General features: G+C 64.6%; 67 protein-coding genes and 6 tRNA genes (1 of these 73 cut by a window edge). 59 read left to right on the top strand and 14 right to left on the bottom strand.

Annotation, left to right across the window (positions count from 1 at the left end):
- Nucleotides 1-958: the 5' portion of an MraY family glycosyltransferase gene (locus PGW49_RS03315; protein ID WP_270225509.1), read on the bottom strand. 242 nt of this gene lie to the left of the window's left edge; 958 of the gene's 1,200 nt are visible here — the first part of the coding sequence; its start codon is at nucleotides 956-958; the stop codon falls past the left edge of the window.
- Between the two features lie 524 nt (nucleotides 959-1,482).
- Here PGW49_RS03315 and PGW49_RS03310 point away from each other — a divergent pair.
- The 5 genes from PGW49_RS03310 to proB all read left to right on the top strand — a co-directional run bounded on the left by PGW49_RS03310 (nucleotide 1,483) and on the right by proB (nucleotide 5,959).
- Nucleotides 1,483-2,421 (top strand): radical SAM protein, encoded by a 939-nt coding sequence (locus PGW49_RS03310; RefSeq protein WP_270225508.1) that lies wholly within the window; start codon nucleotides 1,483-1,485, stop codon nucleotides 2,419-2,421.
- A gap of 150 nt (nucleotides 2,422-2,571) precedes the next feature.
- A tRNA-Ala gene (locus PGW49_RS03305) sits at nucleotides 2,572-2,644 on the top strand.
- Between the two features lie 65 nt (nucleotides 2,645-2,709).
- Nucleotides 2,710-3,162, top strand: coding sequence for a hypothetical protein (locus PGW49_RS03300; RefSeq protein WP_270225507.1), 453 nt, complete (start codon nucleotides 2,710-2,712; stop codon nucleotides 3,160-3,162).
- An 84-nt stretch (nucleotides 3,163-3,246) separates the two neighbouring features.
- Nucleotides 3,247-4,752: a nicotinate phosphoribosyltransferase gene (locus PGW49_RS03295; protein ID WP_270225506.1), complete on the top strand. Its 1,506-nt coding sequence runs from the start codon at nucleotides 3,247-3,249 to the stop codon at nucleotides 4,750-4,752.
- 79 nt (nucleotides 4,753-4,831) lie between these two features.
- On the top strand, nucleotides 4,832-5,959 hold the full coding sequence (proB, locus tag PGW49_RS03290) for a glutamate 5-kinase (RefSeq protein ID WP_035137237.1): 1,128 nt from the start codon (nucleotides 4,832-4,834) through the stop codon (nucleotides 5,957-5,959).
- A 99-nt stretch (nucleotides 5,960-6,058) separates the two neighbouring features.
- On the opposite strand, the gene PGW49_RS03285 is transcribed toward proB, so the two are convergent.
- A complete protein-coding gene (locus PGW49_RS03285) occupies nucleotides 6,059-7,477 on the bottom strand; it encodes an alpha/beta fold hydrolase (RefSeq protein ID WP_270225505.1) in 1,419 nt (472 codons plus the stop codon).
- A 112-nt stretch (nucleotides 7,478-7,589) separates the two neighbouring features.
- Between PGW49_RS03285 and PGW49_RS03280 the strand changes: the two genes are divergently transcribed.
- On the top strand, nucleotides 7,590-8,876 hold the full coding sequence (locus PGW49_RS03280; protein ID WP_238057293.1) for a glutamate-5-semialdehyde dehydrogenase: 1,287 nt from the start codon (nucleotides 7,590-7,592) through the stop codon (nucleotides 8,874-8,876).
- A 70-nt stretch (nucleotides 8,877-8,946) separates the two neighbouring features.
- Here PGW49_RS03280 and PGW49_RS03275 read toward each other — a convergent pair whose 3' ends face one another.
- Entirely contained in the window at nucleotides 8,947-9,546 is a 600-nt protein-coding gene (locus tag PGW49_RS03275) for an HD domain-containing protein (RefSeq protein ID WP_089572031.1), read from the bottom strand.
- 108 nt (nucleotides 9,547-9,654) lie between these two features.
- Nucleotides 9,655-10,140 (bottom strand): CarD family transcriptional regulator, encoded by a 486-nt coding sequence (locus PGW49_RS03270; protein WP_006235480.1) that lies wholly within the window; start codon nucleotides 10,138-10,140, stop codon nucleotides 9,655-9,657.
- A gap of 342 nt (nucleotides 10,141-10,482) precedes the next feature.
- On the opposite strand from PGW49_RS03270, the gene argS reads away from it, so the two are divergent.
- The 4 genes from argS to PGW49_RS03250 all read left to right on the top strand — a co-directional run bounded on the left by argS (nucleotide 10,483) and on the right by PGW49_RS03250 (nucleotide 17,616).
- Complete coding sequence (gene argS / locus PGW49_RS03265; RefSeq protein ID WP_138375340.1) at nucleotides 10,483-12,336, top strand: arginine--tRNA ligase; 1,854 nt, start codon at nucleotides 10,483-10,485, stop codon at nucleotides 12,334-12,336.
- 529 nt (nucleotides 12,337-12,865) lie between these two features.
- On the top strand, nucleotides 12,866-15,448 hold the full coding sequence (gene rho / locus PGW49_RS03260) for a transcription termination factor Rho (RefSeq protein WP_270225504.1): 2,583 nt from the start codon (nucleotides 12,866-12,868) through the stop codon (nucleotides 15,446-15,448).
- 310 nt (nucleotides 15,449-15,758) lie between these two features.
- Nucleotides 15,759-17,159: a hypothetical protein gene (locus tag PGW49_RS03255; protein WP_270225503.1), complete on the top strand. Its 1,401-nt coding sequence runs from the start codon at nucleotides 15,759-15,761 to the stop codon at nucleotides 17,157-17,159.
- 7 nt (nucleotides 17,160-17,166) lie between these two features.
- Nucleotides 17,167-17,616 (top strand): VanZ family protein, encoded by a 450-nt coding sequence (locus PGW49_RS03250; RefSeq protein WP_161145054.1) that lies wholly within the window; start codon nucleotides 17,167-17,169, stop codon nucleotides 17,614-17,616.
- Nucleotides 17,617-17,730: 114 nt separating this feature from the next.
- On the opposite strand, the gene PGW49_RS03245 is transcribed toward PGW49_RS03250, so the two are convergent.
- Together PGW49_RS03245 and PGW49_RS03240 are read right to left on the bottom strand one after the other, a co-directional pair.
- Nucleotides 17,731-18,621, bottom strand: coding sequence for an ROK family protein (locus PGW49_RS03245; protein ID WP_138112797.1), 891 nt, complete (start codon nucleotides 18,619-18,621; stop codon nucleotides 17,731-17,733).
- A gap of 141 nt (nucleotides 18,622-18,762) precedes the next feature.
- Entirely contained in the window at nucleotides 18,763-19,944 is a 1,182-nt protein-coding gene (locus tag PGW49_RS03240; protein WP_270225501.1) for a pyridoxal phosphate-dependent aminotransferase, read from the bottom strand.
- Between the two features lie 166 nt (nucleotides 19,945-20,110).
- On the opposite strand from PGW49_RS03240, the gene PGW49_RS03235 reads away from it, so the two are divergent.
- From PGW49_RS03235 to PGW49_RS03225, 3 genes are all read left to right on the top strand, one after another.
- Nucleotides 20,111-20,187 (top strand) — tRNA-His (locus tag PGW49_RS03235).
- A gap of 22 nt (nucleotides 20,188-20,209) precedes the next feature.
- Nucleotides 20,210-20,285: transfer RNA gene (locus PGW49_RS03230), tRNA-Lys, on the top strand.
- Between the two features lie 43 nt (nucleotides 20,286-20,328).
- A tRNA-Lys gene (locus tag PGW49_RS03225) sits at nucleotides 20,329-20,404 on the top strand.
- 159 nt (nucleotides 20,405-20,563) lie between these two features.
- Here PGW49_RS03225 and PGW49_RS03220 read toward each other — a convergent pair.
- From PGW49_RS03220 to PGW49_RS03200, 5 genes are all read right to left on the bottom strand, one after another.
- Nucleotides 20,564-21,802 (bottom strand): site-specific integrase, encoded by a 1,239-nt coding sequence (locus tag PGW49_RS03220; RefSeq protein ID WP_270225500.1) that lies wholly within the window; start codon nucleotides 21,800-21,802, stop codon nucleotides 20,564-20,566.
- Nucleotides 21,803-21,899: 97 nt separating this feature from the next.
- Nucleotides 21,900-22,358, bottom strand: coding sequence for a type II toxin-antitoxin system HicB family antitoxin (locus tag PGW49_RS03215; RefSeq protein ID WP_270225499.1), 459 nt, complete (start codon nucleotides 22,356-22,358; stop codon nucleotides 21,900-21,902).
- Between the two features lie 26 nt (nucleotides 22,359-22,384).
- Nucleotides 22,385-22,573: a type II toxin-antitoxin system HicA family toxin gene (locus tag PGW49_RS03210; RefSeq protein ID WP_270225498.1), complete on the bottom strand. Its 189-nt coding sequence runs from the start codon at nucleotides 22,571-22,573 to the stop codon at nucleotides 22,385-22,387.
- A gap of 126 nt (nucleotides 22,574-22,699) precedes the next feature.
- On the bottom strand, nucleotides 22,700-23,134 hold the full coding sequence (locus PGW49_RS03205) for a hypothetical protein (RefSeq protein WP_270225497.1): 435 nt from the start codon (nucleotides 23,132-23,134) through the stop codon (nucleotides 22,700-22,702).
- A 39-nt stretch (nucleotides 23,135-23,173) separates the two neighbouring features.
- The gene (locus PGW49_RS03200; protein ID WP_270225496.1) at nucleotides 23,174-23,623 is read right to left on the bottom strand and encodes a type II toxin-antitoxin system HicB family antitoxin; all 450 of its coding nucleotides are present in this window, start codon (nucleotides 23,621-23,623) and stop codon (nucleotides 23,174-23,176) included.
- A 192-nt stretch (nucleotides 23,624-23,815) separates the two neighbouring features.
- On the opposite strand from PGW49_RS03200, the gene PGW49_RS03195 reads away from it, so the two are divergent.
- The gene (locus tag PGW49_RS03195; protein WP_117563954.1) at nucleotides 23,816-24,106 is read left to right on the top strand and encodes a hypothetical protein; all 291 of its coding nucleotides are present in this window, start codon (nucleotides 23,816-23,818) and stop codon (nucleotides 24,104-24,106) included.
- A gap of 150 nt (nucleotides 24,107-24,256) precedes the next feature.
- Here the strand turns inward: PGW49_RS03195 and PGW49_RS03190 are convergent, their stop codons facing one another.
- Nucleotides 24,257-24,802, bottom strand: coding sequence for a hypothetical protein (locus PGW49_RS03190; protein WP_270225495.1), 546 nt, complete (start codon nucleotides 24,800-24,802; stop codon nucleotides 24,257-24,259).
- 37 nt (nucleotides 24,803-24,839) lie between these two features.
- Complete coding sequence (locus PGW49_RS03185; RefSeq protein WP_270225494.1) at nucleotides 24,840-25,229, bottom strand: helix-turn-helix domain-containing protein; 390 nt, start codon at nucleotides 25,227-25,229, stop codon at nucleotides 24,840-24,842.
- Between the two features lie 150 nt (nucleotides 25,230-25,379).
- On the opposite strand from PGW49_RS03185, the gene PGW49_RS03180 reads away from it, so the two are divergent.
- From PGW49_RS03180 to PGW49_RS03170, 3 genes are read left to right on the top strand one after another with little or no spacing between them, the layout of a single operon-like run.
- Nucleotides 25,380-25,610, top strand: coding sequence for a helix-turn-helix domain-containing protein (locus PGW49_RS03180; protein ID WP_238022862.1), 231 nt, complete (start codon nucleotides 25,380-25,382; stop codon nucleotides 25,608-25,610).
- 37 nt (nucleotides 25,611-25,647) lie between these two features.
- The gene (locus PGW49_RS03175) at nucleotides 25,648-25,914 is read left to right on the top strand and encodes a hypothetical protein (RefSeq protein ID WP_270225493.1); all 267 of its coding nucleotides are present in this window, start codon (nucleotides 25,648-25,650) and stop codon (nucleotides 25,912-25,914) included.
- A gap of 32 nt (nucleotides 25,915-25,946) precedes the next feature.
- Entirely contained in the window at nucleotides 25,947-26,108 is a 162-nt protein-coding gene (locus PGW49_RS03170; protein ID WP_270225491.1) for a hypothetical protein, read from the top strand.
- Here PGW49_RS03170 and PGW49_RS03165 read toward each other — a convergent pair.
- Nucleotides 26,105-26,569: a hypothetical protein gene (locus PGW49_RS03165; protein WP_270225490.1), complete on the bottom strand. Its 465-nt coding sequence runs from the start codon at nucleotides 26,567-26,569 to the stop codon at nucleotides 26,105-26,107. The genes PGW49_RS03170 and PGW49_RS03165 overlap by 4 nt on opposite strands.
- A gap of 320 nt (nucleotides 26,570-26,889) precedes the next feature.
- On the opposite strand from PGW49_RS03165, the gene PGW49_RS03160 reads away from it, so the two are divergent.
- From PGW49_RS03160 to PGW49_RS02955, 42 genes are all read left to right on the top strand, one after another.
- Nucleotides 26,890-27,120: a hypothetical protein gene (locus PGW49_RS03160; RefSeq protein ID WP_117563949.1), complete on the top strand. Its 231-nt coding sequence runs from the start codon at nucleotides 26,890-26,892 to the stop codon at nucleotides 27,118-27,120.
- Nucleotides 27,120-27,278: a hypothetical protein gene (locus PGW49_RS03155; RefSeq protein ID WP_158548917.1), complete on the top strand. Its 159-nt coding sequence runs from the start codon at nucleotides 27,120-27,122 to the stop codon at nucleotides 27,276-27,278. The genes PGW49_RS03160 and PGW49_RS03155 overlap by 1 nt, the downstream gene beginning before the upstream one ends.
- A 10-nt stretch (nucleotides 27,279-27,288) precedes the next feature.
- Nucleotides 27,289-28,542, top strand: coding sequence for a ParB/RepB/Spo0J family partition protein (locus tag PGW49_RS03150; protein WP_270225489.1), 1,254 nt, complete (start codon nucleotides 27,289-27,291; stop codon nucleotides 28,540-28,542).
- Nucleotides 28,535-28,891: a hypothetical protein gene (locus PGW49_RS03145; RefSeq protein WP_270225487.1), complete on the top strand. Its 357-nt coding sequence runs from the start codon at nucleotides 28,535-28,537 to the stop codon at nucleotides 28,889-28,891. Before PGW49_RS03150 ends, PGW49_RS03145 begins: the two co-directional genes overlap by 8 nt.
- Nucleotides 28,878-30,071 carry a tyrosine-type recombinase/integrase gene (locus PGW49_RS03140; protein WP_270225486.1) on the top strand — a complete coding sequence of 398 codons (1,194 nt, stop codon included), beginning with the start codon at nucleotides 28,878-28,880 and terminating at the stop codon, nucleotides 30,069-30,071. Before PGW49_RS03145 ends, PGW49_RS03140 begins: the two co-directional genes overlap by 14 nt.
- Nucleotides 30,064-30,735, top strand: a complete 672-nt coding sequence (locus tag PGW49_RS03135) for a DUF6291 domain-containing protein (protein WP_270225485.1) — start codon at nucleotides 30,064-30,066, stop codon at nucleotides 30,733-30,735. The genes PGW49_RS03140 and PGW49_RS03135 overlap by 8 nt, the downstream gene beginning before the upstream one ends.
- Entirely contained in the window at nucleotides 30,732-31,118 is a 387-nt protein-coding gene (locus PGW49_RS03130; RefSeq protein ID WP_270225484.1) for a hypothetical protein, read from the top strand. The genes PGW49_RS03135 and PGW49_RS03130 overlap by 4 nt, the downstream gene beginning before the upstream one ends.
- A 51-nt stretch (nucleotides 31,119-31,169) precedes the next feature.
- Entirely contained in the window at nucleotides 31,170-31,472 is a 303-nt protein-coding gene (locus tag PGW49_RS03125; protein ID WP_270225483.1) for a hypothetical protein, read from the top strand.
- Nucleotides 31,469-31,675 carry a hypothetical protein gene (locus PGW49_RS03120; RefSeq protein ID WP_270225482.1) on the top strand — a complete coding sequence of 69 codons (207 nt, stop codon included), beginning with the start codon at nucleotides 31,469-31,471 and terminating at the stop codon, nucleotides 31,673-31,675. The genes PGW49_RS03125 and PGW49_RS03120 overlap by 4 nt, the downstream gene beginning before the upstream one ends.
- Nucleotides 31,672-32,040: a Trm112 family protein gene (locus PGW49_RS03115; RefSeq protein ID WP_270225481.1), complete on the top strand. Its 369-nt coding sequence runs from the start codon at nucleotides 31,672-31,674 to the stop codon at nucleotides 32,038-32,040. The genes PGW49_RS03120 and PGW49_RS03115 overlap by 4 nt, the downstream gene beginning before the upstream one ends.
- Complete coding sequence (locus PGW49_RS03110) at nucleotides 32,037-32,300, top strand: hypothetical protein (RefSeq protein ID WP_270225480.1); 264 nt, start codon at nucleotides 32,037-32,039, stop codon at nucleotides 32,298-32,300. Before PGW49_RS03115 ends, PGW49_RS03110 begins: the two co-directional genes overlap by 4 nt.
- 3 nt (nucleotides 32,301-32,303) lie before the next feature.
- On the top strand, nucleotides 32,304-32,627 hold the full coding sequence (locus PGW49_RS03105) for a TIR domain-containing protein (RefSeq protein ID WP_270225479.1): 324 nt from the start codon (nucleotides 32,304-32,306) through the stop codon (nucleotides 32,625-32,627).
- Complete coding sequence (locus PGW49_RS03100) at nucleotides 32,617-32,841, top strand: hypothetical protein (protein WP_270225477.1); 225 nt, start codon at nucleotides 32,617-32,619, stop codon at nucleotides 32,839-32,841. The genes PGW49_RS03105 and PGW49_RS03100 overlap by 11 nt, the downstream gene beginning before the upstream one ends.
- Nucleotides 32,831-33,046, top strand: coding sequence for a hypothetical protein (locus tag PGW49_RS03095; protein WP_270225475.1), 216 nt, complete (start codon nucleotides 32,831-32,833; stop codon nucleotides 33,044-33,046). Before PGW49_RS03100 ends, PGW49_RS03095 begins: the two co-directional genes overlap by 11 nt.
- 225 nt (nucleotides 33,047-33,271) lie before the next feature.
- Nucleotides 33,272-33,601 (top strand): hypothetical protein, encoded by a 330-nt coding sequence (locus PGW49_RS03090; protein ID WP_270225474.1) that lies wholly within the window; start codon nucleotides 33,272-33,274, stop codon nucleotides 33,599-33,601.
- A gap of 93 nt (nucleotides 33,602-33,694) precedes the next feature.
- Nucleotides 33,695-34,183, top strand: a complete 489-nt coding sequence (locus PGW49_RS03085; RefSeq protein WP_270225473.1) for a sigma factor-like helix-turn-helix DNA-binding protein — start codon at nucleotides 33,695-33,697, stop codon at nucleotides 34,181-34,183.
- Between the two features lie 315 nt (nucleotides 34,184-34,498).
- Nucleotides 34,499-34,699 (top strand): hypothetical protein, encoded by a 201-nt coding sequence (locus tag PGW49_RS03080; protein WP_118345936.1) that lies wholly within the window; start codon nucleotides 34,499-34,501, stop codon nucleotides 34,697-34,699.
- Nucleotides 34,700-34,701: 2 nt separating this feature from the next.
- On the top strand, nucleotides 34,702-35,016 hold the full coding sequence (locus PGW49_RS03075) for an HNH endonuclease (RefSeq protein ID WP_229065254.1): 315 nt from the start codon (nucleotides 34,702-34,704) through the stop codon (nucleotides 35,014-35,016).
- 108 nt (nucleotides 35,017-35,124) lie between these two features.
- Nucleotides 35,125-35,574, top strand: a complete 450-nt coding sequence (locus tag PGW49_RS03070; protein WP_270225472.1) for a hypothetical protein — start codon at nucleotides 35,125-35,127, stop codon at nucleotides 35,572-35,574.
- Nucleotides 35,519-37,012 (top strand): hypothetical protein, encoded by a 1,494-nt coding sequence (locus PGW49_RS03065; protein WP_270225471.1) that lies wholly within the window; start codon nucleotides 35,519-35,521, stop codon nucleotides 37,010-37,012. The genes PGW49_RS03070 and PGW49_RS03065 overlap by 56 nt, the downstream gene beginning before the upstream one ends.
- Entirely contained in the window at nucleotides 37,009-38,427 is a 1,419-nt protein-coding gene (locus PGW49_RS03060) for a phage portal protein (RefSeq protein ID WP_270225470.1), read from the top strand. The genes PGW49_RS03065 and PGW49_RS03060 overlap by 4 nt, the downstream gene beginning before the upstream one ends.
- A 31-nt stretch (nucleotides 38,428-38,458) precedes the next feature.
- A complete protein-coding gene (locus PGW49_RS03055) occupies nucleotides 38,459-39,592 on the top strand; it encodes a VG15 protein (protein WP_270225469.1) in 1,134 nt (377 codons plus the stop codon).
- Between the two features lie 53 nt (nucleotides 39,593-39,645).
- Nucleotides 39,646-39,719: transfer RNA gene (locus PGW49_RS03050), tRNA-Trp, on the top strand.
- A 1-nt stretch (nucleotide 39,720) separates the two neighbouring features.
- Nucleotides 39,721-39,805 (top strand) — tRNA-Leu (locus PGW49_RS03045).
- Between the two features lie 102 nt (nucleotides 39,806-39,907).
- Nucleotides 39,908-40,429 carry a hypothetical protein gene (locus tag PGW49_RS03040; RefSeq protein ID WP_270225468.1) on the top strand — a complete coding sequence of 174 codons (522 nt, stop codon included), beginning with the start codon at nucleotides 39,908-39,910 and terminating at the stop codon, nucleotides 40,427-40,429.
- Nucleotides 40,430-40,447: 18 nt separating this feature from the next.
- Nucleotides 40,448-41,293, top strand: a complete 846-nt coding sequence (locus tag PGW49_RS03035; protein WP_270225467.1) for a hypothetical protein — start codon at nucleotides 40,448-40,450, stop codon at nucleotides 41,291-41,293.
- A 76-nt stretch (nucleotides 41,294-41,369) separates the two neighbouring features.
- Nucleotides 41,370-41,654 (top strand): hypothetical protein, encoded by a 285-nt coding sequence (locus tag PGW49_RS03030; RefSeq protein WP_270225466.1) that lies wholly within the window; start codon nucleotides 41,370-41,372, stop codon nucleotides 41,652-41,654.
- Nucleotides 41,654-42,058 carry a Gp19/Gp15/Gp42 family protein gene (locus PGW49_RS03025; RefSeq protein ID WP_270225465.1) on the top strand — a complete coding sequence of 135 codons (405 nt, stop codon included), beginning with the start codon at nucleotides 41,654-41,656 and terminating at the stop codon, nucleotides 42,056-42,058. Before PGW49_RS03030 ends, PGW49_RS03025 begins: the two co-directional genes overlap by 1 nt.
- 5 nt (nucleotides 42,059-42,063) lie before the next feature.
- Nucleotides 42,064-42,402, top strand: a complete 339-nt coding sequence (locus PGW49_RS03020) for a hypothetical protein (RefSeq protein WP_270225464.1) — start codon at nucleotides 42,064-42,066, stop codon at nucleotides 42,400-42,402.
- Nucleotides 42,395-42,688 carry a hypothetical protein gene (locus PGW49_RS03015; RefSeq protein WP_270225463.1) on the top strand — a complete coding sequence of 98 codons (294 nt, stop codon included), beginning with the start codon at nucleotides 42,395-42,397 and terminating at the stop codon, nucleotides 42,686-42,688. The genes PGW49_RS03020 and PGW49_RS03015 overlap by 8 nt, the downstream gene beginning before the upstream one ends.
- A 2-nt stretch (nucleotides 42,689-42,690) precedes the next feature.
- Nucleotides 42,691-43,044, top strand: coding sequence for a tail completion protein gp17 (gene gp17 / locus PGW49_RS03010; RefSeq protein WP_270225462.1), 354 nt, complete (start codon nucleotides 42,691-42,693; stop codon nucleotides 43,042-43,044).
- A 17-nt stretch (nucleotides 43,045-43,061) separates the two neighbouring features.
- Nucleotides 43,062-43,649, top strand: coding sequence for a phage tail tube protein (locus PGW49_RS03005; protein ID WP_270225461.1), 588 nt, complete (start codon nucleotides 43,062-43,064; stop codon nucleotides 43,647-43,649).
- Nucleotides 43,649-43,927 (top strand): hypothetical protein, encoded by a 279-nt coding sequence (locus PGW49_RS03000; protein ID WP_270225460.1) that lies wholly within the window; start codon nucleotides 43,649-43,651, stop codon nucleotides 43,925-43,927. Before PGW49_RS03005 ends, PGW49_RS03000 begins: the two co-directional genes overlap by 1 nt.
- A 26-nt stretch (nucleotides 43,928-43,953) precedes the next feature.
- The gene (locus PGW49_RS02995; protein WP_195520576.1) at nucleotides 43,954-44,325 is read left to right on the top strand and encodes a hypothetical protein; all 372 of its coding nucleotides are present in this window, start codon (nucleotides 43,954-43,956) and stop codon (nucleotides 44,323-44,325) included.
- 9 nt (nucleotides 44,326-44,334) lie between these two features.
- Nucleotides 44,335-47,967, top strand: a complete 3,633-nt coding sequence (locus PGW49_RS02990; protein ID WP_270225459.1) for a tape measure protein — start codon at nucleotides 44,335-44,337, stop codon at nucleotides 47,965-47,967.
- Nucleotides 47,960-48,799, top strand: coding sequence for a hypothetical protein (locus PGW49_RS02985; RefSeq protein ID WP_270225458.1), 840 nt, complete (start codon nucleotides 47,960-47,962; stop codon nucleotides 48,797-48,799). The genes PGW49_RS02990 and PGW49_RS02985 overlap by 8 nt, the downstream gene beginning before the upstream one ends.
- Nucleotides 48,787-49,773 carry a hypothetical protein gene (locus PGW49_RS02980; RefSeq protein ID WP_270225457.1) on the top strand — a complete coding sequence of 329 codons (987 nt, stop codon included), beginning with the start codon at nucleotides 48,787-48,789 and terminating at the stop codon, nucleotides 49,771-49,773. Before PGW49_RS02985 ends, PGW49_RS02980 begins: the two co-directional genes overlap by 13 nt.
- Nucleotides 49,774-49,782: 9 nt before the next feature.
- A complete protein-coding gene (locus tag PGW49_RS02975; RefSeq protein ID WP_270225456.1) occupies nucleotides 49,783-50,256 on the top strand; it encodes a hypothetical protein in 474 nt (157 codons plus the stop codon).
- Nucleotides 50,249-50,926 (top strand): hypothetical protein, encoded by a 678-nt coding sequence (locus PGW49_RS02970; protein WP_270225455.1) that lies wholly within the window; start codon nucleotides 50,249-50,251, stop codon nucleotides 50,924-50,926. The genes PGW49_RS02975 and PGW49_RS02970 overlap by 8 nt, the downstream gene beginning before the upstream one ends.
- A 15-nt stretch (nucleotides 50,927-50,941) precedes the next feature.
- Entirely contained in the window at nucleotides 50,942-51,193 is a 252-nt protein-coding gene (locus PGW49_RS02965) for a hypothetical protein (RefSeq protein ID WP_270225454.1), read from the top strand.
- Between the two features lie 227 nt (nucleotides 51,194-51,420).
- On the top strand, nucleotides 51,421-52,095 hold the full coding sequence (locus PGW49_RS02960) for a hypothetical protein (protein WP_270225453.1): 675 nt from the start codon (nucleotides 51,421-51,423) through the stop codon (nucleotides 52,093-52,095).
- A 45-nt stretch (nucleotides 52,096-52,140) separates the two neighbouring features.
- Nucleotides 52,141-52,377 (top strand): hypothetical protein, encoded by a 237-nt coding sequence (locus PGW49_RS02955; RefSeq protein ID WP_270225452.1) that lies wholly within the window; start codon nucleotides 52,141-52,143, stop codon nucleotides 52,375-52,377.
- Nucleotides 52,378-52,560: the final 183 nt, after the last annotated feature.

The following is a 52,560-nucleotide window of genomic DNA, read 5'->3' as shown; positions in this document are numbered from 1 at the left end:
GCATGATGCACCAGGCATAGATGAGCAGCACGGCCTGTTTTTGGTTGTAGCCTTCTTGGATCAGGCGGTGGTGGATGTGGCCCTTGTCGGCCTGTCCGATGCTAATGTGGGCGCGCTTGCGGCGCACAATGGCGCTAAACGTGTCGATGATGGGCACGCCGGCAACGATGAGCGGGATGATAAGCGAGGTGAGTGCGGCGGTGCGGCTCACGTTGAGCAGCGAGATGGAGCCCAGCGCAAAGCCCAGAAGCAGCGACCCCGAGTCGCCCAAGAAGATGCTTGCGGGGTTGAAGTTGTAGTGCAAAAAGGCCAGACAGGCGCCAAAGAGCGCAATAGAGAGCGCGGCGGCGTCGATGCGGCCCGAGAGCACGGCCATCGAAAACATGGTGAACGACGCGATGCCGCAGATGCCCGTGGCCAAGCCGTCGAGGCCGTCGATGAGGTTAATGATGTTGGTGAATGCCACCAGATAGATCACGGTGATGGGGTAGGCGAGCCATCCGAGCATGATCTCGCCGGGGGCAAACGGGTTGACGATGACGCCGATTTTTAGGCCGCCGATACAGGCGATAAGCGCGGCGAGGACCTGTCCGGCCAGCTTTTGCTTGGGCTTGAGCTGGAAGACGTCGTCGATAGCGCCGGTCGCAAAGATGACGGTAAAGGAGAGCGCCAGCATGGGATAGCTAATGTGAAGGCGCGGATGCGGCACCAAAACGGGCGGCCAGCCTAGGTGCCAGGTGCCTAGGATTTGCACAATGCAAGCAACGACCAGGCCCAAAAACACCGCCGCTCCGCCCAAACGTGGGATGGGCCTGGTGTTGATGCGGCGCTTAGAAGGATAGTCGACGGCATCGAGCTTAATTGCCAAGCGCTTGACCAGGGGCACCGCGAGGAAGGTCGTGATAAAGGCCGCCGCTGCCACGCATAGGTACGGTATGTAGCTCGGGGATGAAGCCATGAATCTAAAAACCGCCAAGCGTCGAAGGAAAAGGTCAAAGGTTGCTACGCGGAAATGGCATAGCTGTCCCATGATACTCGACCGAGGGGGGTGCGGAGGTTTGCACCGTGCGATTATCACGCGCATACCAGATATTGGAATGTTGTCGATGGCTTGTCGGGATGCCGGCGGGGATCCATATGGACTGTATGGTGATTTTCGGCAAAAGAAAACCACCCCCCACGTTACGAAAATGAACCCACCTAAAACAGGTGGGTGCCCTCATCGACTGTTCCAGCGTCCTTAACAACGAAGGATACCTGTACTAGGTACGACTGTGTGGGCTCCCTAAATAAACGCGACGGTTCACCCAGTTGCTCCGCGGGGGGCGGAATACCTACATCATAAAGCGGCACTTTATCGATTCCAGTCTTGACATTACAAAAATCGTGTCGGACGATTACGGCGCCTTAGGGACGGAGCCGTCTACGCGGTCTGGCCCTTTACGTTTGAGCTGCTGAATCGTTGTTTTGGAGCATGTTTTTATGCCGACGTCGTTGACCGAACTTTTTTCGCCCGCCTGCCATTTGTGTCCGCGCCGTTGCGGTGCGGCGCGCGATGAGGGCGCGCGCGGCGTATGCGGTGCTAACGACACGCTCAGGGTGGCCCGCGCGGCGCTTCATATGTGGGAGGAGCCGCCTATCTCGGGCGAGGCCGGTTCGGGCACGATCTTCTTTAGCGGTTGCTCGCTTAAATGTATCTACTGCCAGAACCACGAGATTTCGACCGGCAATTTTGGCCTTGAGATTTCGCCTGAGCGCCTGGTCGAGATTATGCTGGAACTGCAGGACCAGGGTGCCAACAACATCAATTTGGTGACGGCGACGCACTATGCGCACCTGTTGCCTGCCGTGATTGCCGCGGCACGGGCGCGCGGACTGGTTATCCCGATCGTCTACAACACGAGTGGTTACGAGCGCGCGAGTGCCGTGGCGGCGCTGGGCGACCTGGTCGATGTGTGGCTTACCGACTTTAAATATGCCAATGCCGGGCTTGCGCAGTCGCTCTCTCATATAAAGGACTACCCACGTGTGGCCGTGTCAGGCCTGGCTCAGATGGCGCGCGAGATCGAGCGCCGCGGGGGAGAGATGGTGGATGAGGGCGGGCTCATGAAGCGCGGCATGATTGTGCGCCATCTGGTACTGCCGGGACATGCAGACGATTCGTGTCGCGTGCTGGACCTGGTGTGGCAGACGGTGGGCGATGTGCCGATCTCGGTCATGAACCAGTACACGCCCAATGCACTTATGCGCGAGCAGGGCGGCGACCTGGCGCGTGCCGTGACGCGCGAGGAGTACGAGCAGGTGCTCGACCATGCCGACGACCTGGGTTTTACGACGATGTTCTGGCAAGAGGGCGGCGCGGTAGACGAGAGCTTCACCCCGGCCTTCGACACCACCGGTGTTCTTACCAGCGCAAAGTAGTGCGTTCGTCGATGATTTTTCTGGGACGGGGATAAAAAATCATCGAGAGGATCGCCTGTTCGAAAAGTTGCCAAAATAGCCGCGCCCCAAAAAGACTGGTTATTGGGCGTTGACAGTTGGCGAGCCGTAGGTAAAATATCGACTTGTCCTGGGGACGTAGCTCAGTTGGGAGAGCGCTGCCGTCGCATGGCAGAGGCCGAGGGTTCGACTCCCTTCGTCTCCACCCTTGGATTTGATAAGCCGCTGACATTGTGTCGGCGGCTTTTTTTAAAAAGAAAGGGCTGCATCATGGCCGAGCTTGAGTCCCAACCACTGTCTGCCGAGGAGCGCGCCGAGTTGGAAGAGCTCCGCGCCGAGAAGGCTCGTCGCGAGGCCCAGGAAGAGGCACGCCGCGAGCGTGAGGAGCTGGCCGCCCTGCGTGCCGAGCGCGAGAAGGCCGAGGAGGCCACTGCGAAGGTCGCATCCGAGTCTGCGCCCGTGCCCAAGCCCGCCGCCGCGAAGCCCGTGCCCACTGCACCCAAGCCTCAGCCCAAAAAAGCCGCTCACCCTAAGACCGTCGAGCCCAAACCGAGCCGTGACGAGATGACCTTTGCCCAGCGCATGGTCACCTCCAAGGAGCCTACGGGCGAGAATGAGATCCCCGGCATGGCTCCCGCTCAAAAAATCATCATCGTGCTCGCCCTTATCGCGTTTATCGTCTTTATGGTCTACACGATCCTGACCAGCATGGGCCTGCTCTAACCGACTCGCATCGGGCGTCATGTCCGCATGCTCTGCTCTCGTCCAACCCTCAAATTCTGCACCACACATCCGAAAGGTCGCCCCATGGCTTTGACCGACATCTCTCATCCCACCGACATCGCAATGCTCACCGATCTGTACGAGCTCACTATGGCCCAGGGCCTGTGGGAGAGCGGCAAGGCCAATGAGCAGGGTTGTTTTACCGCGTTTTACCGCGACCATCCTTTTGGCAGCGCCTATGCCGTCATGTGCGGCACCGCCGAGCTGCCCGAGCTTGTCGAGAACCTGCGCTTTACGCCCGAGGACATCGACTACCTCGCATCGCTTGAGGCCCCGGCCGGCGGCGCGATGTTCAAGCCTGGATTCCTCGACTACCTGCGCGATTTTCGTGCGCATGTAAACATCGACGCCGTGCCCGAGGGCGAGCTCGTCTTTCCGCGCGAGCCCATGGTGCGCGTCACCGGCCCCGCGCTGGAGTGCCAGCTGCTCGAGACGGCGCTGCTCAACATCGTCGGGTTCCAGACGCTTGTCGCCACCAAGACGGCGCGCGTGGTGCTCGCCGCCGACGGTCGCCCCGTGGCGGAGTTTGGCCTGCGCCGAGCCCAGGGTCCCGATGGTGGCCTGGCCGTTGCGCGCGCGAGCTACGTTGCCGGCTGCTCCTCTACGTCCAATGTGCTCGCCGGCCGCCGCTACGGTATTCCCGTCTTTGGCACGCATGCGCACAGCTGGGTGATGAGCTTCGATTCCGAGCTCGAGGCCTTCCGCGCCTTTGCCAAGTCGAGCCCCAAGAACTGTACGCTGCTCATCGACACCTATGACGTGCGCGAGGGCTGTGAACATGCCATTACGGTTGCCAAGGAGATGGAGGCGGTGGGCGAGCGCCTGTCGGCCATTCGCATCGACTCTGGCGACCTCGCCAAGCTCTCCAAGTATGTGCGCGGCCGTTTTGATGCCGAGGGCCTGCCTTATGTGGGGATCTCGGTTTCTAACGATCTTGACGAGTATACGATTCAGTCGCTGCTCGACCAGGGCGCGCCCATCGACAGCTTTGGCGTGGGCACCAAGCTCGCGACCTGCTACGATCAGCCGGCGCTGGGCGGCGTGTACAAGCTTTCCGCCCGCCGTGCGAGCGAGGCAGACCCATGGACGCCGGTGGTCAAGCTCTCCGAGCAGCCCTACAAGCGCACGATCCCGGGTGTGCAACGCGTGCGCCGTTATTACGACGGATTTGGCGGCCCGGTCTGCGACATGATCTACGACGAGGACCATCTGGCGGGGGAGGGCTCCGCGCGCGGCAATACCCTCGTGGCCGTGAATGATGCCGCCCTGGTGACCGACGTGTCCGAACTTGAGTATCGCGAGCTGCTGGTGCCGATCGTGCGCGATGGCAGTGCGGTGGCTCCGCGTGAGAGCATCCAGGACGCGCGCGAGCGCTGTGCTTGGGCGCTCGATCATCTGGACGCAGCTTTCAAGCGCTTCCTGTACCCGCAGACCTATGTGGTGGGCATGGAGCAGGGCCTGGCTCAGGTGCGCGACGAGCTCGTGCGCAAGAACATGGCCGCGGCTTCGGCTTTCCCCTGGGCTCACTAATTCTTTGGGCGGTAGGGGCGAGTCACGCTCCCTTGGCCGCCAGCTCGGCCGTTCGCTGAACAGTTGATTGGTTTGACGTATGACGACTTCTTATAAAACGATGGTGGTAAAGATCGGTTCGTCCACGGTGGTGGGCGCCGATGGCAAGGTCAACCGCGCCTTTATCGGCGGACTTGCCGATCAAGCCGCAGCGCTGCGCAAGCTCGGCTGGCGTCTGGTCGTGGTGAGCTCGGGCGCTATTGCCTGTGGCTATCCCGTGTTGGGCTTCGACCGCAAGCCGGTCGGCGACCTTCCGAGCCTGCAGGCCTGCGCCTCGGCTGGTCAGTGCATCATCTCGTCGGCCTACGACGAGGAGTTCCATGCGCGCGACCTGCTCACCTCGCTCGTACTGCTCACGCGCCACGACACGGCCCGCCGCACGTCCTACCTGCATGCACGCGACGCCCTGCTGCGCCTGGTGGAGCTGGGCGTGGTGCCGGTCGTCAACGAGAACGATACCGTCACCGTCGACGAGATCAAGTTTGGCGACAACGACACGCTGGCGGCGCTTGTGAGCTGCCTGGTTTCTGCCGATCTGTGCGTGACGCTCTCGGACATCGATGGCCTCTATACCGCCAATCCGCACGAGGACCCCACGGCCGAGTTCGTCCCGGTCGTGCATAAGATCGATGCCAAGATTATCGCCTCGGCAGGCGATTCTTCGACTTCGGTGGGCACGGGCGGCATGATTACCAAGATTCGCGCGAGCCGCATCCTGATGACGGCGGGCATTCAGAGCGTGATTTGCTCGGGCGAGGAGCCCGATGCGCTCGTGCGCCTCGCCCGCGGCGAGAGCGTGGGCACGCTGTTCGATCCGCCTGCGGAGCGTCTGGACATCGCACCCCGCAAGCTGTGGATCGCACTGGGCGACAAGGCGCATGGCTCGGTGACGGTCGATGATGGTGCTGCGAAGGCGCTGGTCAGCCGTGGCTCTTCCCTGCTTGCGGTGGGTATTCGCGAGGTCGATGGCCAGTTTGCCGAGGGCGATGTGCTCGACGTGTGCGACCCGAGCGGTATGGTTGTCGCCCGCGGTATCGCCGAGGCCGATTCGGACGTGCTGGAACTTGCTGCCGGTCGCCGCCAGGACCAGATCGCCAGCAACCGCCTGCTCGCTAACCTGGCCGAGAAGCCGGCGATACACAGGGATAACTTGATCGTATTTGCATAAAGAAAGACAGCGCTGCGGATCGTTTCCCGCAGCGCTGTCTTTCTCGTGCCGGCACCTGGGGACGTTTCTTTTGTGCCGGCAGGTGGGGACACTCCTTTGCTAGAAGATCTGGCGCAGGTCTCCTCGGTTGAGGGCTTCGTTGAAGAGGTGCTTGAACACCACGCTGCCGTGCAGGCCATCGTGTTCAAACTCGTTCGTCACCCAGGCATGCGAGTTGCCCACGCGACTGAGCGTGTCGAGCTGCAGACCCGAATCCACGTACATGTCATCGAAGTACACGGCGGCCTGGAGTGGCACTTCGTTGCAGGCCAGGCGCTGCGAGTCGTAGATCTTGTCCCAGCTGGTGTCTTCCATCAGCAGGTCCATGGCGGGCTTGAAGGGCTTGAGCTCGGGCATCTGCTCAAACATCCACGGGAACATGGCCTCGCCGGTAAACATGAGCGGGCGCGCGAGCGTGTCGAACTCGGCGCGGTGTGCCTTTTCCTCTGCCGCGGCCCAGCGAATGGGCATGGTGTCGCCGTCGGCGTAGATGAACTCCTGCAGCGTCCAGTACAGCGGATTCGTGCGTGTGTTGGTGCGCTCGAATGCGCGCATCAAAAAGCCGTCGGATACCGAGGAGCCGCAGCTCAGCGTGCCATCGCCATCAACAAACGCGTGGTCGATAATCCAGTGCATGCGCTCAAAGCTCGGCTTCATACCAAAGTCGCTGCCCATGAGCTGTAGGCGCTCGACCGTCATCGGCGAGCCGTCGGGCAGCACGGGCTTCTGTGCCTCGAGCGCATCGGCCAGGGCTGCCACGCGCTCGACGTCGGCGGGGTAGCGGTCGTAATACTGCTGCGTCTTGGCGGCCATGCGCGGGAAGGTGTGCGCGTAGACCTCGCTGGCGCTCGCCGGCACGTGGGGGATGCCGCCGCAGGTAAAGCTCGCCGCCACGCCCTCGGGGAAGAGCGACAGATAACTCAGCGTCAAAAAGCCGCCGTAGCTCTGGCCGAGCGTGACCCAGGGCTTACCGCCAAAGCCCACCAGGCGCAGGTACTCAAAATCGCGCACGATGGAGCTGACGAGGTGGCGCTTGAGGAAGTCCGCCTGCGAGCGTGCGGCATCGGAGCCGGCCGCCGTCGCGCGCTCGCCCAGAGCCGCGATCGTACGCCCGTCTACACAGCTGCTGCGCCCCGTGCCGCGCTGGTCGGGAAGGACCACGCGGAAGTGTTTGACGGCTTCCTCAATCCAGCCGTCGCTCGTGGGTGAGAGCGGACGCGGGCTCTCGCCACCAGGGCCGCCCTGCAAAAACAGGAGCAGCGGCAGATCGTCGTTGATGCGGTCGGGCGCGCAAACCACGCGGTAGAAGAGCTTGATGCTCTCGGGCGCGCCGGCGATTGGTGCCGGCATAGCGCCGCGGCGCATGGTGTTGCCGACGGCCAGGAGCATCGGCTCCAGGCCGCGCCAGTCAAGGGGGACGTCGATGCTGTGGTCCTCGACATAGAGGCCGGGGACGTTGTATGAAGTGATGAGGGCCATGCGGTACTTCCGTTCGTTGCGGTGTTTCGGGTTGACCAATTCTACCGCCGCGGGCGAGGCCATGCGCAAATCGGCTACCATGGTTGCAAACTTCTAGGAGAAAGGGCCGCCCATGTCGGTCGATATAGCCACGTATGTCCACGATCTTGCCGTTGCCGCCAAGGCAGCGTCGGTCTCGCTTGCCACGGCGAGCGATGAGCAGCGCCAGGAGGCCGTGCGCGCCATGGCCGCAGCACTGCGCAACGGTGTCGACTCCATCGTCGCCGCCAACGAGCTCGATATGTCCGCCGCGCGCGATGCGGGCACTTCGGCCGGTCTGCTCGACCGTCTGCTGCTGACGCCTGAGCGCGTCGAGGGCATGGCCGCCGGTTTGGAGAAGCTCGCCGAGCTGCCCGATCCCGTCGGCCGCGTGCTCGACCACCGCGTGCTTGCGAGCGGTGTGGACCTGACCCGCGTGAGCGTGCCGTTGGGCCTGGTCGCCATGGTCTACGAGGCGCGCCCCAACGTGACGGCCGACGCCGCAGGCATCTGCATCCGTACCGGCAACGCCTGCATTCTACGCGGCGGCTCGCTGGCCTATCACTCGTGTGCCATGATCGCCGAGCTGCTGGCCGATGCGCTCGAGGCCAAGGGCTTCCCGCGCGAGGCCGTGTCGATGATCGAGTCCACCGACCGCGAGGCCACCGGCGAGCTCATGAAGCTCCGCGGTATTGTCGACGTACTCATTCCGCGCGGAGGTGCAGGCCTGATCCAGCGCTGCGTGCGCGAGTCGCTTGTGCCGGTGATCGAGACGGGCACGGGCAACTGCCACATCTACGTGCATGAATCCGCCGACTTTGATAAGGCGCTCAACATTATCGTTAATGCCAAGACCCAGCGCGTAGGCGTGTGCAATGCCGCCGAGTCGCTGCTGGTCGACCGTGCTGTGGCCGATGCGTTTTTGCCCGCGGTCGTGACCGTGCTGCATGACCACGGCGTGCTGATTCACGGCGACGAGGCAACCTGCGCCGCATGCGCCGATGCCGGGCTTGTGGAGGGCGATGACTACGTCGCCGCGACTGAGGAGGACTGGGGTCGCGAGTACCTGGCGCTCGAGATGAGCGTGAAGGTCGTGGCAAACGAGGACGAGGCCATCGCACACATCAACCGCTACGGCACGATGCACTCCGAGGCCATCGTTGCCGAGGATACGGATGCTTGCGAGCGCTTCCTCGATGCTGTCGATGCCTCGGCCGTGTACTCCAACGCCAGCACTCGCTTCACTGACGGCGGCGAGTTTGGCCTGGGTGCCGAGATCGGCATCTCGACCCAAAAACTCCACGCCCGTGGCCCCTTTGCCGCCGAGGCCCTCACCACCTACAAATACAAGCTCCGCGGCACCGGCCAGGTCCGTCCCTAACGCCCGCGCAAACAAAAACCACCACAAAGGTGCCTGTCCCCTTTGTGGTGGTTTTAGGTGGCGTTGACGGTTAGGCCTGGAAGGTATCTCGGTCGGGGGCGAAGGACTGCATGGCCGCGATGGTGCGGTCAAAGAGCTCGGGGAGCTCCCAGCCCAACATCTCGGCGCCCTGCGAAATCACGTCGCGCGAGCAGCCGGCGGCAAAGCGTTTGTCCTTGAACTTCTTCTTGAGCGACTTAGTCGTAAAGTCCATAACGCTCTTGCTCGGGCGCATGATGACGGCAGCGCCGATCAGGCCGGTGAGCTCATCGCAGGCAAACAGGATCTTTTCCATCTGCAGCTCGGGCTTGGGCAGTGAGGTGTTGAAGTCCGACGTGTGCGTCTGGATGGCGCGAATGAGCTCGGGAGACGCACCTTCGCCCTCAAGAATCTCGGCAGCATAGATGGTGTGGTTCATGGGGTCGTCCTCATGCTCCTCCCAATCCAGGTCGTGCAGCAGACCGACGATGCCCCAAAACTCCTCGTTCTCGGGGTCGAACTCGCGCGCAAAGTAGCGCATAGTGCCCTCGACCGTCTCGCCATGGGTGATATGGAACGGGTCCTTGTTGTGCTCATTGAGCAGTTCGAACGCGCGGTCGCGGGTGATTCCGGCGGTAAGCGGCTCTGCCATAAGAGACTCCTTGTGCTCGTGGGTATCGATAAGAATGAATACTACTAGAACAAGAAAACCACCACAAAGGTGCCTGTTCCCTTTGTGGTGGTTTTTGGCGCGGATGGGTTAGTTGAGGGCGGCTTGGGCTAGGCGGGCTTCGGCGGCCTCCTCGGTGACGCCAAGGGCCACGGCGAACTCCTCGATGGAGCGGCGTTTGGCCTCCTTGAGTACGCGCATGTAGTAGGAGCTGGGTTTTTTATCAGCTTCCTCGGCCTGGCGAATGCGGTGCATCATGGTCTTTGCCACGCGGACCGTCTCGGGCGCGCCCAGCTTGAGCTGCTGCTTAAAGTGTGTCTCCTCAAGCGAGCTGTTGCGCTCGGTAAAGGTGTCGCACTCCAGCTCGTCATAGTGGCTCAGCAGGTGCTCGGCATCTTGCTGAGAGATGGCGGCGTGCAGACGGTCGGCCTGCGCCACGGGGTACATGAGGATCGTCTGCGCATGTCCCTGCTTGGTCTCGAGCAGCAGCATGGGCTGCGGTGTGTCGTCCCTAAAACCGACGACGGTGCAGACTCCCTGGCCCGGATGAATGACGTGTTGACCGATTGAGAACATGCTACCTCCAACTTATACGAATTTACGTATGTCTAGAATAACACGCTGACGTGCGCAAACCCGTACTTTATGCAGGAAAAGCACACAACTCTGATAGGTAAGAGTATTCGATAACAGACGCAGCTCATTCACACCTTTATGCATTTTCAACGCCTGCATAATCTGCAGGCAGACCGGCATCTTTGAGTGACTCCATACAAGCTGTAGTCATTTTTGTGCATATGCAATATCTATTAGCTTTACCCTGCGACAGTGCCCGTCGCTTGTGATAGAGTGCTACAAACTCTGGCTTTTGCCCTACGAGTGACCAAGAGCTCGGGGGCTTTAACACAAGGAGGATCTATGCCCGAGAAGATTGAAGAGCTAGTACGCGCTGCGCTTGCTGCGGCCCAGGAGGCCGGCGACCTTTCCGCATTTGAACTTGACGATTGCGCTATCGAGCGACCGGCTGACACTTCTCATGGCGAGTGGACCTCTACCATGGCCCTGAAGTCCGCCAAGCTGGCCCACTGCGCCCCGCGCAAGATCGCCGAGGCCATCGTTGCCCATATGCCCGAGGACCCCGCGATCGAGAAGGTCGAGATCGCAGGCCCCGGCTTCATCAACTTCTACCTCTCCGTTGCCGTCAAGAATGCCATCTTTGGCGAGGCTCGCGAGAAGGGTATGGACTTCGCTAAGTCCAACGTCGGTGGTGGCCTGAAGACCCAGGTCGAGTTCGTTTCCGCCAACCCCGTCGGCCCCATGCACATCGGCCACGGCCGCTGGGCCGCGCTGGGCGACTCGCTCTGCCGCGTTATGGATCACGCCGGTTACGACATCCAGCGTGAGTTCTACATCAACGACCACGGCTCTCAGATGAACACCTTCGGCAACTCCATCAGCACGCGCTATATGCAGCTTGCCGACATCATCGCCAAGCAGGGCGTGGATATCGACGAGGCTCACAAGCTGCTGATCGCCGACCGCGACGCCTTTGTTGCCGACGAGAACGACGAGCATCCCGAGACCCATCCGTATCAGGACAACTTTGCCGAGACCCTGGGCAAGGACTCCTACGGCGGCGACTACATCATCGACGAGGCTGCCGAGTTCTGGCGCACCGACGGCGATAAGTGGGTCGACGCCGACCCGCAGGAGCGTATGGAGAGCTTCCGCGAGCGCGGCTATGTGAAGATGGTCGACAACATGCGCGACCTCTGCCACGCCGTCAATTGCGACTTCGATCGTTGGTACTCCGAGCGTTCGCTGTATGTGAAGGACACCGAGGGTGAGACCGCCGGCACCTCCGCCGTCGACCGCGCTTTTGAGAAGCTCGACAAGATGGGCTACCTCTACACCAAGGACGGCGCCCTGTGGTTCCGCTCCACCGACCTGGGCGATGACAAGGACCGCGTCCTGATCAAGTCCGACGGCGAGTACACCTACTTCGCCTCCGACGTTGCCTATCACTGGGATAAGTTCCAGCGCGTCGACCACGTCATCGACATCTGGGGTGCCGACCACCACGGCTACATCGAGCGCGTCCGCTGCGTCTGCGACGCCCTTGGCTATCCCGGCAAGTTTGAGGTTCTGCTGGGCCAGCTCGTCAACCTGCTGCGTAACGGCAAGCCCGTCCGAATGTCCAAGCGCAAGGGCACCATGGTGACCCTGCAGGAGCTCGTCGACGAGGTCGGCTCCGATGCCGCTCGCTACACGCTCATCTCCAAGAGCTCCAACCAGATGGTCGACTTCGATATTGAGGCCGTTAAGAAGCGCGACAACTCCAACCCGGTCTATTACGTGCAGTATGCTCACGCCCGCGTGTGCTCCATCCTGCGCCGTGCCGCCGACGTTACGCCCGAGCAGGCTGACGAGATGGGCATGAAGGCCGTCGCCGAGAAGGCCATCGGCGAGAACGTCGATTACTCGCTGCTGACCGACCCGACCGAGCTTGCCCTTTCGCGTAAGCTCAACGAGCTCACCGACCTCATCGCCAGCTGCGCTCGCGACCGCGCCCCGTTCCGTCTGACGCACTTTGCCGAGGAGCTTGCCGGCGACTTCCACAGCTTCTACGCTGCCTGCCAGGTGCTGCCGAGCGAGGGCCGTCCCGTCGACCCCGAGCTTTCGCGTGCCCGTCTGGCCGCTTGCGATGCCGTCCGCGTGACGCTCGCCCTGGTGCTCACCCTTGTTGGTGTCTCCGCTCCCGAGCAGATGTAAGCTGCGGGTCATTTAACCGTGTAGGTTCGGCTTTGCTGAGCCCTATAAGCCCGATCTCCATGCGGAGGTCGGGCTTTTTGCAAACGCCGACGTATTGACGAATTTGGAACTGCTGGAAATACGAAACTATGCCGGTTTACTACGATGAATATGAGAAATTCCAACCACGCCGGCTTTTCGCAAAAAAGTGCAGGGCATCTACCTGCGGTTTTAGTTCAACAAGTTTCGGAGTGGTCGCGGTTGAGCGATTCATCGTAGTAAACCGCCATAGTTTTGGCGGAGGCAGTCAGATTTGTGGGCGGTAAACCAAAGAGTGCCCCTTTTGACTAGTCGTTTAAGAGCGTTCCCAATGACTAAGTTGCAGGTGGTTGCGGTTGTGTTACACTAACGCTGCGTATATGACGCAATCATCTCGATACAGATCAATGATGTCCGTCGTTTTGAACGGAACTAGACTGTTTAGCCGCCCTGAAGGTTTATGCAGGGAGCATGTGATCACAGGGCTTGAAAAGAAAGTTGAGCAAACACTGTGTCTGATCAACAGCAAGAAAACGAAATAACGACGACGCAAGCCGCTCCCGCTGCACCGGTTGCGTCGGACCAGGTCGCGGCGCCCGCGCAAGCCTCGGCTCCTGAGACGCCTAAGGCTGCTTCGACGCCTACGCCTGTAGCGGCTGAGAAGGCCGTGTCTGCAACTGGTGAGGAGGCTGCTCCGGCAAAGCCCAAGCGTACGCGCCGCGCGGCCAAGCCTGCCGATGACGGCGAGGAGGTCACCAAGCCCAAGCGCCGTACCACGCGCACGACGCGCGCCAAGCGTACCGTTGCAGCTGACTCCTCGGCGCCGATTTCCGATGAGGTCGCGCAGGCACGTGCGTTGGCGCAGATTAGCGAGGCTCAGGTGGTGCGCGCCCGCCGTCGTGCTGCCGAGCGTGAGGCCGCGGCTCTGACCGAGCTTGCAGCTCCGTTTGTGCCCGAGACGCCTGCCGCCACCGAGACCCCTGTCGCCGACCAGCCAACCGAGAAGCCGGTACCGCGCACACGCCGTCGCACGGCTGCTAAGGCCGAGCAGGTTGCCGATCAGGTAACCCCCGAGCTCGCTGAGGCTTCGGTCCGTTCCGCGGCAGGGGAGGGCACATCGCCTGTTGAGCCCGCTGCGCCTGTCGAGGCCAGCGAAGTTCCCGTTGTCGATCCGGCTTTGCGCCCGCACCGTCGCGGTCGCAAGCCCAAGGCTTTCGTCGAGGCCGAGAAGGCCGCAGCCGCAGCCGCCGCCGCTCGGGATGCTGCGGCGACCGCCGAGCCTGCAACCGCTGCCGACGCGCCCGTCCAGGATGCTACGACTTCCGAGGCCGTTTCTGCCGATGTCGAGCCCGCCGACGTCCGTCCTGGTCGCAGCCATCGTACTGCTGCTAAGCGCACGTCCAAGGCCAAGGCTGCCAAGAAGGGTGCGTCCGAGGTTTCCGCCGAGACGACCGCCGATGCATCGACTGATGCCGCCGAGCCCCAAGACGTCGAACAGTCTGCGTCCGAGAAGCCCAAGCGCGGTCGCAAGAAGTCCGCTAAGGCCAAGGCCGTCGAGCAGCATGCCGAGGCCGAGCCGCAGGGCGATTCCAATGCCGAGGCCAGCGATGATGCTTCGGCTAACGAAGACGCCTCCGCAACCGATGGCACCGCCCCCGTCGAGACCGAAGAGAGCGCTCGCCCCAACCGCCGTCAGCACAAGCGCAACGACGAGCGTAATGACCGCAACGAGCGCAAGGACGAGCGTAACAACGATCGCCGCAACCGTCAGCGCGACCGCAAGCAGCGCAATAAGGAGCGCAATGCCGCTCCGACTGAGCCCACGCTTTCGCGCGAGGAGCTCGCGGCCATGAAGGTCGCCGAGCTGCGCGAGAAGGCCAAGGAGTTCGAGATCGAGACGACCGGCAAGAAGAAGGCCGAGCTCGTCGAGGAGATCTACACTACCGCCGCAAAGGCCGAGGGTTTCCGCGATATCAAGGGCATTCTGCAGATTCGCCCAGACAGCTCCGGCATCATCCACGCCCATGGCTACATGAAGTCCAACGACGACGCCTTCGTGCCCGCATACCTCATCCGTTCCGCGCGTCTGCGCACGGGCGATGTCATCGAGGGCTCGCTGCGTCCTTCGCGCGGCGGCGACAAGCGCGCCGGCCTCGCCAAGATCACGACCGTCAACGGCATGGATCCTGAGCAGATTCGCAATCGCCCCAAGTTCGGCGACCTCACCCCGGTCTATCCCAACGAGCCGCTGCGCATGGAGCATGGCAAGGATTCCATTACCGGTCGTGCCATCGACATCGTGTCGCCGATCGGCAAGGGTCAGCGTGGCCTGATTGTGTCCCCGCCTAAGGCCGGCAAGACGACGATCCTCAAGAAAATCTGCCAGTCTATCTCGATTAACAACCCCGAGGTGCACCTCATCTGCCTGCTCGTCGACGAGCGCCCCGAAGAGGTCACCGATATGCAGCGTTCCATCAAGGGCGAGGTTGTGGCGTCGACCTTCGATATGCCCGCCGACAACCACACTCGCGTGGCAGAGCTCGTCATCGAGCGCGCCAAGCGCATCGTGGAACTGGGCGGCGATGTTGTAGTTGTGCTCGACTCCATCACGCGTCTTGCCCGCGCCTACAACTTGGCGGCGCCCGCCTCAGGCCGCATCCTTTCGGGCGGCGTTGATTCGGCGGCACTGTATCCGCCCAAGCGTTTTCTGGGTGCAGCCCGCAATATCGAGAACGGTGGCTCGCTCACCATCCTGGCCTCCGCACTCATCGATACCGGTTCCAAGATGGACGAGGTCATCTTTGAGGAGTTCAAGGGTACCGGCAACATGGAGCTCAAGCTCGACCGCGACCTGGCCGATCGCCGCATTTTCCCGGCCATCGACCCTGTTGCCTCGGGTACGCGCAACGAGGACCTGCTGGTCGACGAGCAGATGCGCCCGTTTGTCTTTGGTCTGCGTCGCATCCTCGCCGGCATGAACAATACCGAGCGCGCGGCCGCATCGTTTATCAAGGGCCTCAAGGGCACCAACACCAACCAGGAGTTCCTGGTGCGTTCGGCCAAAAAGCATAGCGACTACGAGCAGACGTTCTAAGTCGTCAACCGCACGCGGCGTTATTGCCGGCGCGATGAAGGGTCGGGGCTTGCGCCTCGGCCCTTTTTATATCGCCACTCGGCGCCAGTTATCGACCATAAGACTGGCAAGCAGCAGGTTTCCCGTTTCAATCCGACATCGTCGCTTGCAATCGACAGGGCGGTTTCGCATAATAGCTTTTAAGCTTCGCGACGGAAAACGCAGATGAAACGAACCATATACCGTTGCTTTGGGGCATAGCCCCGCTTCATCTTCTCTCGCGCAGCCAACTGAATGATGCGATTTGGGTGCTGGAAGATGGGGAGAGCTCATGGCTTCTTCTGATGCAACACAACGAGCAGTCCTTGCCGGACTTTCGTGCGGGATCGGCCTGGCCGCCCCCGTGGTTATGTATGCCGCGACGCTGCCGTTTTCGTCGGTGAACGAGACGGTCGTGGCGGGTGCGGTTCCCTTCGCCGTGGGCGCGGTGGCGGGCGTGGGTATCTATGCCGCCTCGCTGGGCATCTCCGAGTACCGTGCGCAGCGTGAAGAGCGTCTGTTCCAGCCCGATGCCATGGGCGGTGCTGCCAATCTCAATCAACATCAAAGTGAGTTCAAGACCGCCTCGATTCCGGCTCAGCAGCAGGATGCGACTCCTTACGCTGCGGCTTCTGCTTCTCAGGCTCAGGCGGAGCAGTTTACCTCGGCATACCTTTCCGGCCTGACTGGTGCGTTCCAGCGCCGTCATGCCGATGATGGTGTCCCTACCATCGCTCGAGCCGCAGATGCTATGGACGAGGCCGAGGCTTGGTCCATGATCGACAGTATGCTCGACGACGATTCGCCGGTGAGCTGCGACCCTGCACACTCGCGCGACGTCTATCAAGTCGCCATCGACGAGCTTACCAACGGCGGGCAGACCGGCTCCTTCAATCGTGACGACATCGCCGCCGCGGCGCGCGCCGTGTCGGGCTCCCAGGCCGCCCCTGCGGGCAGCACGGCGGCTTTCGTGGCACTCGTTGCCAACGCGGCAGCCAATAACGCCTACAACGCTACCTCGGGCGACGCGAACGCTTCTGCCGATTATTCGTACGTTGATGAAGCCATTACCGCGGACGAGGAGGCCGTTGCCGCCCGCCGTGCCGCCGAGAGCTCGCTTTGGGGCGCTCCTGCTCAGCAGCAGGCGGCTGAGGCTGCGCCGTACAACGCAAACCTCGCCAGCATGCCTATCATCTCCGGTGCCGCGGACATCGATCTTGACGACCTCGATGAACCTGCAGCCATCACCGCATCGATTGATGCCCAAGATCGCATCGACACCGGCGACCTTCCGGACGTCTCGCTCGAGGTCGATGTCCCCATGGCCGATTACTCGGGCCACGAGGACATGTGGGCCGCCGCCACCGCGATTCTGGATGAGATTGACGAGCCCGCTCCTGTTGCAGTCCCCACTCCCGTCGCTGCCCCTCAGCCTGCTGCTCCCGCCTATGTCGGCCGTCACAGCGCTGTGTTCCCCGAGGATACCGCCCGTATCTCGCGCGAGAGCATCGAGCGGGCCGAGGCTATTGCCGCCGGCATTATGGAAAATCGTCGTCACGAGCGCGTCAATCAGATCCTCGAGGAAGAGATCGAGCGCCTGCAGTCCTCTACCGCCAAGCGTACGGGCCGTGCCTATCTGAGCGTTATCGAGGGCGGTACCGCCAGCTTCGCGCCGCTCCGCGCGGAGGCATAACTTCTGCATGGTTAAGATGAATCGAAAATGGGCGGTCGTGACCTGCCTGATGGCGCTCTTGATCTGGGGCAATTCGCTGGTTCCCGGCTCGGGGTCGGGCTCGCTGAGCCTAACGGTCATGGAAGCTATCCGCGGTTTCCTGCACGGCGTGGGACTTCCATATGAATGGGTGACCAACTTTGTTGTTCGCAAGTGCGCGCATTTTACCGAGTATATGGTGCTCGGCATCCTGGCAACGCACGCTTTTGATTTTGAGGGCCGGCACACCTTTGACGTGCTGCTGCCCACGGCGGTGTTCCTGCTGCTGATTCCCTCGATCGACGAGACGATTCAGCTCTTTGTGCCGGGACGCGCCGGCATGATCACCGATGTGATGATCGACTGCTGTGGAGCGGCAATGGGCGTTGTGCTCCGATATCTCTTACGGTCGCTGATGTACGCCAAAAAGGCCGCCTAGGACGTATTGTTTGGTCCTAGGCGGCCTTTTTTATTTGAGGGCTTATATGAGGCGTGGTGGCGTCGTTCCATTGGTCGGATTTGCTGGGCGCGCCACGCCCCGTGGGTGCGTCTGTTACTGAAGCGCCTGTGCGCCCAGGGCAAGGCAACCCATGATGCCCTGCTTGCCCTCGAGGCTGTTGTTGACAATGTAGGTATCGATGTCGTTGACCTCGGGCGTGACGATATAGCCGTTGAGCATTTCGGCACATTTCTTGCGTGCGAGCGGCACGATGGGGGTGTGGTCGGCCACGCCGCCGCCGATGATGATCTTTTGCGGCGCGTAGCACAGCGTGTAGGTCATGAGCGCCTGTGCCAGATAGCCGGCGAGCAGGTCCATGGCCTCCGGGTCATCGGCCATGTCTCCGGCGCTCTTGCCATCCCAGCGCTTTTTAACGCCGGGGCCGGCGATGAGGCCCTCGAGACAGTTGTCGTGGAAGGGGCAGGCGCTGTGCTCGCCAATGGTGTCGCGCGGGTCGCGCGTGACCAGGATGTGGCCGGCCTCGGGATGCATCATGCCGTGCACGAGCTTACCGCCCGAGAGCACGCCGGCGCCCACGCCGGTGCCGATGGTCAGGTAGACCACGTCGGTGAGGCCCTTGGCGCAACCAAACGTGACCTCGCCCAGGCAGGCGACGTTGACGTCGGTATCGTAGCCGCAGGGGATATTGAGCTCGTTTTGGATAGTGCCCAGCAGGTCAAAGTAGCGCCATGCCGTTTTGGGCGTCTCCAGGATCTTGCCGTATTGGGGCGAGGCAGGGTTGACTGCGGTGGGGCCAAAGGCGCCGATGCCCAGCGCGGCGATGCCCTTGTCGGCAAACCATGCGTTGACGGCCTCAACGGTCTCCTGCGGGGTCGTGGTCGCGATCTGCTCGCGCTCTAGGACCGTACCGTCCGCATAGCCCGTGGCGCAGACCATCTTGGTGCCACCGGCCTCGAGCGCTCCGATAAGCTGCTGCTCTGCCATAGTATTCCTCTCTCTGGGACGAGTTGCTCCGTGACTAAAGTATAGAGCTCTAAACTATTTAAGAAAGCGCTATAGAAAGAAGCCTCGCAACGCGGCGGGCGGTGCGGGGCTTCTTTGGTTGCTTTAGTTGCCGGGCCGTCCTTACCCGCGCGGCTTGATTTTATCACGTAGCGACTTGAGGTTCTCCAGCGCCGCGTTAAGCGTCTCGTCTCGCTTGGCAAAGTGGAAACGAATCAGATGGTTGACGGGCTCGCGGAAGAAGCTCGAGCCGGGCACGGCGCCCACGCCCACCTTAGACGCGAGGTCCTCGCAGAATTCGAGGTCGCTGTCATAGCCAAACTCAGAGATGTCCATCATGACGTAGTAGGCGCCCTGCGGCACGTTGTGCGTGAGGCCGATGCTGCCGAGTCCCTGACAGAACAGGTCGCGCTTGGCGGTGTAGAGGTCGAGGACCTCCTGGTAATAGCTGTCGTCGAAGTTGAGGGCGGTGACGACAGCTTCCTGCAGGGGAGCGGCGGCACCCACGGTGAGGAAGTCGTGGACCTTCTTGATGCGCTCGGTGATCTGGGCCGGGGCAATGGTGTAGCCCAGACGCCAGCCGGTGATGGAGTACGTTTTGGACAGCGAGCTGCAGCTGATGGTTCGCTCGAACATGCCGGGCAGCGTGGCCATATAGACGTGCTCGTGGGGCGCGTAGACGATGTGCTCGTACACCTCGTCGGTGATGCAGTAGGTGTCGTACTTTTTGCAGAGGTCGGCGATAAAGGTGAGCTCCTCGCGCGTAAAGACCTTGCCGCAAGGGTTGGAAGGGTTGCACAGGACGATGGCCTTGGGGTCGTTGTCGCGGAAGGCCGCCTCGAGTGTCTCGCGGTCAAAGTCGAATATGGGCGGGTTGAGCGGCACGTAGATAGGCTCGGCACCCGAAAGGATCGTGTCGGCGCCGTAGTTCTCGTAGAACGGCGAGAAGATGACGACCTTGTCTCCGGGGTTCGTAACCGTCATCATGGCGGCCATCATGGCCTCGGTGGAGCCGCAGGTGACTACGATATTCTCGTTGGGGTTTACCGACATGCCCATAAAATGCTCCTGCTTGGCGGCAAGCGCCTCACGCATGGCCTGGGAGCCCCAGGTGATGGAGTACTGGTGGTAAAGCGGCTTGGGGTCGGTGGCGATGGTGCTGAGGCTATCGAGCAGCTGCGCTGGGGGATCGAAGTCAGGGAAGCCCTGCGAGAGATTGACAGCGCCGTACTTATTGGAGATGCGTGTCATGCGGCGGATGACCGAATCGGTAAACGTTGCCGTGCGGTTGGAGAGTTCTTTCATGACGGTCCTTTCGAGCATTTGCAGTGGGGCAAGTTTACTCCTATGAAACCGGTGGGATTTGCTCGAAATGGTCTCGAAAAACTCTTTTCAAAATTCTTGAAAATTGGGGCTTGCATCGCGTGGCGTTCCTTGCAATAATAGTCGAGCGCGAAGCGCACAGGACACGGTGGGTGTAGCTCAGTTGGCTAGAGCGACGGGTTGTGGTCCCGTAGGTCGAGGGTTCGAGTCCCTTTACCCACCCCAGTTCTTGCTTCGTGTTGATATCGGGTCGTTAGCTCAGTTGGTAGAGCAGGGGACTCTTAATCCCAAGGTCCAGGGTTCGACCCCCTGACGGCCCACCACACGATATCTCCTCTAAAGTCCGCCACAACGGACTTTAGCTTTGGGTCGTTAGCTCAGTTGGTAGAGCAGGGGACTCTTAATCCCAAGGTCCAGGGTTCGACCCCCTGACGGCCCACCAAAGAACGCACAGGTCAGCGCTTCGGCGCTGGCCTTTTTTGTTTACCGAGAAGCCGAATCATAACCGTCCGTTACCGTCCGCGTTTTACGCCCCCTGCCGTTTATGCGCGGCAGGGGGCGTTTTATGCATTTCGCTGTTCGCGGACCTAGAAAACGCAACTTAGAGCGTCTCGGCGCTGCGACCGGTGCCATTAAAACCGCCGTCGGCGCCGCCGCCCTCGACGATCTGCAGGGCGCGCCCGACCTGCCTGGCGGCCTTCTCGCGCTCCGCCAGACCCGGTTTGATGTAATGGCGGTAATCTGTCCCCAGGTCCGTATGACCGTGCAGATCCATGATGCTCAGGGGGTCGACCTCGGTCGCCGCCATGATGGTCTCGGACGTGTGGCGCAGCGCCTTGGGCGGGATATACCGCAGGTCATGGCGTGCGCACATGCGCCGCCAGGCCCGCACGAGGTTGTCGCCGCGCATGTTGACGATGCGCTGCCCGCTCCACTCGCGAACCTGCTCCGTAACCGAAGTGCCGCCCTCGACGGTTATGGACGGGCGCAGCGCGTCCATGATCTGGTGCAGGCGCTCGCGGCCTGCCAATAAAACCGGCACGGTGCGCACGGAATGGGCGTTCTTGGTCTCCTTGATGCCGTCCTCGTCCGTGTAGGCGCGGCAGACCTCGATGTACTCCGAGACGGTCGGCTCGCCGGTGGCGAAGTCGTAGGTCGTGGTCACCTTGAGGTCGCACGGGCGCACGGCCAGCGCCTCCTCCTTGCGCAGGCCGCTCAGGCCGAGGATGAGGTAGGCGTTCATGACCAGATCGGCGCGGTCGTCGCTTGCGGCGAGCCTGCGCAGCGCCTCGGCGGCCTCGGGGATGCTCCACGGCTCCACGGGCGCCTGCTTGGCCTTGGGTGCGATGACGCGCCGGCGGAAGGGCTCCATCGTCACCCAGCCGTCGTCGAAGGCTCGGCGCATGACGGCGCGGAGCGTCGTCTTGGTCTTGGCCGGCGCGCCCGAGCGCTCGATGCAGCTGCGCATCATGTCGTGCGTTATCTTCGAGATGTCCGTCGAGCCCAGGATGGGGGAGATGTAGTTGTCCATCTGCCCGTCGTACTCGCGCAGGCTCGCCTTGGAGCGCGGCTTGCCGCGGTTGCTGGGCGAGTCGCGGAACACGCCCCAGTAGTACATGTCGAGCGTCACGCCGGCGTGCGCCGCCTGGGACACGCCGAGCTCCTGCGCGAGCTGGGCGATGGCGATGTCGGCCTCGGTCTCGGTGCCGTGGACCGTGCGCGACACTCGGCGCACGCGCCCGTCCGCGCGGAAGCCCGCCTGCACGCGGATCACCCACTTGCCGGGTGCCACCTCGCGCTTCGACCCGAGTTTTGACCTGGAACTGTCGTTGGTTGCCATATAATGGTCCTGCCTTTCCCTTTTGCCGGAGGGCATATGCCCCGTGCGGATCCGCCAAGATTGCCGCACGGGGCTTTTTTGTTTGCGATGGGGCCGGCTACGCGACCGCGTGGCGCTTGGGCCTGCCCGAGCGGGGCGTGTCGGTCAGGCGCGCCGCTATGCTCTCCACGGTCACGTAGGTGCGGCGGCCCTTGCGGTAGCCCGTGAGGATCCCCGAGTCGAGCATGTGGGTGATCCTGCCGGGGGAGACGGAGAGCCTGCGCGCGGCCTCGGCCGCCGAGACCGTCTCGCCCTCCACGATGTAGCCCTCGTCCGTGGAGAAGGCGACCATCATGGAGAGGCCGCCTTCTGAGGGCTCGATGAACTCGGGCTCAGGCACGGCGAGGCCGTCCCTCACGAGCGCGGCCACGTAGGTGCTCGCCGCGTCCACGGCCTGCTCGGCCGCCTCGGCAATCGTGTCACCGCAGGTGAAGCATCCCGGTAGCGAGGGAAACTCCACGTCGTAGCCGCTGTCCTCGTCGGGCGTGAGCACCGCCTGGTAAACGTATGTCTTCATATCTTTCGACCCCCAAGGGGGCGGGGCTAGAGCCACCCCGCCGTCTTAGCTATCTTTCGGTACGACCCTATCGGTATCTCCTTCTTGGAGGTGGGCACGCTGATCTGGACCCCGTCCTTCCGCGCGACCACGTGGCTGCCCTTGCCGGTGTATAGCGTCCAGCCCTCCTTCCTGAACCGCTTGAGCACCTGCGCGGGCTCCTGCTCCTTGGGCATCTCTCCTCCTTTCGACAATTTAATTATAAACAGTTGATAGTTATCAATCAAGTAAATTATCAAGTATTTATAGTTTGATACTGCCCCGTGCGGATCCGCCAAGATTGCCGCACGGGGCTTTTATGTCTATTGCTCCTTGCGCCGCAGCCTTAGGTCGAGCATGCCGAGCAGGTGCTTGGCGATATCGAGGGCGCAGCAGGCGCACGCGAGCAGCGTCGCGGACTCCGTGTCCTCGCCGCCGAGTAGCAGGTAGCTCAGGAGCCAGAATGCGTAGAACGTCAGGAACGGGTGGCGGGCCGCGACCGCGAGCGTCTGCTCCCGGTCGGACATGGGGCCGACCTCCATGCGATCGTTGACCATCCTGCGCGCCACCTCGACCTTGAGGGCGTGCATCTCGCCGTCCTGCGACGGGCGGTCCATCTGGTCGAGCAGCTTCAGGATTTCGATATCCCTGTCCACGTTGCGTCCCCTCTCTGCCTGCGACGGCTTAGCGATCACGGCTACGATGATAGTAGCAACCGCGCTGATGAGGGACGATGCGATGGCGCTGTCGACCTCCATGTTTCCTCCCGATCCTATAGCTGCCTTGCGTGCGGCCCGTTACGCTTCCGCCGCGGCCTTGCACGGACGGCCCGCCCCGGGCTTGGCCGCGATGCGGTACTCGATGGAGTCGCGCGACACCATACGGGTGTTGCCGACCCTCCAGCTGCTCAGGCTCCCGTCGCGGCAGAGCTGCGCCACGCGCGCGGTGCTCACGCCGAGCATCTCGGCGGCCTCGGCCGCGGTCACGGCCGGGATGTCGGACAGCTCGACGCTGGTCGCGACGGTGACGATCGTCCCGCCGTGGGACGGCGCATGGCCAAACCCGCCGCCCTCGAACTCCGCCCCGCGCTCCAGCGCCGCCAGGGCGTGGACGCGCAGCCAGTCGACGGCCATCTCCACGGCCTCCTCGTAGGTATCGCCCTCGGTGGCACCGGCGAGCCCGCACGGCTCCACGGCGTAGCCGCCCTCGGGGTCGGGGTAGACCTCGAACTCCTGCATGACGATCATGGTGGTCTCCTTTCATTAGCGCAATTAAGGATTAAATTAAATCAGCGGCTGGTTTTTTGGAGATGTCTGGAGTTGTCAAAGGATCTTTGACAACTGGGATGCCGCTTGGGTTTTTTAGAAAAAACCTAAAAAACCTAGCCGCGCCGCGGGTCATAATCGTGATGAACACCATCTACGCTCCCGGAGGTACCCATGGCTCGCTGCAGCGTCGGCGCATATACGTACGAGGACGATTCCTGCGACACGATGATCTACGACGGGCTCACGGGCATTCCGCTGAGCCTTGGGTACGAGCTCGTTTCGCAGGAGCGCGGAGACACCGTGAGGGTCGTCGCCCTTGGAGTGAAGGACGACGCTGCGGGCCCTGTCCCGTTTGCGACGCTCAGGCCGTGCGCATACTCCCTGGCATCCGAATACGACGTGCGCGCCGTGAGGTGCCCGCAGACCGGTCAATGGGTCCTCATCGGATACATGGGCGTCTAGGGGAGCCCTGCGATCTCCCCGCCGACAGTTAGAATAGTTCACAAAAGGTCCCCTCCCATCGATACGTGCCCCCGGGCTCTTCGCTTGGCGATAGTTGGGAAGGTCGGGTAGGGCGTGCCTCCGGGTGCGCCCTATTCTTTTAACTATCGCCTACGCCCCGAGGAGCGCCGCGAGCGTGCCGATCGCCTTGGCCGCCTTGGGAACGAGCCCTGCGGCCTTGGATGCGAGGTCGAGTGCGTCCTTTGCCTTCTCGGCAAAGCTTCCCTCGTCCTTCTCCTCGGCGGCGAACCGCAGGTCGGCGAGGGCGAGCTTCACGGCGGCGAGGTCCTCGGGTGACAGGCCCTGGCTGCTCGATATCTGCTTGATCGTCTGGTTGAAGTCGACCGTGACGGTCGCCTCGACGGTGGCGGTCGCCCTCGCCTCTATCTGGTCGGCGGTCGCCTTGGCCATCATGTACTCGTACTCCATGCGGTCCCTGTGCGCGAGCAGCAGGTCGCGGATCGTCTCGATGGACGTGATATCGACCATGCCGGGGCTGACGTTTGCCATCACCCGGGTCCCGGTCTCGCGCTCGATGATATCTCCGAAAGCTGTCACGTACTTAGCCACCACCTTCTGCCTGAGACCGGGCGGGTCGCTCTCGATGACCTCGTCGCACAGGTTCACCAGGCGGTCGATTGAATCGTACATTCCCATGTTATCTGCCAATCTCTCAGGTGGTTCCGCCGAATGCCTACGCGGACCTTATTTGATCCGCTTCCAGCCCTTCGATTTCAGGCGCTGCAGCCTGAGCTTGGGACAGCTCGGCCTGGTCGCGTGCCGTCTCCAGGATCTTCGAGCGCCTCTTCTCGGTGCTCTGCCGGTAGCAGTAGAGCAGCTCGCCCTCCTCGGGGTCGAGGTCATCGGCAAACCCTTCATTCAAGCCAGGCGGCCATCCACAGAGGTCGTTTGGCGTACAACCAAATACCTCGGCTATCACGCAAGCGTCCTCTGCGGTTAGTTTCACTTCACCTCGCTCGATGGATGCATAGCGGCGTTCTTTCCATCCAAGGGCGCGGGCGGCGTCTGGCTGCTTCTTAAATCCAGCGGCCTCGCGCATCTTCTTTATCGAGAGTTCATACATATATCTCTCCCTTCTTCAGATAGAAGTCTACGCGAAATGTGTATATCCATCAAGAAAGTTACTAGAATCATGTTGACAATACGTGAATCACGTAGATAATGAGTATCAGCAAACGCGAAACACGTAGATTTCTAGAACGGAGGTACATGAATGACGGATATCTGCACACGCGTCGCTCATAACCTGCGCGTTGCGATGGCTCACGCCGACATCAAGACCGCTGAGGAACTTTCCGCGGCATCGGGCGTGTCGGTATACAGCATCCGCAACTATCTGGCCAAGGCCTCGACGCCTTCGCTCGAGAGCCTCGCGGCGTTGGGGCTGGCCCTCGGATGCACGCCCAACGACCTGATGGGCTGGAACACGGACGAGGCTGCGTAGCCGCGGCTCGCTAACGAACTGCTGAAAGGAGAAGGTCATGATCGACCAGGCGTTCACGTTCAGGGAGAGGGACGGCATCCTCTACGAGACGGAGGAGAGCCTCAGGCACAGGATCCGGGCGGAGTTTCTCTTTCCCGAGGACCTCGATATCGACTTCGTCGAGACCTCGACGGCCGAGCTGGGAGAGCTCCACGGCTGGGCCTACTCGGCCTTCAGCGATGCAACCGTCAGGGTGAAGGGGAAGGGCTACCGGTGGAGCGGCGACATGCTCGTGCGCGCGCCCTCTTTCGACGAGGAATGGTAGGGCGTGCCCATGAAGGATCTGGAGGAAGAGGAATGACGGGGGTGAGGCGGGCGCTGCTGGCCTCGGCCGTCGTGATGGACGCCGCCGGCTGGATGTGCATCGGCCAGGGGGCCTACGGCCTGGCGCGCTGCTGCCTTGCCGCAGCGCTGCCGTTCATCGCGGCGTGGGTGGTCGGGTCGCTATGGGTGAGCTAGCCGAGCCACTCGGGGCGGTGCTCGATAATCGCCCTGATCACCGCGGGCTGGACGGAGAAGTCGGTCGCGGAGAGTATCGAGCCGACTGGCGGCATCCCGAAGATACCGAGCTCGCACAGCGCGAGGGCGTCGGAATCGAGCGGGGAGAGGCTGACGGAGCCCTCGTCGAGCGCGCGGGACACCAGTTCCTTCCGCCTCCTCGACATGCCGAGGAATACGGCGGAGAGCCGTTCGTCCATCCTCCGGCGCTTTGCCCGGGCGCCCCTCACGGTGACGATGCGCGCGGTCGCGTACCCGAGCATCGCGGCGGCGCCGGTCAGGAGGAGGCACGAGGCCGGGTGCTCGGCGATCATCTGGCGGGCGTCCTCGGCCATCGCGGCGACCGAGCCGAACCCGACCGCGCCCGCGATGGTGACCAGCAGGTCGATGTTCTCCTTTGCCGCCCTGAGCGCTCTGTTCATCTTCAATTCCCTTCCAAGGAGGTTTCCATGGGTTTCATTCTCGCACTTTCCTTCGCGTTCCTGTTCGGGGTCGGGCTCGGCCTCATGCGCCGCTGACGGCGGAGTCAGCCCCCGTCGCGCCACGGGTTCCGCACCGCCCCCATTCCACGGGGCCCGTGGCGCGACGGGGCCGGACTCCCTACATCCGACCCATAAGGTGTCCGCCGCCGACTTGGCGGGGCGGCGGCACCGCTCCCTTTGGCGGGGGAGCGCCCTCCGGCCGCATCTATCGGCGCGGCCCTCCGGCAAGGGATTGGCTCAACGAATGAAAGGAGAAGGCCATGTGGATGTCTATAGCCAAGGGCGCGCGTTACGCCTGCTGCGACAACGTCACGTTCCGCGCGATGGTCATGCAGGGCGTGATACCGCGCTACCCGTCGCTCAACCCCAACAGCTCGCGCGAGGTGGTGCGCAGCGAGGACATCGATGCCGCCATCATGGCGCGCGGGGCGGTGCCGGCGCTGCCGTCGCCCGACTGCGTGCCGGCGCGCCGACCGAGGCGGGTGGCGTGATGGGCGACCTTATCTGGGATGCCGGCTGCAGGCTCGGCGAGTGGTGGGAGTCGCTTCCCGAGCGTGTGCGCAGCGTCGCGTGCGCCGTGGCGCTCATCGGCCTGATCGCCGTCGCCGGCGCCATCGAGGGGACCGCCCCGAGCGGGATGTACTACTAGGAGGAATGACATGCAATTCGAGAAGAGGCAGGTTCGCCTGGGCGACATCCGCCCGAGCGAGCAGAACCCGCGCGAGGACTTCGGCGACATCGGCGCCCTGGCCCGCAGTATCGAGGCGACCGGCGGTGAGCCGCTGAACCCGCCCGTGGTGGTGGCGGACGGCAACGTCTACCGCATCGTGGACGGCGAGCGCCGCTACCGCGCGCTGTCGTCCATCTACGGGGAGGACCGCGAGGTGTCCGCGCTGGTGGCGGAGAGCATGGACGAGGCCAACGAGCTTGTGGCCATGCTTGCCACCGACGACAAGCGCCAGCTGACCGAGGCCGAGCGCGCGCGAGGCGTGCAGCAGATGCTCGTGCTGGGCATCGACGAGCAGCGCATCGAGCGCGCGAGCCGAGCCACCGCCGGGCAGATCCGCGCGGCGCGCAGGCTGCGCGGGAGTATCGAGGGTCGCCAGGTGACGCTCGATCAGCTCGAGGCCGCGAGCGCCTTCGACGACGAGAAGGATGTCGAGGCGGTTCTCGCCGCCGGTGACGGCTGGGCGGGCAAGGCCGACAGCATCCGCCGCCGCGTCGAGCGCGAGGAGGCCAAGGCCGAGGACTACGACGCCTTCGGCGACGCGGGCATCCCGGTCGTGAAGGAGCAGCCCGAGGGTTTCAACTACACGGACTGGGTCAACGTCGGCCTCGCCGCCCAGAAACTCGAGGGGAAGGAGTTCGCCGCCGGCACCGTCGCCGTGTGGAAGGGCAGCTACTGGGACCTCTACGAGCCGGATGACGGCTCGGGCGCCGCGCCCGAGAAGACCGAGGAGGAGATCCGGGCCGAGCAGGAGGCCGAGCGCGAGAAGGCGGCGCTCGAGGAACTGTACAGGAGCCTGATCGGCTTCGTGTCGTCCGGCGCCTTCGCCATGTCCAAGGACCTCATGATGGAGGTGCGCGTGGGCCGCGAGGACCCGCCCGCGCTGCTCATGGCGATGGGCGGCGACAGCCACCCCGAGAACGAGGGGCGTTTCGGGCTCGTGCGAGACGAGTTCGCCCGCAACCTCAAGGCCTGCAGGCCCAGCGAGTACGAGGCCGGCTGCTGGCTCATGGCGGCGGCCAAGGACATGGCCCAGCTCAACAACCGCTGGGGCGGCGACGACGCGGAGGCGTGGCTCGACCACTATGACATCTTCTGCTCCGCGGGCTTCGAGCCCGGCGAGGAGGACGTGTGGCTCATGGAGAGGGTGCAGGCGAGCGCCAAGGAGGAGGAGAGGGATGAGTAGCGAGAAGAAGGTCAGGGTGACGGTCGAGGCGTGCGGCGAGGTCCGCGCTTTCGAGTGCCGCTGCGCGACGGTCGCGACCGCCAAAGGGGACGGCTCCGGCGACTCTTGCTTCGTGGGCCCGACCGACATCAGCGACCTGTTCGCGCTCGCCTGCGAGTGCACCGACACGCTCTGCGCGGCCTTCAGCCAGGCGGGCGTCCCGGACAGGAACGCGCGCAAGCTCGTGCTCATAGCCGCGCTCGGCGCGAACCCCCATGGGCACGCCGACAGCATCCAGACCACCGACCTGGACGCGCGCAGGGAGATCCGCGACATGGCTGCGGAGCTGGGCGTCGATGCAGACATCTAGCGACCGCCGGGCGGTCGTGCAGCGCGGGGCGGACGGCAGATGGTTCGCCCGCCCCTACATGGGCACCGACCGCGTGACCGGAAGGCGGATCAGGCCGTACAGGTCGTGGGACGCGGAGCTGACGCGCGAGCAGGCCCAGGTCGAGTGCGACAGGTGGGCGGCCACGTTCGACCCGTCGTCGGCCCGGGACAGCTCCAAGCGCCTGTCCTCGATGCTCGAGACGTACATCTCCGACCCCGTCAACGGCCTGTCCGACAACTCCGTGGCCACGTACCGCAGCGTGGTCAGGACGATGGTGGAGCCGACTATCGGGCGCCTGCCCTACGACCAGCTTGAGCCTTGGGACGTGTCGGCCGCCTACCGTATGCTGCTCGCCCCAAGGACGGGCAAGGGGCTGTCGCCCAAGACGTTGCTCAAGATGCACGCGCTGCTGAAGGGCGCCTACCGCTCGTGGCAGCCGGCGCTGGGGCGGGACATCATGCTCGACGTCCCCGCGCCCTCGCCCGACCCCGTCGAGCCCTTCGCGCTGTCCGAGTGCGATACCGACGAGCTGTCCCGCGCGCTGGTCTCCGCCATGTCCTCGCGATCCGCCTCGGGCGCCAACATCTCGCGGCGCACCGAGGCCATGGCGGTCTACCTCGCCCTCAACACGGGACTGCGCTGCGGGGAGGTCTGCGGGCTGCAGCGCCGAGACTGGCGCCGCGCCCTGCACGACCTGCACGTCGTGGGACAGGCGGTCGAGCACCCCGAGCTGCACCGGCAGGCCTACACCAAGGGCAGGCGCGTGCGCAACGTGGCGCTCGCCCCGGCGGTGGAGGCGCAGCTGCAGCGCCACCTGGAGTGGCAGGACACGTGGCTCTCGCGCAAGGGCCCGGCGGCGCTGGTGGTGACCTTCGGGCCGGCAGGCGGCATCGCGCGCCCGTCCACCGTGACGAGCCGCTTCAAGTCGCTCGTGAGGGACCTGGGGCTGCCGGAGGAGACGGTGTTCCACTCCCTGAGGCACACGCACGCCTCATGGCTGCTCATGAACGGGTTCGACATGAGGACCATCCAGGAGCGTCTGGGGCACGCGAGCGTCAAGACGACGCTCGACATCTACGGCTCGGTCATGCCGGGCCGCGACCAGGCCGCCGCCGCGGCCTTTACCGATTCGATCTGCGGAGGTGATACGGATGAATAACTTCAACTTCAACAGGGACTTCTACGAGGGCTGCCGCGCCCTGGGCGACAGGGAGGGCATGGCGCTCGCGTGGGCGATGCTGCGCTACGGCTACGAGGGCATCGAGCCAAAGCTTAAGCCCACCAACATGGCGGCGTTCACCTTCGCGAGGGGCCGCATCGACGCCATGGTCAACGGCAGCCTCGGGGGGCAGGCGAGGGCCGCCAAGGCAGGCGGCATCGCAACCACCCAAGGGGGTAGCCAAGGGGGTGTCCAAGGGGGTAGCCGACCCAGCGGGCGAGGGGGTAGCCAACAGAAAGAGAAGGAGAAGGAGATAGCCCTAGCGGGCTATAGCGCGGCCCGCCAAGCACCCGATGACTTCGAGCCCCCGTCGGCCGAGGACGTGGAGGCGTACTTCGCCGCCAACTGCCTCCGGGGCGACGCCCGCCAGTTCTTCGACCACTACGCCGCGCAGGGGTGGACGCTGCCGAGCGGCCTGCCCGTGACCGACGTGTGGGCGCTCGCCCGCAACTGGAGCCGCAAGCAGGTCGGCTTCGACGCGGACCGCAAGGCCCGCGGCGGGCAGACCTCCCAGGAGGTCGAGCGCGCCGCCGTGTGGCAGCCCGTGAAGACCGATGACGAGCTCATAGCCGAGCTCGATCGCCAGATAGCGGAGGCGTCATGATCACCCTCATGGAGATGCTCAGGAACGAGAAGGCCGACCCCTCACACGGCCGCCCGCTCAGCCTGACGAAGGTCTACATGACCAACGTCATGTCGCGGAGGGAGGCCGTGCTGCTGGCCAAGATTCAGAAGCGCGACGCGGCGATTGCGCGCCGGCAGCGCGAGAAGGACCTGTACGAGGAGATCGCCAAGCTCGCGAAGGGCGAGGACCCGAAGGGCGAGGACCCGAAGGGCGAGGACCCGAAGGGCGGGAAGCCGAAGCGCGGGTGTGCCAATGGTGTGCCAACGGCGGCGGGGCAGCTGGGGCAGCAGGCGATTTGGTTCCCGCCGCTAGACGGTGGAGACGGCGCCGTCGGGGAGGCTCCCGGCGCAAAGAACACCTAATTCTTTTGAGAATGGAGAGTGAGAGAGGCTTTGACCGAGATCTCAGCGGTGATGAGGGCCTACCGTGATGCCCTCGACGGGCACCAGATCCCCTGGGCCGACGACACGTACGACACCGAGAGGATGGGCGGCTACAGGCTGCGCATCGAGCGCACCGTGACCGTCCTGGACGAGCACAGGGTGAGCGTGGCCTGGGGCTACCAGCTCCTTCCGGGGCGCGAGCCCACGGGCGTGACGATCGGCTATCCGGACTTCCTCGAGGTGACTTACGACCCGATCAGTCCCGAGCCTTTCGTGGCCGCGCCGGGCGACATCCTGTCCGACATCTTCGGCGTGAGGGGTGAGTCGCGATGAGCTACGTGTGCGGACCCGCCGACTGGATCGACCTCGCCATCGGCAGGCTCGAGGACGCCAAGAGGTCGCTCAGGGAGTGCGACAGGCTGCGACAGGGGTGCGACATCTGCGAGGAGCTGCGCCAGGCGAGGCGATGCCTCAACAGGGCGCTGATCATGGTCGCGCAGGAGAAGGAAATCGAGAAGGATTGGAGCACGAGGTGAGGGAAGAGTCGAAGATGTACACCTGCGACATGTGCGGGAAACCGACGCCGAATTATCGCGAGTACTCGCCCGCGCTGGCAGCCATTGTGGGCGTGCAGGGGCGCTCGTGGTGCGATGAGTGCCGAAGGGAGCTCCGCATCGTGCATGAATGGGAGAACGAGCAGGAGGCCGATGAGCGCATGATCTGCCCCTACTGCGAGGGAGAGATTAGCGATTCGTGGGAGTACGAAGAGGGCGAGAGCGAGATCGTATGCCCCAGCTGCGATCGCACGTTCGAGGCCGAGATCAGCTCCGTGCGCACGTATAGGACGAGGCGCCGCATCGAGGACATGCCCGACGGCTGGGATGGGGGCGAGCTTTTATGAGTTGCTATTTCTGCGGCGGGTCGCGCATCGCGTCTCTGCACTCTGCTCCCGACCGAGATATCCGGAGCTGGTCCGTGGGCTCCATGACGCTGATGCGCCGATACGACGGCGAGCCGATCGCCAGGGTCGAGCTGGATACCAGCGTGGAGCTCGACGTCTCAGTCAACGGCTCGTGCGGAGAGACCGCCGCCGCCGACGTGACGGCGACCGCCTACATCGAGGACATCAAGTACTGCCCGTTCTGCGGAGAGGAGCTTTAGGTGATGAAGCGAGCGATGATTTCCCAGCCGATGGCTGGCAAGACAGACGAGGAGATCGTGGAGGCGAGGGACAAGGCGTGCGCCGCACTGAGCGAGATGGGCTACGAGTTCGTGAACACCTTGTTCACCGACGAGTGGTACAGCGACGTGGCCATGAAGGAGCGCGGCGTCGTGCAGATACCGCTCTGCCACCTCGCCAAGTCGCTTGAGAACATGAGCCTGTGCCACGCGGCTTACTTCTGCAAAGGCTGGGAGGACGCGCGTGGATGCCGCATCGAGCACGATGCCGCCGTAGCGTACGGTCTGGAGGTGCTGTATGAGGATTGACGACAATGAACGCCGCGAGGTAGCTAAGAAACTGCGCAATTTGGACGTCAGAAAATATGACGCATATCGCCTGATCCACCCATATGACGTCGAAGCCGCCCTCGGCCTTGAGCCTGATGATGAGTATTGGTTCACGGCAGATTCCGTCTATCGCCTGGCTGACCTCATCGACCGACCGATCGCAAACGAGATGGGAGAGAGCTGTGACCTTTAACGATGTCGAGTTCAAGGCGTGCCTCCGGTGCGGGGTCGAGCCCGTAGCTGAGGACGTGCGCGTGCGCTCCCTGACCGAGCCCAACGTGATGAGCGTGACGTGCCCCGCCTGCGGCATGTCCGACAGGATCGCGTGGGGGAGCGTGGGGCAGGCATCGCTTGAGCACGCCGTGGCCACGCTCGCGTCCAGCTGGAACAGAAGGTGATCCGCTCGGCGGCCGAGCTGTTCCTCGCGACCGCCTGGCGCATGGTGCCCGATCTGGTGTCGGGTCCCGCGCGCCGGGCGCTCGTGCATGGACGGGCCGACGCGCCGCGGGTGACGTCGGCGCAGATCGATGAGACGGAGCGGAGGGCGCGTGCGCTGGAACGCGACCGAGCCCGCGCGCTCAAGAGGTCGAGGAAGGCTAAGCGATGAGGTTGTTTGAGAGGTTGTGGCGGATAATCATCGAGAACCGCCGAGTGCGCAAGAGCATCGAGGCGCGGCGCGCCCGCAGGTGCAGGAGGTCGATGAGATGACCGTGATGTGGGACGTGCAGGAGAGGAACTGCGCAGTCTGCGGGAGGATCTTCATCCCGCAGGCGCCGAAGGCCAAGTACTGCTCGGAGGACTGCCGGCGCAAGCACGAGCAGGACCGCGCGAAGGAGGCCCGCCGCAAGGGTACCAAGCCGAAGCGCGACAGTGTCGACCGCTACCTGGCGCCCACTGGGCCGGCGCACGACGAGATCATGGCCATGCGGCGCGAGGTCGCGATGAGATATTGAGTTTCCGCAGGTAGACATAGGTAGATATATAATTAAGGCCGCTGGCGTTGAAGCGCCGGCGGCCTTTGGCAAAGACGCCTCCTGGCATCCTCTATGTGGCGTAGAGCATGGTACCACGCGGGAGGTCACATGGATGCACGGGAATATTTGGAGACTGTTCGGGCCGCACAGCGCGGCATCGACCGCAGGCTGGCGGTCATCGAGTCGATGCGGGAGCGCGAGCAGGTGCGCGCGCAGCGCTACGACGCCGTGGGCAAGGGCGCCCACGGGACGGACTTCATGAGGTCCACCGACGACCGCATAGACTACGAGCGCCGCAGCGGCGCGGAGCTGTCGGAGTTGTGGCACGAGGTGGAGCGGGGCCGAGAGCTCTGTGCGGGCGTGCGCTCGGCCAACCCGGGCAAGCGCTGGGGCGACGTTCTGGAGCTGCGCTACTGTGAGGACCGCACGCTGCAGGAGATCGCGGGGACGCTGGGGGTGTCGGTGAGGTCGGTGCATTCCGATATGTCATCGGCCCTGGACTGGGTCGATATGGTGGGCATCGCCACCGCACGGTCCGGATTGGGACGTGCGGCAATATAATCAGATGGCTGGTTCGCGTCAGCATGCTTGCCCCGGCCGCCCGTGCGGTCGGGGCTTTTTGTATTTTCGGGGCTGCAGGCAATTGCAGACGATTGCACACTTCTGCAGACAATTGCAGATAGTTGCAGACGATTGCACACAATTGCAGACCGTTGCAGGTTTCATCTGGGATATAACTAGGGTGTCGATTCGCAGCGCCGCCCGCGCGGCATGCGGGTCGGATGTGCGTGGAAGCACAGATGAGTGGCCGGGGTTCCCTTCAGCAGTTCAGGGCCCCGGCCTTTCTATTAAGCAACAACCTAATGAGGTGGGTCCGTGGTCACACGCGAGGCTATCGTCCGCGCCGCTAGCCGGTACGACACCGTCATGGCGTGGGCATTCCGCCGTGCCCTGGGTATCGCCCGCCGTGCGGGCGGGCGCAAGTGCAAGGGGGGCGGCAAGGCAGTCGAGAGCCTGCGCTACGCGGGACTCGAGGAATGCATGGCCAACCGGGGCCGCTCTCCCGTGGAGCGCTAGCCGTGGCCACCAAGACCCGCTACGCCAACGGCCACGCCCGCCGGCAGGTGCGCGCCTGGCTCAAGGCTCAGGGGCTGCCGTGCCACATCTGCGGCATGGCCATCGACTACGACCTGCCCGCGGGCGACCCGATGAGCTTCGAGGTGGACGAGATCGTGCCCGTGTCCAAGGGCGGCTCGCCCATCGACCGCGCGAACGTCGCGCCGGCGCACCGGATCTGCAACGAGCGGCGCGGCAACAAGAGCCTCGCCGCTCTCAACGGCTCGATATCGCCGCGTCCCCGCGACGTGGGCTGCTCGACCTCGCTGCCGTGGTGACGCGACCCTGGGGGATGGCCCCTCCCCGGGGGCCGAAGGCTCGCCCCACGGCATTGCGCCTTTTTTGCGCAGGCCCCGAAACCGAGTCCATACCGGGAGGTGCATGGAATGTCCACGAAGTCCACGAAGCCGAGGGGCAAGCCCTGGACCCCGGACGAGCGGGAGTTCGTCAAGAACGCGTACCCGGCGCTCGGACCTGCGGCTATCGCGAAGAAACTCAAGCGCTCGCGCTCCGGCGTGTGCGCACTCATCAAGAGAATGAAGGAGAGCGGCGAGATCGCGACCGACGAGTCCACGGGGGAGTCCGTGGGCGCGGGCATCTCGGCGCCCCCGGCCGACGGCCCGGACGGCCGCCAGGACACGCTCGGGAGGCTCCGGTGGGTGAGGCAGATCATCGAGCGCCAGCTCTACGACGCCGAGCCCAGCCAGGCGGCCCGGCTCGCCAAGGAGTATCGCGAGACGCTCGAGCAGATTGAACGAATAGAGGGGGCCGGGGAGGACGGTGGCGACGATGTTATCATCAACGCCGTCTCGGTCCTGCGAGACGTCCTCGGCTAAGCCGAGGCTGCGCCTCGTCCAGCCCTACGAGAGGTCCATCGGCCCGCTCGCGGTCGAGCTCGCCCCGACGATGGGATACAGGCTCGTGCCGTGGCAGGAGCAGCTCGCCCACGACATCGGCGCCGTGGACGCGAGCGGCAAGTGGGTCCACCCGCGCGTCGGCATCTCCATCCCGCGACAGCAGGGCAAGTCCGTCGACATCATCGTGTGGGTCGCGGTCATGGCCGCGCTCGCCGGCTACAAGGTGCTCTGGACCGAGCACAACTACTCCACGACCATGGAGATGGTCGGCCGCTTCCGCAAGATCTTCGGACGCCGTGTCGGCGACACGTCCGAGGGAATCCCGCGTTGGCGCAAGCTCCTGGTCGAGGTCTGCTCGCAGACCGGCCAGGAGTGGATGCGGTTCAGCTCCGGCGGCGTCATCCAGTTCTCGACGAGGACCAAGTCCTCGCGCCTGGGCTTCTCCTTCGACATCGTCATATACGACGAGGCCCAGGAGCTCACGGGCATCCACACGCAGGTCATCAACCCGACCACGACGTCCGGCGCCAAGCAAAACCTGATGATCGTCTACGCCGGCACGCCGACCCGCGCCGGCAACCCCGCGGAGGTGTTCAAGAACCTCCGGCAGCAGGCTTGGGAGGGCGGCGAGAAGGCGTCCGACCTGCTGTGGCTGGAGTACGGCGTCGAGGAAGTCGGCGACATCTGGGACGAGAGCCGCTGGCCGGAGGTCATGCCGTCCCTGGGCTACCACGCCGACATCCGCGCCATCCGAACCGGCATGAAGGACATGGACGAACTTGGCGCCGCCCAGGAGTACCTGGGCTACTGGCTGCCACCGCAGGAGCAGGTGGAGCCGCCCGTCATCGGCGCCGCCGCATGGGGCGAGTGCCTCGTGGGGAGCGGCCCCGGGCTGACCGCCGGCTGCAGGATCTGCGCCGGCGTGAGGTTCAGCGCCGACGGCTCGACCGTCGCCGTGGCGTGCGCCGTGCGGCCGTCCGGGTCTGCGACCGTGCACGTGGAGCTGCCCTTCTGCGAGGACCCGGAGCCCAGCACGGACTGGCTGGCCTACTGGATCGCCGCGAGGGCGGGCAGGTACGCCTGCGTCGCCATCGACGGCAAGGCGGGCGCCGGCGCCCTGTGCGACAAGCTCGAGGGCATGGGCATGCCCAAGGACTACATCCTGCGCCCGAGCACCGACCAGGCCGTGACCGCCGCGAGCCTCATCTCGTCCGGCGCGAAGGCGGGCTCGGTCACGCACATCGCGTGCCCGGCGCTCGACCTGTCGGCCGAGACGTCCCCCAAGCGCAAGATCGGCTCCGGTGGCGGCTGGGGGTTCGGCGGCGACAACGCCGCGCCCATCGAGGCCGCGGGGCTGGCGCTGCTCGCGCTCAACACATCGAAGAGAAAACCCGGAATGAAGGCGAGGGTCACTTGATCTCGATACCTTACGCCGTGGCGTCCGCCGACGGCCTGCTCGAGGAGGACCGCGAGACGGTGCGCCGCCTGCTCAACAGCTGGCAGACGCACTACAGGGGCAACCTCCTGCGCTCCGACTACTACGAGGCGCGCAACATGCTCAAGGACCTCGGCATCGCCGTGCCCGACTCGCTGCGCGACCTGGAGGTCGCGTGCGGCTGGGGATACAAGTGCGTGGAGGTCATGCGCGACCACATCGCCTTCGACGGGTTCACGTGCCCCGACGACGAGGACTTCGACGGCCTGCTCACCTCCGTGGCCAAGCGCAACAAGATAGCCACGCGCGTCGGCAAGGCCGTCAACTCCGCGCTCAAGTACTGCTTCTCCATGCTCGTGGTGACGGCGGACGAGGACGGGCACGCCCGCATCTCGGCGTACCCGCCGACCCTGTGCACGGGCATCTGGGACGACGTCCACGAGTGCCTGTCCTCCGGCATGTTCGTCGTCTCCTTCGCCAAGGACCGCGGGCGGCCCACGAACCGCCCGGACTGGGTCAACGTGATGCTGCCGGACCGCATGGTGCGCATCCGCGAGGTTCGCCGCAACGAGTGGGCGGCGGAGTACGTGGAGCACGGCCTGGGCGCCGTGCCCATGTTCGTCATGCCGCACAACCCCGACGACGACCGGCCTTTCGGCGTCTCGCGAATCAACTCCGAGGTGCGCTGGCTCATCGACTGCGCCCTGCGCGCCAACGTCAACGAGGAGATCGCCGCCGCGTTCGCCGCGTCCACGCAGAAGTACCTGCTGGGCACCGACGGCGACGCGTTCGCCGACAAGACCAAGTGGAGCGCCTTCATCGGCTCCATCTTCGAGGTCACCAAGACCGAGGACGGCACGATACCGCAGTTCGGCCAGCTCACGCAGCCGAGCATGCAGCCCATGACCGAGCACTTCGGCAACCTGTGCAAGCGCATGAGCGCCGCGACCGGCATCCACGTGGGGCAGTTCGGCATCATGAGCGACAACCCCAGCTCCGCCGAGGCGATCTACGCCGAGAACGAGCCGCTCATCCTCAAGTGCAAGAGCTTCATCCGCGAGGCCAAGGCGGCGCTGGCGAATGCCGCGACCGCCGCGATTGCGACGGAGCTCGGATGCTCCTACGAGGAGGCCGAGGACGCCTGCGGCGTGTCCGTTCACTTTTTGAACCCAGCCATGCCGACGCTGGCCCAGCAGACCGACAGCTCCATCAAGCTCGCCTCGGTGGTCGAGGGTTTCGCCGGCACGCCGACCTTCTGGCGGCTCAACGGCCTCGATGACGACGAGGTGCGCAACGTCTCGTCCGAGATCAGACGCAATGTGACGCGCTCGGCGGCGCTCGACCTGATGGCGGGCGTCACCCAGGCGGCGGAGCCCGCGCCGCCCGCCGATGATTAGCGCGCGGGAGTTCGCGGCCTACAACCGGGCCGTGGCGAAGATCGGCGACGGGGCGGCATCCGACGTGGAGTCCGCCGTGCTCGCATGGTGCCGCGCCCACGAGGCCGCGACCGTCGCCGAGAAGCGCGAGGCCGCGAAGCTCATCATGGAGGGCTTCGTGCAGGGCTACGACGCCCTCGCGGCGGAGTTCGCGGCGCAGTGGTACGACGACCTCGCAGAGCGCAACGGCGCCAGGCTGCAGCAGGCCGTCACCATGACGACCTACAGGCCAGAATCGGTCGATACCGTTGCCAGATACCAGGCGAAGAAGCTCGTGAAGGGCGGCGACGCGGCGTTCGCCAGGGCGTGCGGCGAGTACGCCCGCAACGACGCGCTCCGCAGCCTGAACGAGACGATCATCTCCAACGTGGGGCGCGACGGCGGCAAGGGCGTGCGCTTCGCGCGCGTGCCGACGGGCTTCGAGACCTGCACCTTCTGCATCATGCTCGCGAGCCGCGGCGCGGTCTACCACACGCGCAAGTCCGCCGGCGAGTTCAGGCACTTCCACCGCCACTGCGACTGCAAGGTGGTCCCCGGCTTCGAGGACGACCCTGACGCGGAGCTCGTGGAGGGCGTGAGGCCGGAGGAGCTGCGCGAGCGGTGGGCACAGTTCAAGAACATCGACGAGGACGAAAGCCTGACGAGAGTCGAGAAGGACGCGGCGAAGCGTGCCGTGCTCGGTTCGCCTGGGCCTCCAGTCGTGTACAAGAAGCCGAAAGAGACCTTCGCGCACGAGCACGGCGGCTCCTACGACCTCGCGGCGCACGAGGCGCTTCGGGCGGCCGGTCACGAGGTCGTCGTCCGCAAGGAGGACGCGCCGGAGGGCTTTTCCAATATCGACCTGCTGCTCGACGGCAGGCTATGCGAGCTGAAGAGCCCGACAAGCGATGCGTCTGGCATCAACGGGCTCAGGTTTATCGAGCGCAATATAAGAAAGGCAGTGCGGCAGTTTGAAAAGGTGGAAGGTGGGCCGGTAAGGCCCTCTATCGTCGTGCTTAACTGCGAGGAAGTCCCTGTGGCAAGAGAGGATGCGCTGAAGCGCGTGCGGCTCGAGATGTCGAGGCATGACATCGACCGCGTTATCTTGATGACTAGGGGCGGGGCCATAGACGACATAAAGAAATAAGCCCCAGGTTAGCTATCCAGCACGCCCAGGGCTTTTCAAATCAGATTATACACACCTGGCTAGCACAATGGCAGTGCGGCGGTCTCCAAAACCGCTTACCGGGGTTCGATTCCTCGGCCAGGTGCCATCGGGGCGTGGCGGAACGGCAGACGCGCGTGCCTCAGGAGCACGTGGGCATCGCCCGTGCGGGTTCGAGTCCCGCCGCCCCGACCAAAACGTTGAACCAGGCCATCCGCACGGGTGGCCTTTTTCATGCCGAAAAGCGCCCCGCACGGGGCAAGACGATGCCCCGCACGGGGCGGAAATGGAGGGAGCATGGCCCAGAAGACCACGCCCACCGAGCCCGAGCCGATCGACCCTGCACAGGGCGGAGACGAAGGTCAGGAGCCCGACTACAAGGCGCTCTACGAGAACGCGCTGAAGGAGTCGCGCAAGTGGGAGAGCCGATCGAAGGCGAACCTCAAGGAGCTCGACGAGCTCAAGGCCGCAACGCCCAAGACCGACACGACCGTGGAGGAGCGCCTGAGCGCGCTCGAGAGCGAGAACGCCGCCCTCAAGGCGAGTGCCGCCCGCTCCGCGCTCGTCGACTCCGTGGCAAAGGCCACCGGACTCGACCGCTCCATCGTGGCGACGCTCAACGGCGAGGACGAGGACGCCCTCACCGAGCAGGCCAAGGCCGTGGCGGCCATCACGAAACCGGCCGGCGGCGCGCCGAGGGCGCCCGAGGCCGGCGGCAAGCCCAAGCCCGGCAAGCCCTCCAAGAAGGACATCCTCGGGATCGAGGACAAGAAGGAACGCATGGCGGCTATCGCCGCCAACATCGACCTCTTCAAGTAAGGGGAGAAAGGGGCCCCAATGCCCGATATCAAGACCCTCGCTGCCGCGCGCAACGTCGACCTCGTGAACACCTTCACCAAGTCGCTCGAGAAGCTCACGGCTATGCTGTCCACCTGCGCCCCCATCCATGCGGCCGTGGGCGAGACCCTGCATCAGAAGAAGATCACCGGCAAGCTCTCCGAGGCCGAGTACACCCCCGGCCAGGACATCCCGCTCTCCAGCTATGCCTACGAGGACGTCACGACCTTCGAGGTGACGCTCAAGCCCTACCGCAAGCAGACCACGCTCCAGGAGGTCAAGAAGCGCGGCTACGACGGCGCCGTCGACAAGACCGACGCCGCGATGATCTCCGACATGCAGCGCAACATCAAGAAGGACTTCGTCGCCGCGCTCGGCGCCGAGGGCACCACGGCCGCGACCGGCAAGAGCCTCGTGGCCACCGCCGCGAACGCCTGGGCCGCCCTGTCCAACCTCACCGAGGAGTACGGCTTCGGCAGCGGCGAGACCGTCTACTTCGCCAACCCGGTCGACTTCGCCAAGCAGATCGGCGAGTCCGAGGTCTTCAGCGCCTTCGGCATCTCCTACATCGAGAACTGGGCCGGCCTCGGCACGCTCGTTTCCACCGGCTCCGTCGCCGCGGGCACGATCTACGCCACCGTCAAGGACAACATCAAGGTCTACGTCGCCCCGACCGACGGCGACGACCTGTTCGGCTTCTACTCCGACGAGAGCGGCTACATCGCCGTGTCCCACTCGCCCGAGCTCAAGAGCCTGACCTACGACACCGTGGCCTACGTCGGCCTCGTGTTCTTCGCCGAGTACATCGACTTCGTGGTCAAGGGCACCATCGCCCCGACCGCCTAGGCAACCCTAAGGAGCATTCATGATCGCTTTGGTCACCTACCCGTACCGTGACCGCGAGACCCTCGCGGTGCATCTCGTGGGGGAGGAGGTCGAGCTGTCCGAGGCGCGTTTCGCGGAACTGTCCGCCCTCGGCCACGTCGACCTCCCGCCCGCCGAGACGGAGGCCGCCGCGGAGCCCGTCGAGGACGAGGCGGACGAGGGCGAGGACGTCGTGGACGACGAGCCCGAGCAGCCCGTGCGCGAGAAGCCTTCACCCGAGATGACCGTGCAGCAGCTGCGCGACGCCATCGAGGCCGCCAACGGCTTCGCCCCGCGCAAGGCGACCAAGGCGGAGCTCGTCGCCATCCTGGAGACGCTCTAGTGGCCGCCTTCGCCACCGTTGCCGACTACGAGGCGCGCTGCGGTGCCGCCGAGGACGAGGCCAGGGTCGCCGCGCTGCTCGAGGATGCCTCGGCGTACCTGCGCGGGGCATATCGGCGCCGTATGGGTGTCCAGTACCTCGCCGGCTCGAACCCCACGTTCGATGAGAACGTGAAGTCCGTCTGCGTGGCCATGGTCGCCCGGGCGGTCAACGCGCCCGGTGCCATGGCTGGCATCACCCAGCAGTCGCAGACGACCGGGCCGTACTCGGCGAGCGTCACGTTCGCCAACCCGACTGGAGACCTCTACCTGGGGCGCTCCGACCTCAAGCGGCTCGGTCTGGCCGGGTGCCGCGTGCGCAGTATCCAGCCCGTGACCGCCGCCGACCGCTGGGAGGAGGCGTGATGCCGATGGCGGGGATACCGACCGAGACGGTCACGGTCATCTCCCGCAAGACGGTGTACGACGACCTCCACGAGCCCGTCTCCGAAGCGGTCGCCGAGCGCGAGGTCGATGCCGTCGTGGCTCCCGGAGCCACCTCCGACCTCGATGCCTCGAGGCCGGAGGGCGCCACCGTGGCATACACGGTGCACCTCCCGAGGGACATGGCCAGCATCCGCCTCAAGGGCTGCTCGGTCCGCGTGCGCGGCGAGGAGCTGCGCGTCGTGGGCGACCCGAGGCCCTACGCCCCCGAGGCGTGCCCGGGACGCTGGTGCTACCCGGTCGAGCTGGAGGCGGCCGATGGCTAGAGAGTACAGCTGGGGGAAGTTCAAATGGAGCCGCCTCGGGTACGCCGAGGCGATGGACGGCAACGCCGCGCTCCAGGGGATGCTCAGGGGCAAGGCCGAGGGCATCGCCGCCCGCGCGACGTCGATGCTCGCGCCGGACGGCCACGACGTCCCCGCCTTCAGGGCTAGCCGCTGCCAGGGCACGCTCGCCAAGGGCTTTCGGGTCAGCGCATGCTCGGACCATGCCAAGCACGCCCAGGCGAAACACAAGATACTGACGAGGGCGGCGCTCTCGTCCGGAGGTTGATCATGGACATAGAGGCCGAAGTCGCGCGGTGCCTGTGCGAACTTGCCGGCGCAGACGCGACGCTCGAGCCGGTCGCCGGGCACCCGGAGCCGTACGTCACCGTCGAGCAGGTCGGAGGGGGCGGCGGCTTCCTGGAGCCGGTCAAGCTCGATATCGACTGCTGGGGGACCGAGGGCGAGGGCGGCAGGAAGCCGGCTAAAGCCCTCGCCGAGAAGGTGAAGGCGGCCGTTCCGTCCCTGGAGGACGAGCTTCCCAACGTCTTCCACCCGGAGGTCACGAACCAATACAAGATGCCCGACCCTGACACGCGCAGGGCGAGGTACGTGGTGCAGGTCCAGCTCTGGGTCTGCGAGTAGTAGAAAGGAACGCGCGAATGGCCGAAGTCAGCAACGCGAACAACTCCAACAACGTCAGCGCCGGAAAGGGCGTGAAGGGCGGCTACATCTTCTCCGCTCCCGTGGGCACCACCCTGCCGGACAAGGTCATCAAGAACAAGAGCGAGCTCGACCCGGCCTTCAAGTGCCTCGGCTTCATCTCCGAGGACGGCTACGTCGAGTCCATCTCCGAGGACTCCAACGACACCGTCGACATGAACGGCGACCTCATGGACTCCAGCAACTCCAACCGAGTGGAGTCCGCGCAGCTCACGTTCGCCGAGATCAAGGCGGAGACGCTCAAGCGCCAGTACGGCGACGGCAACGTCACCGACGAGGGCGGCCTGATCACCGTCAAGCACAATTCCGACTCCCACCCGACCTTCGCCTACGTGCTGCTTCTTCTCCTCAAGAACGGCCGCAAGTGGACCAAGGTCGTTCCGCGCGGCCAGTCCTCCGAGCTCGACGACCTCACCATCTCCAGCTCCGAGCTCTGCCAGCGCCCCCTGACGATGAAGTACCTCACCGACGAGAACGGCGACACCTGTGTCGACTACATCGAGTCGACCGAGACGGCGGCGGCCTAATGGCGGCCAGGCGCCCCGAGGGCGCGCTCGAGTTCGAGTTCGACGGCAAGAAGTACCAGATCAACAAGAAAGCCATCCAGTCCATGAAGGTGCAGCGCGCCATGGCCTACGACGGCATCCCCGAGAAGATGCACGAGGTGTGGGACGCGATGGACGAGATCTTCGACGGCAGGACCGTCGAGTACATGGACGCGCTCGGCGAGGACGGGCAGGGCTGCTCGGCGGAGCGCTGGGGCGCGTTCTTCCAGGCGGCCATGGAGGCGGCTGCAAAAAACTAGCCAGCTTCGCCGCCGCCTGGACCTGCATGAGGGGAGAGGTCGTCGCCGACTTCCGGCAGACGTACGGCATCGACCTCCCCCTCGGCGGCGGGTTCGACGGGGCGACGGACGAGGACCTTTGCCGCTGGCAGGTCCTCTACTCCCAGCTGCCGGCGCGCTCGCGGGTCTCCGTCCGCCTTGAGCCCGACAACCTGTGGGACGACAAGACGCGCCTGCTCGACATGATCGAGCACGAGCTCAGGTGCTTCCACTACGGGTTCACCGAGGATGCCAAGAAGCGCGTCAACGCCCCGCAGCGGATCTTATCGCCGGGCGAGCGCGCCAGGAACGAGCGCCGCAGGGACTCGGCATTGGCGGCGAAGTACGAGATATCTTCGTCGTTCGGAATCGATGTATAAGGAGGCGCCATGTCCACAGACGTCGGATCCGTATCCGTAAAGGTCATGCCGTCCATGGCTGGCTTCGCCTCCCAGGTGGACAAGGACCTGTCCGGGGCGGGATCCTCCTCGGGGTCGCGCTTCGGAAGGGTCTTCTCCGCGGCGGCGGGCAAGTCTGGCGGCAGCGGCCTGGTCGCTAGGGTCTCCTCTGCGCTCTCCGGCGCGACTGGTAAATTCTCCGCGACCGGCAAGGCGACCGGCGCCGCATTCTCCTCCGCCTTCTCCGGCGCGGTGAGCGCTAACGCCGTCGAGGGGCTCCAGAACAAGGTCAAATCCGCCACGCTCGAGCTTCGCTCGGCGATGGCGACCTCGAAGTCCGCCTCATTGTCGGCAGAGGCGGCCCAGGTCAAGTACAACGATGCCGTCGCCAAGTACGGCCCGGCATCCGCAAGGGCCCTGAGCGCCGAGAGCAGCCTCGTCACCGCCAAGCTCAGGGCGCAGACCGCGTCGGAGCGTGCCCAGGCGGCCGAGTCCAAGCTCGCCTCGGCGCAGAAGCGGCTGGCGAGTGCGACCTCCGCGCCCGTGTCGGCGCTAGGAAAACTCGGCGGCAGCGCCGGGACGCTTGCCGACAGGCTGGGCGCGGGGGAGAGGGCGACCGGCCGATTCGTGGCGAGGATCGCCACAATCGGCGGCGGCGTCCTGTCCTCGGCCGGTAGCGCGCTGTCATCGCTCTCGAGCGAATTCGGGTCTGCCGGGACCACGGCCGGCGGGAACATGGCGAGCAAGGTCGCCTCGGGCTTCTCGGCAAAGGCCGCGGTCATCACCGGCGCCGTTGCCGGCGTGGTGCAGAGGGTCGTCTCGACGGTGTCCTCGAGCGTGGACGCCGCGGTCGCGCGCGTCGACACGCTCAACAACTTCCCCAAGGTCCTCCAGTCGCTCGGCTACGGGGCGGACGAGTCGCAGAGGAGCGTCGATACCCTGTCCGACAGGCTGTCGGAGCTCCCCACGAGGCTCGACGCGGCGGCGACGGGCGTGCAGCAGCTCGCCCCTTCGTCCAAGTCAATCGACCAGGCGACCGACCGCTATCTCGCATTCAACGATGCCGTCCTCGCTGGCGGCGCGTCCGAGGACATCCAGTCCAACGCCATGACGCAGCTCACCAAGGCCGTCTCCACCAACAAGATGGAGATGGACACGTGGATGAGCATCCAGCAGGCGATGCCCGGACAGCTCGACCAGGTCGCGAAGTCGATGCTCGGCCAGAGCGCCTCGGCGTCCGACCTCTACCAGGCGATGAAGAGCGACAAGGTCTCGGTCTCGGACTTCGCCGACGCCGTGGTCGACCTCGACAAGAACGGCGCGGACGGCATCACGAGCTTCTCCGAGCAGGCAAAGGCCGCGACGGGCGGCATCAAGACGTCGTTCTCCAACATGTGCAACGCCTTCCCCAAGGGCGTCGCCAAGATCATCGGCGCCATCGGCGCGTCCAATATCGTGGGCGTCATCGACGGCGTGAAAGGTGCTGTAAATGGCGCGTTCGGCGCCATCACCGACGCGATGGCCGACCCGAGCATCCAGGGCGCGGCGTCATCGTTCGTCGCAGTGTTTTCTGATGTGATCGCAGGCGGTGTCTCGATCGCAGGGGACGCATTTTCCGGCGCGACGGTGATGACCTCCACGTTTTGCGAGACGCTTCTCAACAATGAAGCGGCTTCATCTTTCGCGGGAACACTTGACGCACTCGGTTACACGGCATCCTCCATGGGTGACGCCATATGGTCGACCGTATCGCAGATCACCGGGTGGTCGAGTCCCGCCGAGGGCGCGGCAGATGCCGCAAACGCCCTCGACGATGCCTTCGAGGCCGCCGAGCCAGTCATTCGCTCGGTGGGCGACGCATTCCAGTGGGTCTCCGAGCATTCCGAGGAGGTTGCCCCGGTCGTCAAGGCCGTCGGCTGCGCCTTCCTCGTCATGAAAGTCGCCGGCGGCCCTGTGGGCTCGCTCCTGAAGGTCATAGGCGGCGCTCTGTTGTCCCTCGGGGCATCGGCACCAGCTGCTGGTGCCGGTCTTGCCACCACGGCTGCGGGCGAGACCGCAGCTGGCACAGCCGCGGGTGCGGCGGCCGGTAAGATGACATCGTTCGGCGCGGCCGTCCTCATGGTTGGAGCCGGCGTCCTGATGGCGTGTGCCGGCATCGGCCTGCTCGCCCTCTCGGCGATCAAGCTCGGCGCGGCGGGGCCTCAGGCCGCAATCGGCATGGCAGCTATGGTGGCGGTCGTCGCCGGGCTGGCGCTGGGCGCCGCCGCGCTCGGGCCCGCCCTGACTGCCGGCTCCGTCGGTATGGTCGCCTTCGGCGCCGCCGTCGCGCTCGCCGGCGTGGGTATCCTGCTCGCAGCCACCGGCCTTGCGATTATGTCACTCGCGCTGCCGACTATCGCCGCCTGCGGCCCCGAGGCCGCCGTCGGCATAGCCGCGCTCGGTGCCTCCCTGTTCGTGCTGGCCCCCGGTGCCCTCATGGCGTCGGGAGGACTGCTGGCGCTCGCCGCCGGGGCAGCGGCATGTGCGGTCGCCGCGGCGGCCCTCGGCATCGCCGCCATCGTCGCGGGTGTCGGCCTCATTGTTATGGGCGCCGGCGGTCTCTTGGCGGGCGCTGGCCTGTCGACCTGCTCCGCGCTCGCGATGCCCCTTGCCGCCGCTACTGCGGCCCTCGGCGCCGCCGCCATCGTCGGCGGCGTCGGCCTCATCATGCTCGGTGTGGGGTCGATTGTCGCGGGGGCCGGACTCGCTGTGTTCGCCGTCGGCGCCACGGCTGCGTCGCTTGCGACCGCCGCCCTCGCTCTTGGGATGACTGCGCTCGACGTCGCCATGGCGGGCGTCGCCGCTTCCATCTCGACCTCGGCCGACGGACTCGGAACCATGGGAAAGGCGATTCCCAAGATATCCTCCGGCGCTCCCGATGCCGCAGCCGGCCTCGGTACGCTTGCCGCTGCGGCGGCGGCCGCCGCTCCCGCCCTTGCCGCCGCGTCGCCGTCTCTGGCATCTTTCTCCGCCTCCTGCGGGGCGGCTTCGGCATCGGCTCTGCTGCTTTCCGCCTCCGTGGCAGCAGTGGGCTCCATGGTCGCGGCGAGCATGGCGGCGGCGTCGGTTTCCGCAGTCTCGTTTGGCGTCCGCTCGGGCGCGTCCTTCAATCGCTTCTCGGCTTCTGCCAGGAATGCGGCAAACACCGCCCGCTCCGCGATCATGGGGGCCTGCCGGCAGATGTCGGCCGAGGTCGGCTCGATGCGACTCACGCTCCCACGCATCAACGTGGGGCCGCTGCCACACTTCTCGATGAGCGGCAAGTTCGACGCGCAGACGGGCTCGGTCCCGTCGGTCAACGTTAACTGGTACGCCAGCGGAGCGGTCTTCGGGCCGAACAGCCCTCGCGTCATCGGAATCGGCGACAACCGGCGATACGACGAGGCGGCCATCCCGTTGAGCCCGAGGGTCCTCGGCGGGATCGGCGCGGGGATCGCCCGGACGATGGATGTCGGCGGCGGCTCGGACGGCGGCGCGGTCATCGCATGGCTCGACCGCAACCTCCCCGCGATCATCCAGAGGTACACCCCGGTCACGCTCGAGCGCGACCTCGACAGACACATCAGGGCGGTGGCACATGCATAGAATGCACTACGTGTCGTCATCGGGCGAGAGCGTCGACCTCGATGGCGACGGCGTCTTCGTCGGCACCGCCGCGGGCGTGCGCTCGCGCGAGTGGAGCTACGACCTCTCATGGCGCGGCGCCTACGGCATCTCGCGAGACGCGAGGGAGGCGACGGTCGATGCCGTGCTGTCCTCGGCGGCTGCCGACAGGCTCAGGCGGCTCGCGGACAGGGATATCTCCGTCGGCGAGCCCGGCCGCCTCGTCGTCGACGGTGTTTGGTATCAGCGCGCCTACATCGCCAAGTCAGAGACCTCTCAGGTCTACGGCAGGCGGGGCATCGCCGCTACGCTTACCGTGCTGCTGCTCGACGGATCCTGGCGGCGCGAGGTCGCCCAGGAGTTCTACGCCCGGGAGGACGAGGACCAGACCGGCCTGGATTTCCCCCATGACTTCGAGTTCGACTACGGCGGCTCGTCCGCAAGCCGGTCGGTCACCGTCGATGGGCTGGTGCCCGCCGACCTTAAGCTCACGATCTTCGGTCCCGCGTCGTCCCCGCGCATTACCGTGACGCAGGGAGACTTCATCAACGTGTACTCCGCCGACGTGGAGGTGCCGGGCGGGTCCAGGCTCGTCATCGACGGCTCGAGCTTCCCCAAGACGATCCAACTTGTCGGCATGTACGGTGAGACCGAGGACCGCTTCGCCGACGGAATGCGCGGAGAGGGCGCCGGAAGCGGTTCCTATTGCTTCGAGCGGCTGCGGCCCGGCACGTCCTCTGTCTCGTGGGACGGCTCGTTCGGCTTCACCATGACCCATTATCTTGAGGAGGGGGAGCCGCCTTGGAGCTCATAGTCGCCGACAGCGCCGGCAGGACGCTTTTCCCAATCTCGGACTTCGAGCTGGATATGGACTCGGGCTGGGGCGACGGCGTCGATAACACCTTCGACCTCGTGGTTCGCGACCCCTCGGTGCCGCTGCCCGGCGCCGCCTGGCGTGTCTTCGCCGACGGCCTGGAGATCGGCGGGCGCGTCGAGGGATTTGAGCTCAAGACGGGCCGCACGTCGTCCGAGCTGCATTGGACCGGGTCGACCTGGACTGGAGTGCTCGAGAAGCGCCTTCTGTGGCCCGATCCGGGCCAGGACTACCTTGTCCTCTCTGGGGACGCCAACGCCGTCCTGCGGTCCGCGGTTAAACGGCTCGGCATCGGCTCCCTCTTCACGGTTCCCGATGCCGACGCCGGGGTGAGCGTAAGCTACCGATGCAACAGGGACGTACCCGACGCCTGGACCAACCTTAGGCTGGCGATGCGCTCCGCAGGCCTTCGCCTCGATGCGAGTTGGGTGGGCGGATCGTGCAGGCTCCGGGCGGTGAAGGTGACAGACTGGCGCGGCAGGGTCGACTCCGATCTCGTAAACTTCGACCTCAAGAGCGATCTGCTCGTCACCAATCACCTCAAGGCGGCCGGCAAGGGCGAACTTGCGGCCAGAGATGTCGTGGACGTCTACGCCGACCGGGAAGGCGGCGTAGGCACCGTGAAGGCGATGACCGGCGTCTTCGAGCTCGAGGAGTACTACGATGCCAACAGCACCGAGGGCGACGATCTCCGCGATCAGGCATCCAGCCGCCTCAAGGACAAGCAGTCCGAGGGTAGCGTGACCGTGACGGTCAACGAGGGCGTCGAGTTCGGCCTCGGCGATATCGTCGAGGCCAGGCACTATTCGCCAAACGTGACGGTCTCGGTCGAGATTAGCAGCAAGATCGTAAAGGCCGCGGGGTCGGGCTACAGCGCCACGTATGGCGCTTCGCCTGGTGCGGTGGGGAGATAGGAGACTGCTATGAAGCAGATAGAGCTCATCGGCCCGCCCCTTTACCAATGGGATACGGGTCGGCGCGTCCGCGTCTCGGTCCGCGGCGCGACGGAGGCCCACTTCGCCATCACCGGATCGGCGCGCGCATTGGTGACCCCGGTCGTCAGCGGCGAGGCCCCGGTGCCGTCGCTCCTGCTGACGGCGGGCGCCGACATTGCCGCATGGGCGAGCGATGGGCGCGACACGCAGGCGCGCGCCGTGCTCAGGGTGCGCCCGAGGGCCAAGCCGGACGGCTATATCTACACCGATGACGAGGTCAAGACCTGGGCTGATGTCGAAGACTGGGTGCGAGAGCAGCTGAAGTCCGCAGGCGAGCCCGGCACGAAGTGGTATGTCGGGGGAGGCACCCCCGCCATAGGTGGTCGCGTCGGGGACCTCTACCTCGACAGTGAGACTGGCACCTATTATCGCTACGGCGAGATTGGAGATACAAATGACTAACACGTGGAATCAGGTGGGAACCCTCAAAGGTCCAAAGGGCGACAAGGGTGCGACGGGCGATATCGGCCCCAAGGGCGGCAGCGTGCGCGTTGCGAGCATCAGCGTCCCGGCTGGCGGCGACGTCGCCTTCTCGGCGCTCTCGCCGTCCGACGGAGTTCAGGTCGGCGACCTCGTGCTCGACGCCAAGGGCAGCGTCTACCCCATCTCGGCGGTGGACGCGGGACGATCGACCGCCAGGGTCGGTTCCGCCATCAACGGCGTGAGCCTCAAGGGGCCCAAGGGCGAGACGGGCGCCGTCGGCCCCAAGGGCGCCGACGGCACGTCCATTACCGTCAAGGGCGCGGTGAGCAGCAAGGCCGCCTTGCCGTCCAGTGCCGCCATCGGCGACACGTTCATCACGAGCGACACGAGCCACATGTGGGTCAAGACCGCGATGAGCGGCGACGTGCAGTGGACCGACCTCGGCGAGATGAAGGGCCCCAAGGGGGACAAGGGCGCCACCGGCGCAAAGGGAGACAAGGGCGACACCGGCGCCGCGGGTGCCCAGGGCCCTGCCGGCCCCGGCATCACGTTCGGCCAGGGAGCCCCCACGGCGTCATCCCAGGCCGGCGCCGTATATATCGATACGGCAGACGGCTTCAAGGTCTACCAGTACGGCGCGAACGCCTAGCGAAAGGAGAACGACATGGCATGGGCTAACATCGGCTCGCTCAAGGGTCCCAAGGGCGACAAGGGCGACACCGGAGCGCAGGGTAAGCAGGGAATCCAGGGACTGAAGGGGGAGACCGGCCCGACCGGTCAGACGGGCCCCAAGGGAGACAAGGGCGCCGATGGCACCTCCGTGACAGCCGGGACCGGCGCGCCGACCGGCACCGCCGTGGTCGGCTCGGTCTACATCGACGCCGCCACCGGGAACCTGTACACCTACAAGGCCTAGTCGGAGGCGTCGACATGGCATGGATTAAGTTGGGCAACCTAAAGGGGCCTGTCGGGGAGACGGGGCCACAGGGTCCCGCGGCCTCGACCGCCCAGACGTTCCTCGCCGCACACCCTGTCGGCTCCCTCTATATGGAAAGCAAGGGCAAAAACCCCGGTGCCACCTATGGGGGAACGTGGTCCATGCGAGACAGCCAGAACGGCTTTATATGGGAAAGGACAGCTTAAATGGAGATTGTGACCGGCAAAGCGGGCGTGCCACACGTCAGCTCGGCCGACGATGGGCGCCGCATTGCGGGCGAAGTCGGCACTGGCAGCTATGTGCTGCAGACGGGCGGCAAGCTGGCCCCATCGCTTGTCGACGCGAACACCGTCCGTATCGCGACCGGCGACATGATCGTGCAGGGTCGCCATATCGGTGTCACCGCGCCCGAGGACGTTAAGGTGGCGAGCGGCTCGCAAGGCAAGAAGCGCATGGACTACATTTGTGTCCATTACACCCGCGATGTGAGCGGGTCCAGCCCGACCCTTGTCGAGACGGTTGAGTGGAAGGTTCTCCAGGGAACCCCCGGCTCGAGCGCCACCGCGCCGTCGGTGCCGAAAGGCTCCATCCTGGACGGTGACGCCGACGTGACGGTCCCGATCTGCTCGGTGACATTCGACGGACTGACGACGGGTCAGCCTAAGCTTCTCATCCCCGAACTGACTCCCCTGGCAGACCTCGGGGATTCCGTATCCCGAACTAAGTCCGCAAACGTCGAATGGTATTCATTCCACGAGTGGCTTGGCGGCATGCAGGTTACTGTGTCCGACAATGGCGCCAAGTTTGGCAAGTATCAGGTGGTCTTCGACTCAACAGGCATTGCCTTTTTCAAGGACAACAAGCGGGTTTGGCATAAGTAGCATTCCGTATCCCGTGCGCCGAGAGTTTTTGTCGGTAACAAGATCGTGGGCTTCAACAATGCGAATTACACGACGCTTTGGGACAAGGCGGGCTTTGAGCGGGAGTTCGGGCGAAGCTTCGACAATTCCCGCGATTCCGTGTACGCGATGAACGGTGATGCGAGCTACGACTTCATGGTTTCCGGCGTGAATTTCTACCCGCGCGACGAGCGGCTCGTCGTCGCAATCAGCGGCGCACACACTGGCCCATTCCGAGTGAATTTCATCGTTGTGCTTGGCTAGCATTCCGTATCCCCGAGAATTGTGGCAAAGACAAATGTGGGGAAGAACTATCAGATATTCAGCTACGACATGCCGCTAAACAGGATGGCGGCGCTCGTCTGCGTCTATCAAGGGCGCCCTCTAGCATCGACCTTGTTCTCCACGTCAATGTTTGCCGAGGAATGCACCAACGCCGGAATGTGC

Origin of the sequence: Collinsella aerofaciens, assembly GCF_027679495.1 — a bacterium.
Taxonomy (GTDB): Bacteria; Actinomycetota; Coriobacteriia; order Coriobacteriales; family Coriobacteriaceae; genus Collinsella; species Collinsella aerofaciens_AK.
The sequence above is the reverse complement of the archived record's forward strand: the minus strand, read 5'-3'. Positions and strand labels throughout refer to the sequence as shown.

Bases quoted from the DNA above. Each gene is read 5' to 3' on its own strand.
- PGW49_RS03155 (WP_158548917.1), top strand. From the start codon at position 27,120: ATGGGCGACCTTATCTGGGATGCCGGCTGCAGGCTCGGCGAGTGGTGG.
- PGW49_RS03135 (WP_270225485.1), top strand. From the start codon at position 30,064: ATGAATAACTTCAACTTCAACAGGGACTTCTACGAGGGCTGCCGCGCC.
- PGW49_RS03220 (WP_270225500.1), bottom strand. From the start codon at position 21,802: ATGGCAACCAACGACAGTTCCAGGTCAAAACTCGGGTCGAAGCGCGAG.
- PGW49_RS03145 (WP_270225487.1), top strand. From the start codon at position 28,535: ATGAGTAGCGAGAAGAAGGTCAGGGTGACGGTCGAGGCGTGCGGCGAG.
- PGW49_RS03255 (WP_270225503.1), top strand. From the start codon at position 15,759: ATGGCTTCTTCTGATGCAACACAACGAGCAGTCCTTGCCGGACTTTCG.
- PGW49_RS03130 (WP_270225484.1), top strand. From the start codon at position 30,732: ATGATCACCCTCATGGAGATGCTCAGGAACGAGAAGGCCGACCCCTCA.
- PGW49_RS03020 (WP_270225464.1), top strand. From the start codon at position 42,064: ATGGCGGGGATACCGACCGAGACGGTCACGGTCATCTCCCGCAAGACG.
- PGW49_RS03110 (WP_270225480.1), top strand. From the start codon at position 32,037: ATGAGTTGCTATTTCTGCGGCGGGTCGCGCATCGCGTCTCTGCACTCT.
- PGW49_RS03085 (WP_270225473.1), top strand. From the start codon at position 33,695: ATGTGGCGTAGAGCATGGTACCACGCGGGAGGTCACATGGATGCACGG.
- PGW49_RS03120 (WP_270225482.1), top strand. From the start codon at position 31,469: ATGAGCTACGTGTGCGGACCCGCCGACTGGATCGACCTCGCCATCGGC.
- PGW49_RS03205 (WP_270225497.1), bottom strand. From the start codon at position 23,134: ATGGAGGTCGACAGCGCCATCGCATCGTCCCTCATCAGCGCGGTTGCT.
- PGW49_RS03270 (WP_006235480.1), bottom strand. From the start codon at position 10,140: ATGTTCTCAATCGGTCAACACGTCATTCATCCGGGCCAGGGAGTCTGC.
- PGW49_RS03215 (WP_270225499.1), bottom strand. From the start codon at position 22,358: ATGAAGACATACGTTTACCAGGCGGTGCTCACGCCCGACGAGGACAGC.
- PGW49_RS02995 (WP_195520576.1), top strand. From the start codon at position 43,954: ATGAGGGGAGAGGTCGTCGCCGACTTCCGGCAGACGTACGGCATCGAC.
- PGW49_RS03035 (WP_270225467.1), top strand. From the start codon at position 40,448: ATGCCCGATATCAAGACCCTCGCTGCCGCGCGCAACGTCGACCTCGTG.
- PGW49_RS03125 (WP_270225483.1), top strand. From the start codon at position 31,170: ATGAGGGCCTACCGTGATGCCCTCGACGGGCACCAGATCCCCTGGGCC.
- PGW49_RS03210 (WP_270225498.1), bottom strand. From the start codon at position 22,573: ATGCCCAAGGAGCAGGAGCCCGCGCAGGTGCTCAAGCGGTTCAGGAAG.
- PGW49_RS02975 (WP_270225456.1), top strand. From the start codon at position 49,783: ATGAAGCAGATAGAGCTCATCGGCCCGCCCCTTTACCAATGGGATACG.
- PGW49_RS03005 (WP_270225461.1), top strand. From the start codon at position 43,062: ATGGCCGAAGTCAGCAACGCGAACAACTCCAACAACGTCAGCGCCGGA.
- PGW49_RS03190 (WP_270225495.1), bottom strand. From the start codon at position 24,802: ATGGGAATGTACGATTCAATCGACCGCCTGGTGAACCTGTGCGACGAG.
- PGW49_RS03140 (WP_270225486.1), top strand. From the start codon at position 28,878: ATGCAGACATCTAGCGACCGCCGGGCGGTCGTGCAGCGCGGGGCGGAC.
- PGW49_RS03160 (WP_117563949.1), top strand. From the start codon at position 26,890: ATGTGGATGTCTATAGCCAAGGGCGCGCGTTACGCCTGCTGCGACAAC.
- PGW49_RS03180 (WP_238022862.1), top strand. From the start codon at position 25,380: ATGACGGATATCTGCACACGCGTCGCTCATAACCTGCGCGTTGCGATG.
- PGW49_RS02985 (WP_270225458.1), top strand. From the start codon at position 47,960: ATGCATAGAATGCACTACGTGTCGTCATCGGGCGAGAGCGTCGACCTC.
- proB (WP_035137237.1), top strand. From the start codon at position 4,832: ATGACGACTTCTTATAAAACGATGGTGGTAAAGATCGGTTCGTCCACG.
- argS (WP_138375340.1), top strand. From the start codon at position 10,483: ATGCCCGAGAAGATTGAAGAGCTAGTACGCGCTGCGCTTGCTGCGGCC.
- PGW49_RS02990 (WP_270225459.1), top strand. From the start codon at position 44,335: ATGTCCACAGACGTCGGATCCGTATCCGTAAAGGTCATGCCGTCCATG.
- PGW49_RS03185 (WP_270225494.1), bottom strand. From the start codon at position 25,229: ATGTATGAACTCTCGATAAAGAAGATGCGCGAGGCCGCTGGATTTAAG.
- PGW49_RS03250 (WP_161145054.1), top strand. From the start codon at position 17,167: ATGGTTAAGATGAATCGAAAATGGGCGGTCGTGACCTGCCTGATGGCG.
- PGW49_RS03150 (WP_270225489.1), top strand. From the start codon at position 27,289: ATGCAATTCGAGAAGAGGCAGGTTCGCCTGGGCGACATCCGCCCGAGC.
- PGW49_RS03105 (WP_270225479.1), top strand. From the start codon at position 32,304: ATGAAGCGAGCGATGATTTCCCAGCCGATGGCTGGCAAGACAGACGAG.
- PGW49_RS03070 (WP_270225472.1), top strand. From the start codon at position 35,125: ATGTCCACGAAGTCCACGAAGCCGAGGGGCAAGCCCTGGACCCCGGAC.
- gp17 (WP_270225462.1), top strand. From the start codon at position 42,691: ATGGACATAGAGGCCGAAGTCGCGCGGTGCCTGTGCGAACTTGCCGGC.
- PGW49_RS03100 (WP_270225477.1), top strand. From the start codon at position 32,617: ATGAGGATTGACGACAATGAACGCCGCGAGGTAGCTAAGAAACTGCGC.
- PGW49_RS03175 (WP_270225493.1), top strand. From the start codon at position 25,648: ATGATCGACCAGGCGTTCACGTTCAGGGAGAGGGACGGCATCCTCTAC.
- PGW49_RS03285 (WP_270225505.1), bottom strand. From the start codon at position 7,477: ATGGCCCTCATCACTTCATACAACGTCCCCGGCCTCTATGTCGAGGAC.
- PGW49_RS03170 (WP_270225491.1), top strand. From the start codon at position 25,947: ATGACGGGGGTGAGGCGGGCGCTGCTGGCCTCGGCCGTCGTGATGGAC.
- PGW49_RS03310 (WP_270225508.1), top strand. From the start codon at position 1,483: ATGCCGACGTCGTTGACCGAACTTTTTTCGCCCGCCTGCCATTTGTGT.
- PGW49_RS03015 (WP_270225463.1), top strand. From the start codon at position 42,395: ATGGCTAGAGAGTACAGCTGGGGGAAGTTCAAATGGAGCCGCCTCGGG.
- PGW49_RS02965 (WP_270225454.1), top strand. From the start codon at position 50,942: ATGGCATGGGCTAACATCGGCTCGCTCAAGGGTCCCAAGGGCGACAAG.
- PGW49_RS03275 (WP_089572031.1), bottom strand. From the start codon at position 9,546: ATGGCAGAGCCGCTTACCGCCGGAATCACCCGCGACCGCGCGTTCGAA.
- PGW49_RS03280 (WP_238057293.1), top strand. From the start codon at position 7,590: ATGTCGGTCGATATAGCCACGTATGTCCACGATCTTGCCGTTGCCGCC.
- PGW49_RS03195 (WP_117563954.1), top strand. From the start codon at position 23,816: ATGGCTCGCTGCAGCGTCGGCGCATATACGTACGAGGACGATTCCTGC.
- PGW49_RS03165 (WP_270225490.1), bottom strand. From the start codon at position 26,569: ATGAACAGAGCGCTCAGGGCGGCAAAGGAGAACATCGACCTGCTGGTC.
- PGW49_RS03040 (WP_270225468.1), top strand. From the start codon at position 39,908: ATGGCCCAGAAGACCACGCCCACCGAGCCCGAGCCGATCGACCCTGCA.
- PGW49_RS03000 (WP_270225460.1), top strand. From the start codon at position 43,649: ATGGCGGCCAGGCGCCCCGAGGGCGCGCTCGAGTTCGAGTTCGACGGC.
- PGW49_RS03240 (WP_270225501.1), bottom strand. From the start codon at position 19,944: ATGAAAGAACTCTCCAACCGCACGGCAACGTTTACCGATTCGGTCATC.
- PGW49_RS02960 (WP_270225453.1), top strand. From the start codon at position 51,421: ATGGAGATTGTGACCGGCAAAGCGGGCGTGCCACACGTCAGCTCGGCC.
- PGW49_RS03295 (WP_270225506.1), top strand. From the start codon at position 3,247: ATGGCTTTGACCGACATCTCTCATCCCACCGACATCGCAATGCTCACC.
- PGW49_RS03245 (WP_138112797.1), bottom strand. From the start codon at position 18,621: ATGGCAGAGCAGCAGCTTATCGGAGCGCTCGAGGCCGGTGGCACCAAG.
- PGW49_RS03200 (WP_270225496.1), bottom strand. From the start codon at position 23,623: ATGATCGTCATGCAGGAGTTCGAGGTCTACCCCGACCCCGAGGGCGGC.
- PGW49_RS02970 (WP_270225455.1), top strand. From the start codon at position 50,249: ATGACTAACACGTGGAATCAGGTGGGAACCCTCAAAGGTCCAAAGGGC.
- PGW49_RS03300 (WP_270225507.1), top strand. From the start codon at position 2,710: ATGGCCGAGCTTGAGTCCCAACCACTGTCTGCCGAGGAGCGCGCCGAG.